Below are 57,671 nucleotides of genomic sequence, written 5' to 3'. Positions count from 1 at the left end.
GCTTAAAGGTTCTAAGGCTTTGGATGAAGAGATATTACCACTCAACATTAGCCGTTTGGATCAAAGCACTCGCATCGCTTACGAAGCATTACTTAAGGACGTTGCTCAACAGTTGATACCTCTCATTGAGAAAGGTTACCGTCTACAACTGACACAAAATCAAAACACTTTTACACGCGCTTTACCTCTATTGAAGGGGTATCTAATGCTAAACGATCCAACAAAGCGTGATATCCGTTTTTTGCGTCATCAAACTCTCCAAATGATGAACGACTTGAGCAACCAAAATGACGTCGTCAATCAGGCGATGCGCTATTTGGACGCTTACTTTCGCACACAGTTTGATCCAATTGATATCAATATGGATCTTGTTCGCGCAACACGTCGCTCATTGCTAGCAAATTCGAATGTTGATCTCGTTTATGCAGGCATTTTAAACGAAGCAAATTCGATTGATTTAGGAACCCTAGATCTGCAACGAGCTGTGGGTTTTGAGTTTAGCAATGTGTTCAACACACCAATCGATAGCGAACGCTTGATCGTAGATAAGATCTATACCTCCACTGGTTTTAGCACTTTTTATCGACCACGCGTGGACCTAATGTCACAACAAGTCATCAGTGACAACTGGGTTTTAGGTCTGTCACAACACGTTATTCCTACTAGTGAAGAACAAGAAGCCTTCAAAGAGGAAGTACGTAAAAAATATACTGACGACTACATCAGTAATTGGCGCAATGCGCTGAGTGAACTAAAAGTCCAGAACTATGACAATGTCGGCGATCTAACGAACGCGATAGACTTAATCTCGGGCCCTTCTTCACCAATGACAACCGTACTGAAGCAGGTCTATGCCAACACACAATTTTCACCCGTTGGTGAAAAAAATGCTCTGATTTCAAAGCTAGACCCGAAACTCGTGGCAGCGGCAGACTCCGCATCAGACGCAGTAGAGGAAGTAGTTAAGCCTGATTACTTGTTGATGAAACGTGTTGAACAAGCTTTTCACTTATTAAACCAACTTCAGGTCAGTGAAACACCAAACTCCCCTACTCCTTGGGATGAGACCGTAACAGCGCTAAGCCGTGTTCGCACGTATATGAAAGACATCGCTGATGCACCTGACCCGCAAATGGCGGCGCTAGCGGCAGCTCAGCATCGAATGAACAGCAGTGAAGCTGACCCATTAATAAAACTTAAACAGATTGCCCAAAAATCACCGGAACCCGTTCGTAGCTGGTTGTTAGATGTGGTTCAACAAAGCTGGTCAGTCATGATTAAAGAGTCCGCTAAAGGCATTCAAACCCAATGGTACAGCGAGATTTACACCAAGTTTAAAGAGATAGGGCTAGGACGATACCCATTTGATCTAACAGCGACCGAGGAAATCTCAATTGAAGATTTTGAATTACTGTTTGCTTCAGGTGGCTTGTTAGACACATTTATTAAGAAAAATTTTGCACCGTTCTACGATACCAATTTGTGGACGCCAAAACAGGTGGATGGCGAGACGATGCCAATCTCTCCGGCTCTGTTAGTGCAACTGCGTAACTATAACGTTATTCGAGACACATTAATTAATAAAAGCACTAACCGCGTTCATATTCCGTTTAGTGCAAGAGTACTCGATCTTGATTCTAGTGCGATTAGAGCGAGCTTAAAAATTGCAGATACCAATATAAGTTACTACCACGGTCCAAGCCGCATTCGTGAAATGGCATGGCCACCGCAAAATGGTGACTTCAATATTAGTATCACACTCCAGGATGTAACCGATGAAGGCAGACAGCACGTTTTAAATAAGAGTGGTCAATGGGCGATATACAGATTGCTAGGTGACTCGACCTTGACAAACACTCATAACGGCAGCTTTGTCAGTGACATAAAAGTGTCAGGGAGGGACTTGAGCTTACGCATCACTCCGTTGACACAGAAAAACCCATTCACTCTTGCTGAGCTGTATAACTTTACGCTCCCTGAGTCGATTTAATAACAATATAAAAACAAAATAGGCAGAACACATGATTTCAAACATGACTTTACAAGGTTTAGATAAATTAGATCGAAAAATACTTTCAAGTCTATTGTCGAATGGGCGAGAGTCGATTGCGAATCTATCCCGAAACATTGGTTTGTCTCGAACAGCAGTAGCAGAAAGAATTAATCGTTTAGAAAAGACCGGTATTATCAAAGGCTATACCGCACAGATTCGTGTAGAAAATGAAGGGCGAAAAGCCGCTAGTTATCTACTGATCTCTTGTGAAAAGGGTAAGAAGAATGATGTAACGAATGCACTTAAAGAAATCCCTGAGGTTCGCTTAACGAGCGTTGTTGGTGGCAACTTTGATATTATTGCCCTAATTGAAGCGCCCGACCTGCAGTCTATTCATCATCTTTGTAATGAAATTGAATCATTTAACGGCATTCAAAGGCTTGATACTACCGTTGTACTGCACCAGCCGATCAGTCGTTAAGCTTTTCTGACCTCTTCGAGGAAAACATAAAGGGCCGCTCGTTGAGCGGCTTTCTTATATGCTTCCGATAAGTCGAATTTTGGCGTCTTTATCCCCTGGGTTACCAAGCCAGAACGTTTGACCTAGTTGGTTCCCTTCTCCATTACCCAGTTTGTTTTCTGGAATACTGTCTAGGTTAACTGTCAACTTTAGGTCCCACGACATTGGGTCACGCAGAATAAAGCGCATCAAGCCCACCAGCGTCTTATGTAACTCACCATCGTAGGAAAACTGCTTAAACGTTTCAAAATCAATGTTGTCGATACACAAGTTAAACTTGCCGTTCAAATCCGCAATGCTTTGTCCCAAGTGTAAGCTTTGCCCCAATACACAATTGGAACGATTGAGTTTGTTACGCTGGCTTTCAGCGATTTCTACGCGTCTATAAACCCATTCTTCGATTCGCACATTCGGCAGTGAAAAGTAGTGCGAAACAATACCGGAAATAAGCTTAGGTGAACGTGTACGCGTAGATAACTGGTTCACGTAAGACAGAACTTTCGCTCGATCTAACTCCGCGACTTCACAATCTTGCATAACGCTAGAGAGACCAGCCAAATGCAGTATGCGCCCAGAAAACGCATCGCTTGCCCCGCTTTTGTACTGCACGTGATATCGGTATTTCTTCCAAACACGATACAGTAAGCTTGTATAGCGGTTGTGGAAAAAGTCGAAGAAATCCTTCACTGGGTTATCATCGGGATCACGACCGACGAGTTTCTCAGTGTAAGACGCTGGCAGGGGCGAGCTTGAACCATGCAAGCCAAGAAAGTTCGTCTCAATACGTGAATATTGCTTTCCGTTTCTTTCCATATGAGTAATAAAATCCATATCACTCTTTGGAAAGCACAGGTTTGGCGACACGCTGAACTCAATTCGCTCTTGATGGAAGTATTTGTTCTCGCCCACGGCAACAAAATTTGAGTTTGGCTCCAGCTGGTAGTGTTTCTCTAACAGCAACACCGCTTGGTAGAAACTAAACTCATTCGACTTATCAGAAAGTGTGTTAATCATAGTATCGTCTGCTGCCCGATTAGGCTTGCCCAGTTGTAAACCTCGCCCGTCGCTTCATCGAACACCTCTAGTTCGGTAAAGGAGTTCACACTCGAATACAAACGGATAAATTCATTCAATACCGTGGCCATAAGGAACATATCGCCTTCATTTACGAAGAACTTAGAGTCCGTCACGAGCTTGAATTGGTTACCACGCACAGATACACCACGAAATACGCGATCGATTGGTTTCATCTCTGAAGAAATAATGCCATCAAGTCGATGAATCGACGCGCGGTGGGCTTGTCTATCAACACGAGAATGGAAGTCGTAAGTCGAGAGCAACACTTTCAACACATCGATATTCGCTAAAGACAAGTAGTTAAGCGACATATTGGCAATCAGCTGCCATTGAAGTTCACCATTAACCTGAGGACTTACTGACTGTGTTGGCTTAGTAATGTTTTTAAACGTCGCATACGTTGGCGACTTGTGCGTCGCGTACGTGATATCTCCTACTGACAGGCGCTCCGCTAAGTCCGCGTTACTGCATTGCAGTTTCATCAATACTGTTTCAGTCCCTAAATCCGCGATGTCGCCATTGTGAGTATGGAATGAGATATAGCGCTCTAACCCTCTTCCGCTTACTCGCTCACCTACTTTGGATTTGTAGAACTCTCGCTTATCACGTTGGTTGATTTGGTGCTCAAACGACTCAAATTCGATTAATGGTTTACGACGGCGTTCGTCCTTACTCCAACTCTCCACTTGCTCAATGGAATAAACCTCGTAATGCTCTTGAGTGTTACTTTGTGGACGCACCTTGTACTCGTTTCGTCGATGCTCTAAACGGATTGGATCGCCGTCTTTTTCAAACAAGTTAACCGCAGGTGTGCAGTGCAACCTTAAGTGTTTATCTTTAAGTACCACTTCTGAAGGCAAAGCACGCTTAAAGTGGAATTTGATTTTGACCGTGCTGCGTTGCGGAATGCCTTTTAGCCACTCTAAGCCTTTAATGTCGAAGAACATGAACTTATCTGGCAAAGAGAAGAATTCTTGCAGCAAACGGTAGCCTGCAAAGGAATTTTTGCTGTAAGGCAACAGCGCCTCGTCCTCTTCATGCCCGACTGGCTTAACGTATTCTGGCCCTAAACGATGTTTGTAGCCGCCACCAACATCCAACTCGACGTAATCTAGATAACGGAACAGCCATAAGAAGACAGTGCGAGTAATATGAATCTCACCATGCAGGTGCAAACGCAACGTATCTAAACCGATACGAGACAGTTCCAGGCCATGCTCCGTCGATAACGTCACATCAATCATCGAACTGGTGCGGCTGTTAGTTTGTTCGATGTTAGTAATCGTAACTGGGTATAGATTGACGTCATAACAAGTACGGAACAAACACTGCGTGCCTTCTACCTGTTCGCTGGCCATTTCCGCACCACGTTTCACCACGGTTTTCTCAGTAACACTTCCGGTATGCGGTTTTAGTTCGCTAATGCACAAAGACGGAATCGAACGCATGTAATGTGGCCACAGCAAAGTCATCAGAGATTGCGTTAGCTCAGGAAGTTCATCGTCAATCTTTTCGCGGATGCGTCCGGTCAAAAAAGCAAAACCTTCCAGCAGTCGTTCGACATCTGGATCAAAAGTTCCTTCAGAGAGAAAGTGAGTTAACTTCGGATGATATTTGGCAAACTCACTACCCGACTCGCGTAAATACGTGAGTTCATCTTGAAAGTATTTACTGTTACTCAAGTGGCACCTACTAAACGTTAAATTGGCCGTCGGTTCCCATGTAGACATCGATCGACATTGGGACTTTACCGCCGTTATGGGAAACTTCGCCGCGAATACCAAAGCCGAGTTGTAATGGATTATGGTGGTCTTCACGGTAATGAACCTCGACATTAAACAGTCGGGGCTCAAAGCGTTCTATGGTTGACGTGATGTTTTTTTGAATATGGCGAACGAGGTTTGTGTTGTTAGAAAGTACGTCGTTAAAATCTGGCAGACCATACTCATTGTCGATCATTGCGTTGCCGGAGTGCGTATTCAACAAGTCAGCGAGATGCGAGTGAATGGATTCAATCAAATGCTTATGAGACACCACTTTCTCGTAGCAGTTTTTTGGTTCTCCTAGCTCGATCCGCTCTAAAAGACGGTAACCTTTTTCCATATGCGGTCCTACGAAAAAAGCAGCCAGTCTTCACTGGCTGCTTGATGGTTTCAGTAATGGGTTATTGGTCTAGCTTACCAACTAGAGACAAGTCGAAGCTTGCGCCCATGTACTTGAAGTGAGGACGTACAGACATCGATACTTTGTACCAGCCTGGATCGCCTTCTACGTCTGATACTTCAACCTTCGCAGCACGAAGCGGACGGCGACCACGAACTTCCGCTGGCGGGTTCTCTTGGTCAGAAACGTATTGACGAATCCACTTGTTCAATTCGATTTCTAGGTCAGAACGCTCTTTCCAAGAACCAATTTGCTCACGCTGTAGCACTTTGATGTAGTGCGCTAAACGGTTGATAATGAACATGTAAGGAAGCTGAGTACCTAGCTTGTAGTTCATCTCTGCTTGTTTGCCTTCCGGCGTATTCGCAAACACTTTCGGCTTTTGAACAGAGTTTGCAGAGAAGAACGCCGCGTTGTCAGAACCTTTACGCATGGTTAGCGCAATGAAGCCTTCTTCTGCTAGCTCATACTCACGACGGTCAGAAACCAGGATCTCGGTTGGGATCTTAGTCTCGATTTGACCCATAGCTTCAAAGTTGTAAACCGGTAGATCTTGTACAGTACCACCGCTTTGAGGACCAATAATGTTCGGACACCAACGGTACTTAGCAAATGATTCACTGATCTTAGACGCCATCGCGTACGCTGAGTTGCCCCATAGGTAGTTATCATGGCTGTCTGTCACTTGCTCATCGTAGTCAAACGCCTTAATTGGGTTATCTTCTACAGAGTAAGGCGTACGTAACATAAAGCGAGACGTACATAGACCTAAATAACGTGCATCTTCGTGCTCACGCAGACCACGCCATTTCGCGTACTGTGGACCTTCGAATACAGACTTCAGATCTTTTAGGTTTGGCAGCTCTTCGTAGCTGTCTAGGCCAAAGAATTTAGCCGATGCCGACGTGATGAATGGTGCGTGAGACATTGCGCCTACGTTCGCCATGTATTCCATCAGTTTGATGTCAGGCGAAGAGGCAGACATAGCGTAATCACAAATGACGGCGCCAACAGGTTTACCACCGAACTGGCCGTATTCACGTGTGTAGATTTGCTTGTACAGGCCAGACTTCACCACCTCTGGAGCGTCTTCGAAGTCATCAAGAACTTCGTCTTTCTTCGCAGAGATCAGTTCAATTTGAATGTTCTCGCGGAAGTCAGTGTGATCAACCAGGTACTTAAGGCCACGCCACGTTGATTCAATCGCTTGAACTTCTTCGTTGTGAAGAATTGCATCAACTTGCTTAGACAATTTTTGGTCGATTTCAGAGATCATCAGATCAACCAGAGATTGGTCGACTTTCTCTGTGTTCGAACTGCTTAGTAGCTCACTGATGAATGCTTCTACGCCGCGTTTTGCAACGTCAAAACCTTCATCACTTGGCTTTAAACGTGTTTCGTTAAGAATGCTATCCAGAAGTGAGCCTGATTCAACTAAGGCTGCTTCTTGTTCTGGCGCTTGTGCTTCTGCAGACATGATATCCCTTACTCTTCTTTCGCGTCTTGGTCGTTGCCAATGCTTAGTTCATCCAACAGTTTCTTTCTCGCTTCTTCATCTTGAAGAACCGATGCGATCTTCTTACGGAACGCAGGAACATTTCCTAGAGGACCTTTAAGTGCAACCAAGGCTTCGCGAAGCTCAAGTAGGCTGTTTAGTTCAGGTACACTTTTCGCGATCGCTTCAGGTGAGAAGTCCTTCATGTTTTGGAACGTCAGATCAACACCAATCTGGCCGCCTTCTTCATCAGAAAGACGGTTTTCAACGTTGACTTTAACGTTTGGAGACATGCCCTCTAGCACTTCGTTAAAGTTGTCTTTGTCGATGTTAATTGGAGTACGTTCTTCAATTGGTGTCTCATCTGCACGCGCAGTAAAGTCGCCAACTACCATCATGCTTAGCGGCAGCTCTACGTCTTCTTGCGTATCGCCAGTTGCTGGAACATAACGGATATTAATTCGCTCTTTAGGAGCCACCGAGCCGTCACGTGACATAATTCGTTCCTTATCTAACTCTTTAATTAGTCGTAAATTGCTTTCCACTCTTCATACTTCTCAGGTAGAAGATCCTTGCTTCCAAATAACCGATGGAGTGTTTTTCGAATTAGGTCTTCTAACTGTGACGATAAGTGGGGTTCCCAGCTCGCGAGATTAAACGCTTTTTGTACTTCCCACCCCTTCTCAAGATACGGCAAACACAACGGGTATAATCCAACAGACTGGTAAGCTGCTATCAATTGTAAATACAGCATGAACTGCCCACGTCCCGAGCTATCCAGCTCAAGTTTGTGGGCAAGCTCTGCGGCACATTCCCCTAGATTTTCTAGAGTGATATCCTCCATTGGCAGCGAGTCTTCCTGCGAAATCACAACCGTTTGAACAACGGGTTGAGAAGTCGAAGAAGTAGTATCTTGAGTCGATAACCAGCTCAAGGTCGCTTCATCTGCAAATGGTATAGAATTCTTAAATGAGAGGTGCTCTATGCCCTCTAGTGAGTCAACAAAACGCGTCACTTCTTGTTTCACAGCAAGCGCTGCATCATCAAAGCCCAAGTTATTAAGCATCGAATACACGAAGTAATGGCCCGTCAGCCAAAACGGCGCATCCGTTAATGTGCGCTCCAAACGCTTAATCGTGTCGATGTCGCTTTCTTGGTCAGCTTTATCTCGGTATTCCGCTTGTTGATCGGACGACACTGCCAAGCTCAAAGGCGTTTGATTGTTTTGGTGGTCGGGTAGACCATCAATGTCATCCCAAGTCAGATGACGATAAATCCGGTAAGCCAGCGGATCACTTGGGTTCGCATGAAGCATGACTTCCGCCACCTTCTTCAAGGTGCGCTTAGAAGCCGTAGGCGAAGAGAAGTCCGTATCGACATCGACTTCTTTTGCTACCGCTTTCTTAACTGGCGCAGGTTTAGGGGCCGGCGGAACCGCCTTCACCGGTGCGGTTTGCACTTCACTCTGCGCTGGCGTTTCTGCGGCAGCAGGCTGCGTAGCTGGTGCAGGCGCCGCTTGTTCGACGTTAACGACTGCATCATAGCTCTGCTCATCAGCCACCGCTTGTTGAGATAAGACATTGAGTTGAGTGCGAATCTCAAAGAAATCCGCTTCTGAGTCTTGGTAAACCTCGTCGTACTGGCGCTGCACTTCTTCAATAGTCGAAATGCAGTTTGATACCAAATCCCATGACTGAGCGCTTTCCGCTAACTTGCTACTGACCAGTTTAAACTGATGGTTCAACCATTCAACCGCGCCATCTCGACCCCGCTTTCGCGAAGGATACAATTCAACGCCAAAGCGACTTAACGCCTCACTAAGCAGCTTTAGACCTTGTTCAAAGCCTTGCAGACCAAACTCTTCTGTTAGCGCGCGAACGAGGTAACAAATGGCTTTTAAGTCTTTACTGTGGTGCTCTAGAACTTCAGTCGCGTGCGTTTTTACCACGCTCCAATCTACTGTTTCGCCAAACAAGGAACCGAATTTCTTTACTTCAGATTCCATCATCTCGTAGCAAAACTCGTAACGGGCATCGTTTCCCACTGGAGATTCATCAGAAATAGGATTAAGCAGACGATCGATATCAATGTTGGACAAAATTCACGTCTCCTTCAGTCAAGTAATCTCTCAACGCACGCGCTACCGCAATTGCGCCATTTGCTGGCTTAGATAACCGATGGCTCTGCTCTATCGCATCCGACGCCATGCTATCTAGAATTTTCGTGATTTCTGTAAATTTGCTTGGTGCATTCCGTTCTAAATCGGCAAGGGATTCATGTAGCTTTTGTTTGTCGTAAACGGATTGCTCCATCACGGTGCTAAACAAAATAAATTCGCTTCTTGCGACGATTAAATCCTTTATTTTTTTGTCTAGTTCTGGCGTATTACCGAAGTAGGCTTTGGCTAATTCAGCTTCTTCAATTGCTTTGGTGTAAAAGTGCGCCTCTGCATGTTTATCGATGGAGTCATTAATATTTTCCATCACAGCCTTTGGTAAGATTTGGTTGTAGAAATAGGCTTGTGACTGGTTTAATAACCATGCCTCTTTCATTTCATTTTCTGCGAGCTTAGCTTCACCATCTAAAATTAAGCGAGCAATCTGCTTATCTCGACTGCCAGCTATGGCAGATACTTTCATGGAATCGATAGACGCGACATTTAATCCAGACATCACTTTAGTCAACGCCTCATCCGCATATGGAAACAGGGCACCGTCACGAACAAGGGTTTCTCGCAAGGTGACAAGCTCCTTACGTAAATCGACTAATGCCATTGGTAAGCCATCCGCTAACGATTGATACGACGTTAACTGAGCCTGTTTTTCTTCATATAAATTCGAGAGGCTTAACTGCTGAGCTTGATATGCTGTTCGATAAGCTACTGTCATATCAATACTCTGAGTAGCTTGAGACAATTCTTCTTTGATTTTCCATGGAGGCTGAGCCAAAAAAGAAGCCGTTTCAGAGGGCGTAATAACGTGAGTTACAGTAGTGACACCTCGGGAAAAAATGGCATCCAATTGATCTTTATTCTGTTGATACAAATAACTTCCTGCTGTTGCCAGCACACTCAACACTAAGCTCGCCTCTAATATTTTAAAGCGACCATACGCCGTTTTATCATTTGGCTTACAGTGTGTAAGCAGCAAGTCCGCGTTACGCAAGCTACTGAAAATTGGTGCGTTAGAATTTGAGCTAATTGATTGCGTATCGATTCGCGCTAACTGTTGAGCAAAAGAAATAGCGGTATAGCCATGCCCTCTTGGTTTGTTGATGACTTCTTTCAGCAATTTCCAAATATGAGCCGGGATCAAAGCCGGACGCTTTCGATCTTTTAACTGCTTATTCCAAGCATCACCAAATATTGATCCTAAAAATAGGTGTCCAGCGAGCAAAGCGAGAGAGTAAACATCATCTTGCGGTTCCGCGATGCCAGTTTCTATATAAAGAGGGGAAGCGTAGCTCAAGCTTGCTTCTGCGTAAGGTTCTGTCTCTCCAATGTAACGAGCAGCGCCGAAATCAATGAGCTTAACGTAATCGCCTTCACTCACTAATACGTTAGATGGTTTAATATCAAGATGGCAGATACCTCTTGTATGCATAAACTCTAGAGCGCCAGCGAGTTGATACACCAACCAAGCGATGTGGTCGTGGCGGAAGCCTTTAGAAGAATGACGCTCCATTTTTTCTGCCAGTGATTCACCTTGGATCCACTCGTACATCAAATATGGGCGTTCGAATTCGTTGCCGATTTTTACAAAGTTAGCCACGCTAGGGTGTTGAGAAAGCTCCAGCCTGCTCGCTTCGTTAATCAACATTTTGCTCGCAAATTCTGGCGAGTCATCATTGATAACTTTGCAACAGATTTGCTTCTCTGGCTGCCCTTTTTTTGCAAGATGGTAAACCGTTGTCTTACCATTTTTAGAAGGAAGCTTGTCTAATACATCAAACTGTGAAAAAAGCACGTACTCAAGCTTCGGCTTATTTTTTTCTGCTAGCCTTTGCTCATTCAGTTTCTTTTTCTCAATAGCTTTAACAACCAACTGATCGATATATCCTTTGGCTGTACTCTGATTATTAGACACTTAGTACTCTTTCATAGAATAAATATTATTAGAGTTGAATAATATTTTCTTGAACGTACTTGTATCAAGGTTGGTATTTAAAACAAACAGTAAGCCTATTATTTTAGTTATTATTACTAACTTATTAGACCTTTTTACTTACGCTTTCACTGCATGAGTTATACGCTTTTTCGTGTTACAAACTTCAACCTAATAATATGAGTATATTTTCATTGCTATTTGATCGATGAGTGCCCACTAACATTGCAGTAATTGGAGAACTCCTTTGTCACCATGAAAGTCGAACATTAACAACGTAGTTGGTTGCTTAAAGTGGTGCTCTCTGACCGCAAAGGCAATTAAAGCGAGAGAAGAACAACTGCCCATCGTGCCCCACAACTCATTGATAAGCTGCGGTTGTTCTGGGTTCGTGAATCGTTCTGCTTTCGCCCCCAGAGCAAAGCCGTAATCTTCCGAATGCATGCGCAGGTTCGTCATATCGGAATACACTTCACCAAATGAATCGAGCTTTTTACTCGCACGTTGAACAAGTCGAAACATGCCTCTTCGGTCTGAAGTGTTTAATTCCGTATCAATGTAGCCAAGCTGCGCTTGAGGCTTAAGTTTCAATGTTTCTACGGTGTTTTTTCGACAAAGAATTAAACCCGCCCCACCCTCGCTCGGAATAACGCCCCATGGATTATTGGTACTCATTACCATCGCATCGTCGATGAGTGTTTGCATCGAACTCACCAAGGAATCGACACTGATACACATCATAGCATCATATTTATCCAATGATTTCATGGCCTGGAGAACGAAACTAGGCCCACTGGCATGAACAGCATTCACCACAGAGAGAAATTCAGCATAGTTACTTTCACCAAGCCATTCTTGCACCTTTACTAGAGAAACAGACACAGGCACCGCTATAAGCAAAGGTATTGGTCTCAATGAACGTGGTAACTGTGCTAATAATGAATCAAGCAAGTGGGTGATTAACTCACACGTTTTTTCAAACTGCTCACTTTCTTTGGTGTATTCGATTTTGGCGTAAGTAAAACGCTCGATACCATCATCCCCTACACATTGGTCGAATCTTCCTAAATCAGCATACGAAACTGCACTAGCAATATCTAAATTCATACCGGTTGGCGTCATCACTTCCATCCCTAGCACGTAACGGCCTGTTGAATTATGCATGCTCGCTTACCTCTTCCAACTTAGTGATGGATGTCGACACCAACAAATGCTCCTTGCCCTGACAAGGAAACACAGCGGTGTAACTGATTGATATAGTTTTCTTTTCCGCATCAACGAATAAGGTGTACATCGCCATATCAGCTTGATAGCTTTGATCTTTGAACGTCGCGATCGCACGGTATTTTTCTTTAGGAATTCGAAATGAAAGCGTGTCATCATGACAAAAACCACTCATCATCAAACGCTCCCCCCCACGAAGAAAGCCTTTGCACTGTTGATCAATAGGCGCGCTTTGGAAGAACCGCTTATCAAAATCGAGTGGCAACATTGGCTTGCGATTCTCAATCCAATCGTCATCGAACGTGCCGGCCAGCTTCTGGCGCGACTCAAAGAACGGAGGCACTGGCCCGAACCCCGCAACGCGTAGTTTTTTCGCGGCGGCACTCCAGTCCTCTCGGGGATAAAAAACCGAGGGTACTTTCTGTTCAAGCAATTCTTTGTTGGAGTCGGCAACCCCACCACCTATTCGGTTACGTAAATCACCGCCTACCGCGCAAGTGTAATCAATGTCTTTTTCAATAAATGGAACTGGATTGCTCAGCGAGATACTGCCAGCATGCTCAACCCATACGCGCTCCCCGTGAATAGCGAGAGTCTTATCGATATGACCATCAATCAGCACACGACACTCTTGGTATGTCACTGGCTTTTTCGCGTAGCTGCGCGCTTTGCCGTAAACAAGTACATCTGTGTTGTCTTTGGTATACGCGAACTCGTGGTCAACTTTCATCGCAGAGAAGCCTTCTTCGCCCAAATATTGGGGATCATCGAAGATTTCACTTTCACCTAATTCGTGCCAAACCACACCATCGAATTGCCAAGTACGTTTAGCGACCACAACCCACACTTCATCGCCGTTTTCGTCACGTTGAAAACGACCTTTAAGTGATAGCTCAGGGTGCGCTTCAATATCCCATAACTGCATTGCTATTCCTTAAGTTGAATCGTTCGCTCGCAGAAGGTGCGGCCTTTAAATTGTTGAAGTTCCAGTCTTGCTGATGTATCGGCATCGCCATATCCCAAGGCACGTAGGCTCTGGATTGAATGCAGATTTGGCGCCATAGCCAGTCGCGGAACAGCACATCAACGTTAGAATCTTGCATCGCAGCTAACGTAGACTCGAAGCTCAATGCGTAACCCAAGCGGCTTGGTAGATTTTGGATATATTTTTCATCTTCCACCCACTCATTGAGCAGATCGACGATCTCTTCCCATTCATATTCGACACCAACATCTTGCGGAGTCAGAGGAAGAAGCTTTCCGTAGACGACATACAAAGCTTGAAGCCAAATTTCACCCTCAGCTTCCTCCAGACTTTCCAAGTGCTCGATGATTTGAGGCACCAGTTTCCAATCGCCACTCAGCGCAAAATCAACAGGTGCTAATGAAGAAGAGATATCAAACGCCTCAAACTCTTTTAACTCAAGCAACTTGGCATAAGTAAGCACTTGCGCTGATGGTAATCCATTTGGTTCGATGCCAAAGCTCTGACGGAACCAAGTGCCTCTGTCACGTTTGGTAATCAAACGTTCAAATAGGTATTGTTCGCTGCCTGCATTGTCATTAAGCCAATCAATCCCCTCTTTTACGTCTTGTAAAGCGAGCAGTGGCAAAGCAACTTGAGAGCTAATGATGCTGGCTTTGTGCCAGCGCTTGATGAGAGAAACACTTAATGTTTGACGTACACGTAAGCATTCAAAGTAAAACGCACTGGATGTCGCATTACCCTCAATAAGCTCCGAAAGCGTGCTATCCATAGATTCAACCGGAGATTGTACGGCAATGACCATTGCGGTTTTAGCGTCAATATCTTCGAGTAAACTCAATCCGCACAAAAGGTTATCCAACTCTGAGCCCAACTCGACCTGTAGCATCAGCCAGCTGTAGATTTCTGGCTCCTGGCCTCTTAACTGATGAATCAACCCCGGTGCTAGCCGATAAAACGACAAGTACACCTGCTTCAGTTCTTCAATTTGGCGTTCAATCAGCTTGAGATACGCCAACTCACGACTTGGATAACCCCTTTTGTGAATTTGAACTCGCTGCCTGATTAAAAAACCGATACTTTCAGAAGCAATGGACAGCTTTTCATTACAGAAATCCAGCCATGTTACTGGCAATTGGGAAAGGTCGTTCACAGCGCGCTCAGCTTTTGCTAACGCGCCTTCGACTTCTTGATTGGTTATGGGTGCCTTTAGGTGCTCGACACCGATTCTTTGTCGCATCTAGTTATCCGTTATTAGCGTGCCATAACGCGATTGCAATTAGTTAACTCGAAGTAATTAGCTCACTCGGCGTGACTTGTTAACACAAAACCATTAGCTAATGCTAGGTAATTAGTTAATTGCGATCGTTCCGCCTTGAATTTTTTGTGCTTTTTCTGCTTGAGAGGTGACGTACTTCGCTTTAGTGGTAATTCGTCCATCGCGCCCGCTATAGCGAGTTTCTGTCTCACCACTTTTGACTACCAACTCTTGTTCTGTCTCGATAACCATCTTCTTCGCTCGCAATACAAACTCGTCAGAGTCATCCAGAATGGAGAAGAAAATGTCCGTCACAAGAGGCAAGCTTAAGTCGTCGTTCAAAAATTCAACTCGACAACTTAATCGATTATCGATAGCCATTTGCAGCTCAGAACGACGAAAGCCACGTCCTAGTCTCGCAGTGAGTGGCTGCTTAAATGGGTTACCATCAAAATCAACTCGCACACTGCCCGTAGACTCATTGATAGCCACTATTCTTCCAAAACGCGAAAAGCAAGCCGTTGATTCGGCTTGCTGCTCTGATATTACTTCTGTTGTAAGAGGTTGTTTTTCCATTGTTAGTTAACCACTACGTTGCCACCTTTCACGACGACTTTGTCACTGCCTTCGATCGTAATAGCCGAGCCTGATAACTTTATTGAACCATCACTGTTCATCACTAAAGAGGAACCACCCGTTTTCAATACAATCTTGTCGCCACTGATAATTTGCGTTGCACCATCAGCTTTATAAGCGGTGTTCCCTTTCACTGATACCGTTAAGTTGCCACCAACCGTCTGGTTATCATCCGCACCAATATCTGAACTCTTAGACGCACCGATAGTAAGGTTACTGTTTTCGCCAATATCTAAGTCATCATTTTTACCGATCTTAGTCGTACGGTTATCACCAATTTCTAAGTCAGAATTGTTTTTCACATACTGGGCTTCGTTCGCGTTGTATGTAACGGTAACGTCTTGCTCGACTGTCTCCGTAAACGTACTGTTTACCTGTGTCGTTTTATGCCCATGAATGGTTTCTTTATGGTCACCATGAACTTCATTCGTTTGGTGACGTGCAACCTTCAAGAATTCATCTTGACCGATATCACGGTAACGGTTGTTGAGCACCTTGGTCGACATGTCTTTTTGAGCGTGAATATAGACTTCTTCTTGGTTCGCTTCGTCTTCAAAACTCAACTCGTTGTAACCTGTTCCTTTGTGCGTTTGCGTGCGGAACGTGGTACGAGTTTTGTTTTCTGGCAAAGAGTACGGTGGGAAATGCAAACCGTTGTAAACTGCGCCCGTAACTAACGGACGATCTGGGTCCCCCTCAAGGAAAGTTACTACGACTTCGTGGCCAATACGCGGCAAATAAACTGCGCCCCATGTTGGCGCCGCCATGGATTGGCTTACACGAATCCAACAGCTTGAATGCTCGTTGTTATCACCGTAGCGATCCCAATGGAACTGTACTTTCACTCGACCAAGCTTGTCGGTGTAAATCTCTTCACCTTCTGGTCCTACAACGACCGCCGTTTGAGGGCCATCCACTACTGGTGCCGCTAGTTTAGGCGCTTTAAACACCACATCGCGTGGAATACACGAGAACTGGTTGTAGTAAGTGGTTGGCATACCACTCGCTTCATCTTCATGCACTTGCGGATCTTGACCTGTGTGCATTACAGACAACATGAGGTAATCGCGGTTAATCTCAGAACGCGGGTGGTCACTGACGTTAAAGCTGTAACCAGATGCTAAGCGCATTACGTCACTCGTTGCTTCCACTTGTTGATTATCGACTATGTGTTCCGACATCCACTCCGTGGTTCTCACCTGACCCATCAGCGGGTCGACGTATCGTCCAGGATAATCAAACTGCTTGAGATCTTGGTCTAGCTCGCCAGCCTGTGTCATCTCTTGTGGAATTTTAGGGTGTTCGTAGTTGTAATCTGTGTACGTAACCTGTCCCGTTCTAACGCGGTTAACTAACTCGAGATCAGAGATATGTTCGCGATCGGCAACACCACCACCATCGGCATGATAAACAATCGGCCCAATGTATGAAGCATTTAGTGGCGAGCTTATCAAAGGTGCAATCGCGTCATTACTGTCGACAATGACCATCGTATGATTTGAATCGCTATGGTCAAAGTAATACCACATACCGTGTTCAGCCATCATACGCTGCACGAAGTGCAAATCAGACTCACGGTATTGCAGAACGTATTCTTTTGGAGGATAAGTACCCGACACTTCAAATCGGTAATCGGTGACTGCCCCATCATCGAGTACTTCTGTGATGATGTCTTGCGCTGACTTTTGCTGGAAAATACGACAATCTTGGCGCTGAGATAAGAACCAAGCTTGAGGAACCAAGACTAATTGATAACGAGAAAAACGACGTCCAGTCCCTAAGTAACGAACTTCATTCACCACGCCGTTGAACACACGCGCAGCCCCAACACCTTGTCCGTAAAGTGTCAATGTTCCTGCTTTACGTATTAACTCATCGAACGAGATATCTGGATCAAGTGAAAGTAATGAGAGATTGATGTGGAAAGGCTTAGATAACTCTTCATGAACATGAAAGCTCTCAACCCGAAATTCATGCCCACATCCAGGCACTTCAAATTTAAATTCTACGTCATTCACCATATCTTTTACCTGATACAAATAATCGAATTAGGGCCAACAATCGTTGGCCCTGAATCTTTACGCGACGAGCAATTAAGCTTCGCGTGGAGCACGCCAGTCGTCGTTACCCGCAGTACCACAGTTTTCGTGAGTTACTTCGATCGCACGGTAAGTGAACTTAAGCACTTCTTCTGTCACGCGGTCAGCTGTTGCTGCGTCTTGACAGTGGTTCATACGAGTTTGGATATCGACAAGTAGCGCATCAATCAATTTGATTGAGTAGTAGTGCTCTTGTTTACCTTGAACTGAAGTACGGTAGAAGCGGATCACACACTCAGGAAGTTTTTCGCCAGATACTAGTGCGTTGAATAGTAGTGGAGATGAGCGATCTTGAACTTTAGTTACAACAAGTGGACGGTGTACACGTTGACCAGTTGGCTGACCACTTTGTGGATCACGTGGAACAGTTAGCACGTGATCAAGTTCTTGTACTAGGAACTCATCAACGTGAGCTTCTTGCCATGTGTTACCTACTGAATCTGCAGAGTAAGTATCTTTAGTAATATGGCCTTGAGTCTCACCTTGGATAGACATATATGCTGGAGTTGGCATCGCTATTTCCTTTTCTAAAATCTGTTTTGTTTAAATCACCAAATCGCTTATCACCGCGACTACTTGGTATAATCAAAGTCCGTGCCAACTTTAAAAATACAATAAAAACAACAACTTAAACAAATTAAGACATTATTCACTAATATCTTGAGTACAATTTATTGGATAAAAAACCAAAAAGTTGGATTAAGATAATAATAAATTGTTCTAACTTTAAAAAGTGAAAATAACCATATAAAACCGTGTAAATAAAGTCATTAAAACTAACAAATCCGACACTTTTACTATCAATTAATTTAGAATAACAACGCCATTAAAATAACCACAAACATTAATGTCACAATAATCATTAAAAATAACCAACAAACGATAGTCAAAATATCTTGATAAAAAAAGAACGCAATCACTTTTAGTATAATAGCCGCTACCTCTTTTCCTCTAAAGAATAAAATGGTTATGATAAATATAAACCTTTCTTCATTAATTCAGCGTCTACACCCGATTGCAAAAGTAGCATTAGAAGACGCCGCTGCACTTGCAGTCTCTGAAAAAGTAAACGAAGTTCAAATTGAGCATTATTTACTGAGTCTATTAGAAAGGCCAAATAGTGATTTTGACGTCTTATTAAGTCATTTTGATTGTTCTGAGAACTTATTAAGACAATCGGTTCGATCCACACTCGACACCAACGCCAAAGGAAATGGCAGCAAACCTGTTTTTTCTGCTTTATTAATCGAATGGTTGCAAGAAAGTTGGCTGGTTTCTTCTTTAGATCTATCCGAAACACAAATCCGCTCTGGTGCCCTGCTCCTTACTCTTGTTAGCAACCCTCTCCGTTACGGCCAACATGGTTACGCCTCTATCCTTGAAGCGGTAAACCCTGACAGCCTTAAGCGTAACTTTGCAGAGCTAACAAGCCACTCTATTGAGGCGCAAGTTGCTACTTCAGAAAAAACACAAGCTCGTGAAGATGGTTCAGCACTGAGCAAGTTCACAACCGACTTCACTGGTAAAGCACGCAAAGGCGAAATCGACCCTGTTTTCTGCCGCGACCAAGAAATCCGCCAAATCGTGGACATCCTTGCTCGTCGCCGTAAAAACAACCCTATTGCTGTTGGTGAACCGGGCGTTGGTAAAACCGCAGTAGTAGAAGGCTTGGCACTTAAGATTGTACAAGGTGACGTACCAGACAACCTCAAAGGTGTTGAGCTTTACGGCCTGGACATGGGTCTTCTGCAAGCTGGTGCAAGCGTAAAAGGCGAATTCGAAAAACGCCTAAACGCAGTATTGGATGAAGTGAAAAACTCGCCAACCCCTATCATTCTTTTCATCGATGAAGCACACACCCTTGTTGGCGGTGGTAACCAAGCGGGCGGCAGCGACGCGGCAAACTTGCTAAAACCAGCCCTAGCGCGTGGTGAAGTGAAAACCATCGCTGCGACAACATGGTCGGAATACAAGAAGTACTTCGAGAAAGATCCTGCTCTTGCGCGTCGTTTCCAATTGGTGAAACTCGACGAACCGTCTCCTGAGCAAGCAGCATTGATCATTCGTGGTCTGCGCCCAGCATACGAGAAGTCACATAACGTTTACGTGCGTGACGATGCTATCACTGCTGCGGCAGCACTTTCTGCTCGTTACATCTCTGGCCGTCAACTGCCAGACAAAGCGATCGATGTACTAGATACGGCGTGTGCACGAGTGAACATCAGCCTTAATGCCATTCCTGCTTCTGTTGAGACTCTGCAGCAAGAACTTGCAGCTCAACAGCGCGAGCTTGAAGCACTTGAGCGTGATGCTCTGCAGCAAACTGGCGACAAGCACAGCCTTGCTAACATTCCAGACCTAAAACTGGCAATGGAAACAACGAAAGAAGAGCTAGCAGAACAAGAAGCGCAATGGCACAAAGAAAAAGAGCAGATCCAAGAGATGATTGCTCTACGCTCTCGCTTACATGAACTGGTCTTTGGCGAAACAAACGAAGAAGAGCTTGTTGCAGACGAAGATTCAGAACAAGAGCAAGACGTTTCTCCATATGCAGAAATGGATGAAGAAGCCGTTCGCATTGCAATTTCGGGCTGCCAAGAACAGCTAGATGTAATCCGCAATGGCAACCCACTGGTTCACTTTGAAGTGGGCCCAGATGAAGTCAGCCATGTGATCTCGGACTGGACTGGTATTCCAATGGGTAAGATGCTTCAAGACGAAGCAGAAACCACGCTAAAACTGAAAGAAAGCCTAACACAAAGCATCAAAGGCCAAGAATACGCTATCGATGCACTGTCTGAAGGCATTCAAACCGCAAAAGCAGGCTTAGGCAACCCAGACGCACCAACAGGCGTATTCCTGCTGGTTGGCCCAAGTGGCGTGGGTAAAACCGAAACTGCTCGTGCAATTGCTGATCAAATGTTTGGTGGTGAGCGCTTTATGACGACCATTAACATGTCTGAGTTCCAAGAGAAGCACACGGTATCTCGCCTAATTGGTTCACCTCCGGGTTACGTAGGTTACGGCGAAGGCGGCATGCTGACAGAAGCGGTTCGTCAACGTCCATATTCTGTTGTTCTTCTTGATGAAGTGGAAAAAGCCGACCCTGAAGTGTTGAACCTGTTCTACCAAGTGTTCGACAAAGGCACGCTGAACGACGGCGAAGGCCGAACCATCGACTTCAAGAACACGCTGATCATCATGACCAGTAACCTTGCAACACACGAGATTGAATCTTTGGTTCATCAATCAAAAGACATCGATGCAAACATCATCGCAGAAGCTATTCGCCCTACATTGAACCAACATTTCAAACCAGCGCTGTTGGCACGTATGTCAGTACTACCATTTGTTCCGCTGTCTGATGAAGCAATGACAGAAATTATTCACCACAAGCTGAACAAAGTTTCTCAGCGTCTACAGAGCCATCACAAGTTGTCGCTAAGCTACGAAGACAGCTTGGTTGAGTTCGTACTAGGTAACTGTCGCCTTGCTGAAACGGGCGCGCGTAACATCGACGCGGTCATCAACCGTCAGTTGCTGCCGCAACTATCGACTCAGCTATTAGTGCATGACAAGGATGATTCACATACGCAAATCGAAGTGTCTGTCGATGAGCAAGGAACACTAACCTATGCGTTCAGCTAACCATAGCGAACTTAGTAACGCCCTACTTGCGATCAGTCAGTCTTTGGCTGATCGCAGCCAGCTTACCCAAACCTTGGATGCTGTGTTGACCGCTGCGAGACAAATGACCCTCGCAAAGCACGGCATCATTTATGTTTTGGACCAGACTGGCCAGGCGTTGATTCCAAGTACCGCTCACCATAACGATAAAACGATTGTTTCCCACCCTTGGGAGGCATTGCAGATTGATTCCGCTAGTGAGAACGATCCATTTAACTTTGCCATTCGTAATGGTGAAGTGGTGTTGATTAACGAGTTGTATAAGTACAACGGCTATGACTGCGAAAGCATCTATCAAACAGAACAGACGCTAGGGCTAAAAAGCGAGAACTTACTGGCTTGGCCTTTGATTGATAGCGAAAGTAAGACCATTGGACTCTTGGTCTTGCTCGATTTAAGTGTTATCGACAATGAAGCTGCATTGACTGAGTTTTGTCGTATGGCCGCGAGTAATATTCGCCAAGCCGTTTGGTTAGAGCAATACGGGCAAGTAATAAAAAATCTCAATGCCGACAATCAAGCCCTAGTGCGCGAGAACACTCAGCTCAAAAAACGTACCCAGAAAGCCTATCAAGGTCCTATTGCAGAGAGCGAAGAAATGCTCAATGTCTTGAATCGTCTTGATAAGGTGCTATCTCTTCCTGTCGACGTTCTGTTGCGTGGTGAAACGGGCGCTGGTAAAGAAGTGATCGCGAAATACATTCACGAAAACTCTAATCGTTCAGAACAACCTTTGATCGTACAGAACTGTGCCGCAATCCCAGAGCAGTTATTAGAGTCAGAACTCTTTGGCCATAAGAAAGGCTCATTCACTGGCGCGGACAAAGACAAAGTCGGTTTGTTTGAAGCAGCCAACGGCGGCACGCTATTCCTGGATGAGATTGGCGATATGCCAATGCTACTGCAAGCAAAATTGCTGCGTGTGCTACAGGAACGTAAAGTTCGCCCAATCGGCACTAGCAAAGAGATTGAAGTGGACGTTCGCGTTATCGCCGCAACCCACTGTAATCTTATGCAGCAAATCAAAGATGGCGGATTCCGTGCCGACTTGTTCTATCGCTTAAATGTCTTCCCTATTACATTGCCGCCCCTGAGAGCCCGTAAGTCGGACATTATTCCCCTTGCTGAACATTTCGTGCAACACACAACCAACACGCTAGGTTTGCCGCAAGCGCCAGGGTTAAGTGCCAACGTACGTAAACAGCTCCTTGCCTACCAATACCCAGGGAACGTGCGTGAGCTTAAGAACATCATTGAGCGCTCGGTGCTACTGTCCGATTTTGAAACCATTACTCACATTGAGTTTGGCGAACAAATCCCAGAAGATGTACCAAGCATCGACATGAAAGCAGCTTCACCTACCCCAGAGCAACCTGCTTACGAGCAGCAAGCACAAGTGGATTTAGAAGACGTTTCAAAGAGCCTTAAGGACGTTGTCAGCCAATACGAGCGTACAGTAATCATCGATTGCTTAAATGCCTGCAATTGGCACACCAAGAAGGCCGCTGAGCAATTGGCGCTGCCAATGAGCACACTCAACCACAAGATGAAGAAATACGACATTTCTGCAGCGGGTTGATGGGGCTTAAAAAGAAAATTCTAAATTCAGTATGAAGTCATAAGAAAAGAAAAACCGCCCGAAGGCGGTTTTTTATTTATTTAAAATCCAATCATTTATCAATTCAATTTGGTCATCACTTAACCTATTCGGCCTAGCTTCACCCTTGTCCAGCCATTCTAAAATAGGTCGAAACTCATTGTGCGTTTTTCCTAGACGGCTTACTATTTCTTGTCTCGAAAATAAGTCTGTTTTATCCTCTATTTTCAGAATTTCTTCGGCCCCTTTGATTAGCTCATCCTTACATTTATACCAAGTTACTGGAATGTCCTCACGGTCAACGGCATGTATATTAAGCTTTAATTTTTCTGATTGCGCATGTAAACCTGATCCAATAGGCCCAATAAGTTCAAGTTGAAGGTCAATATATTCGTGAAAATTATCAACTAGCTTCTCAACTCTCTTAAATGGTTTAAGCCCAGCTACTTTTGAACCTAATACATTGACATATTCGGGCTTGAAAATCTGTGCATAGATATCCGTCTTCTGGTGCAATCCAACTAAGTTGGTGATAGCGTGACTTTTAAGTTCATTCGAACTCATTCTTGAATAAGATTGACGTAAGCTCTCTAGCTGAGTGGAGAGCTCAGTTTTTAATGGTGCTCCATGCTTTTGTGAGGTCATTACGTCAAACTGCCATTCATTATCTTTTTCAACAATGGTGCCTATTCGATATAACTCCTCTTTACCCAAAGTGAAGTGAGTTCCACCTGACACACCAGGTAGAAAATCAATATTGTTTGTAAGCTCAACCGCTCGCAATTTGGCCTCAACACCTATCACTTTACCAGGCGCGAATCCTAGGTTACTGAAATGTGTATCAGGACAGTGTTTAGTCTTAACAACCGCTAGGCAATTGACCCACTTACTCCAATCAAAATCCTCAACCTCCTCCTTGTAGTACCGCGCGAAATCAGAGTATTTACCTTCAAGACCTTGCTGCATTATATGGAGTTCAACGGTCGGATCATCAAACACTTTCGGGAAACTACCTTGATCTGCATCTGGTTTAGGCGCTGACAGGAAACTTCCTGAAACTAACAAATGATCAGCATGTTTAATGTCTTTATTTTTACCAAATTGATAAAGCCGAGAGGGGCTTAATGAAAGATCGAATGTAGAAATCCCCCATGTCCCCCAAAAGTCATAATTAATAGGTTCAAATGAATCATTAACCCCTTTGATGCCCGCCAGGTACTCATACTCTAGAGGTAACTCACCGGTGCGTAATTCTCTATTTTCCTCTTCAAACAAGCTTTTCAAATATATGTTTTTCAGCGAATCGGACGGAATCCACGGCCTTGTTCCTTTAATTTTGTTGACTCCAAAAACAAAAGACGGTTCGATAATCACGCCCCAAGTTTCATCATCAGATTGCTGGTTAAACAGCGCTTGTTCTTTAGAAGTCAAATTTAAATTATCGACTATCGGCTTAATATCTCGCAGGTACTCTGAGCTTTTATTGACAATTTTGGCCCCTTTCTTCACCGCATCTGTCATAGTTGAGTAATTCGACCAATTCCAGCGAGCTTGAACCTCAATTCCCACTCGATGTAAAAAGCGGCGCTTTTCTGGCTTTAATGACTCGACCGCTTCTTTAGCTAAGACAACGATAATCCTAACCTCATCAAATGGTGACAAAGATCCATGTTCTTCTAGGAACTCATCCATTGCTACCCATTCTTTTGGTGCTCCGTCACGAGCCGTTTTAACGGATATTGACTGTTTAGCTCCTTTGTACAGCGCTTCCAGATCGTCAGTTTCAAACGGAACTTCAAACATTTTGACAAGCGCTTGAGTATTAGCGGATGCCATGTAGTGAATTGGGCTGTATTCCATAAATGGTCTTGGGCTTTCACTATCCTCAGCGTCAGAGTACCAATCGCTCAACTGTCTGCCCGCAATACTTGCCCCTAGTTGTGCGTAAGCAGAATAAGTGCTGGCTTTTAGGAGTGATAACTCAGCTTGTGCATAGTCCGAATCCATATAGAACTCGTCTAAGTGAACCATACCAAACCCATTCTCATTTAGTTGCCACTGATCGTTGAGCAAAAACTGTTCAATGTAGCCAGCAATATGTTCATCCGAGACGTTGACATACTCGCCTGACATCTCTTGATAGTTTCGTTCAAGCAATAATCGACTCAAGCCATTCAATGCATGCGCACGTTTGTAATAACTTGACTTCATCTCGTCAGAGAGACTTTCTGAACCAAATGACAGTATTTGTTCTTGAGAGACAATATTTTGGTATTGTATTTTTTCAAGATTATTTCGTAACTTTAAAGTATCTGCTTCTTCAGTAATCAAATCATAAAGATTTGAGAACAGCGAAGAACCTGCCTTGCCTACCGTATAAATAAAGTTAGCAGTAGCTCCCAAAGGCGTTACTGAAGCCACATCAAGGGCAGTATCAAGGGCAAGTTCTATTGCATCTAAAGTGGCCGCGTCAAGCTGCATCTCATTAGCAATCATCATTTGACGGGACTTTTCGACCACGGTTAGTCCACCGCGAGAAACTGGGTAATCTAAGATTGCTTCAAAATGAAGCAGTAAGTCGACGCGACGATTGCGCCGGCGTTGATCTTCAGAATCATTGGGGACAAGCGGATCTCGCTCACCTAGACCAATGGCACGTATGCACGTTTTCCAAACGGCCTGGTTAGACGTGATCCCTTCTAATATACATTCTCGTATGTAACTCGCTCGCTTTTCTGACAAAGTCTGGTTGTATTCGATCGACCCGCGTGAACAAGTGTGACCTTTTATCGTAATTGGAATCGGGCGGTGTATTTGCGATAGTATCCCCCCCAATTCAATTAAGTTGGCTCTAGCTTTAGGGTTATTCGAGTCGCTACGGTCAAAAGCAAACGTTGTGCTTCTTAATTCGAATATGTGTCGCCCTTTTTTAACCTCGGTATTTAATGAAAGCTCATCGTTGTCTCCAAGCTTGGGCAGTAGATTTTTGAGTTGTTCAAGTGCCTTAGTCTCTGCGTCCAAAAGTGCCTTATCACCAATACTGGCCAAAGATTTCATTCCAGGCTGCTGTACAGTCGCAAGGTACTCAAGCACAACAGAATCAAGCCTTTTGCTTGCCTTATCGTCTTTGTTGTAAGCCTCTACTAAGTTCCCACCTTTAATGATGACATCAGCCAAAGTGTAACCTTTACCGATCTTTTCCGCTATTTGAGTATTTTGTAATAACTGACGCCACTGCGAAGGCACTTCAATCAAATTGATCTTATCTTTCAACTTATCAAATAAGATATTGCCTTTGTCACCGAACAACTTAATCATATCGATTTGACTCTGGCCAAATGCGGCCGTGTTCGCTGAAAGGTCATTAGCTTTACTTATAACGGACAAACAAGCCTCTGTCGCACCCGCAATATTTCTCATTTCGCTATCAGCACTGCCACCAACAGAAGCCGCAGCAACCTTGGCTACGGTTTGCCAACTTAACTTGTGTTGCATCGTTTGGGCTGCACTTTCAATGTACGCTTTATTGCTTTGTACACTGTGCCATATCTGGGGAGCAATTGCGTTTTTTGACTCACTGGCGAGTTTTTCAGGCAAATCAGTTGGGCTTTGTTTCAGTTTTTCCAGTAAATTGGGATAAAGGTGAGGGGCTTGATTGAACAGTGCTTCCTCTACCGAGATGGGATCACCGTTCACCAAAGCACTGCGCCCAAGCGGGGTTGAGATCGGTAAGTGCAATACCCGTTCGCAAAAACTGTATTGCTGGATTTTAGTATCTTGCCAAAAGTCTCGCGCACTACTCTCTCTAACGGTGGAGAGATCAATATCAAAACGGCAATGCTGGTTCGCCTCCTCGAGCTTAAACACCGAATCGGAAATTACCCAAAACGTAGCGCTATAAATGTTCTTTTCTTGACCGTCAATATCTTTGAATTTCACTTCTTTAACAGTGCTCACCGCAGTTAAATTACTGCCTTCTGCATCCCCTTTAATTCGCAACTGTGAAGGAAAATTCGACAGCGTAACCGTCGCGCCAACAAAGTTGGCATCAGAAAAATGCACCACAATCGTAAATGTCTGCGGTAAAACAATGGCATTTAGCGTATTCAGTTGCTCTGTCTCGATCGAATCCTCAAGCTTACCGATAGCAGCAGCATAGTGTTTATCACTGACTTCCTTACTTGGTAATAGAGCTGTAATGGGAAAATCTCTTTGATTAGCCTTTGTGAAATAGTTTTCGTCAGGCTCAGTTTCTGCTCCTGAGATAAGTGAATTATACAAATTCGCCAGCCATTTACCGTCTTTCCCCTCTTCACTCATAAGATGAATTGGCGCTAAATAAGGCGGAAAAAATAGTAAGCGAGAGTGACCAGAGGCAAACGTTGTTGCGGATGCAGGATTGCCTTGCAGTGGCAAATCTTGCCCCAAATCTAATGGTCCAGGTGCGTTAAAATAGGTAATTTTCCCGAGTGCATCACTGTACAGTAACGCCGCTTTCGGTGGTGTTTGAGTTTGGTGCCCTTCACCATCATAGCTGACAGCCCTAGTTTCACGGTCGTCTTTATGCGCGAAACACACATTACGTAATGGAAAATATCGACTATTTGGTACTGGTCCCTTGTCATCAAAAAGTTGACCCAGGAGGTAAACACCACTGACTTTAAGGTTTAATTTCGCCATGAAGTTTACTCCTTATTTAGCTTTATTTGAGTGACAGTGTGCCGTCACAAAATGATCGCCTTGTCTTTCAATTTGGCATGTGCGCTCACAACGTCGGATTTCAAGTGATGTCCATTTTCCATAATCTATTTCTTTACATTTTTCTTGCTGTGCTTCCTGATAACGGGCGAAAGCTTGTTTGTATTGAGCGTGGTCTGGTAAGGCAGGGAATTCCTGACGTAAATCATAATCAGAAAAGTCAGGCTGCAAACTCGCTGGAACATAAAGGGAGAAGCCATTAACACTATCGCCGTCTTCAGGCAGTTTATACTGGTAAGCGAGTTCATCAATCGGTGAGCTCTCATCTGCCTGACGCGCTCTATACAATCTCGGGGTAGGCGCATCATCGCCACTTAATACGCCGAGTTGCAACGTGTAGCGACTGTCTTTGTTAGCTAAAGGTATGGCTTTGTCGGTTGCTCGAGTATTAAATGAACGATAACCATCCTTGGTGTTGCAAGTAAACGCACCACCATCCTCCCGCCAGTAGATATAATCTGCAACGGCATTGTACTTTCTCCGCTCTTCGGCTAAATAACATTCCTTAGGGTAATAACGCTCCTCCTTGTAATGTTGCCAGTCGCCAACTTGATAGGCAAGATTGGTTTCCTCATCGGCCCTACCTAATACAATTTTGTTATGGGAAGTTCTTGCTGTTACTAGTAGCTGTGTTCCTTGATTCAAAAGTTGCACTCTTATAGGTTCATCATAAGCATGCTCGTTACCATCCAGCCATTTCTTTCTCAGTTCAGGAGAATCTGGATTAGGTAAAGCCAACGGCAGATCACTCATAACCATGCTGTTGGTATCAAATTCATACGCCTTACCGAGTTTCGACATGTAAGCTTTACTGCTGTCAGGCAACCAGCCACCAAAGTTACAATCACCCCCGAAGCGTTCGATTTGGCGGGTTTTAAGGTCTGCAACGGCACAACCTTTTAACGATGCGAATAACCCCATGTTAAAAAATAAGAAGCGACCATTTGGTGAGCGCTGCGGGCGCAAGTTTTTGGTAAACCCAACTAGGCTGCCAACTTCTTCTGGAGTCAACAAGGTTTGCAGGTTGCTGCCGTCTAAATTCATGGTGTATAAACCAGCTTGTTTGCGGTTTTCAGCACGATAAATCTGCGTGATGATTTGCGGCGTGTCTCCGGGATTGTCCCACTGAGCCAACGGCGCGGTGCGTGGGTCTGCGACTTCCAATATCCAATCAGCTCGCTCTGACGTCCTATCAACAAAGAGCCCCATCGAGGAAACAACCGTGTTTAACGCCTTGTTATATTTTTCTTGCTCCGCTTGTGCAGCAGCTCTTTCATCTAACCATTGCTGAACTTGTGGGCTAAAGGCGCTGCCTACCCCGACGCCCGCAATAGCAAATGCGGACAAGCCAAATAAGACTTTTTTATTCATCACTTACATTCCTAATTCTTGTTTCCACAGCGACATATATTGGCTGAGATTATCTTCTGCATTCAGCTCTTGTTCGCTGCGTTCTGGCTCGGGCTCTACCCTTTCCGCCATTTGAGTCGGAGTCGACCAATTCTGTATTTGCTCAAGAGTTAAGTCTTGAAAAACCAGTTCCGAGTGATGGGTATAACCTGGAGAGGTGATCTGTAAAGTGAATTTTCCTTTTGGGGGAAAACCACCTAGCTGCGCCGTCGCAAAATGTGGGTTTTCTTGGTCATATTGAAGCGCTTCACTCAGTACCCAATCACTTTCACTATCAGATATCACCGCATAATGAATAACTGGGGTATTAAAATCGATTAGCCCGGTTTCAACTGACAATTGAAAACCACTGTTTTTTCCATCTACATAAGCAATCACGGTGTTGCTCTGATCATAGCTGCGAACTATGGCTTGTTGGTCGCTCAGCCATGGCATGTCGTCTTCGGTAACTTTGTGGATGGCGGCGCTATCTACATCGGAGGTGAATTCTTGTGCACTGAATGACTGCTCGTCACTGTAACTGCTTAATTCATCTAATGGTGTGCTGGATTTCTCTAGCAAAGCAGCATCCGATTCTAATGCTTCAATTTGAGCAAAGCGCTTTTGCTTTGGTGAGAAAATGATCTTGAGTCCATTTTCCCCCTGTTGGATCTCACCCGATATTTTGTAAGGTGCCCAGAAGTGCGCCATAGCAAAACCGCTTGCGCTTCTTTGTATTACCTGTGGTGTGTCTTTTTTCTTTTCTTCTTGATCTAGGGTACGGTAATACTCGACGTCAACATCTTGGTAGTAACCTTTCTCGTTTATGGCCATCTCGCGCCAAAGCTTTCCTTTCCAAAAGACATAAAGAAAACCACCACGCAGATCAGAAGCTTTTGCTTTGTCGTTGCTACCATCTAAGTAAGCCAATGGTCTCACAGGCACTAACACGTTATCCCACTCATCCATCTGAGTTTCTTTATCAACGGGTTGCAGGTCTTCGGCGAGTTTAAGCAAAATTGGCTGAGGCTGGTCAGTGCAAGGGATTTTGATATAGAGCGTTTTTCCCTCAGCTTCGAGATCTTTAAATGTCGCGAGGCTGCGGTGTTTGTTTTCGGTATCAGCCTTGCCTACAGTAACTTTTTCTTTTTGAGCGTCCGTTTTTCCCAACATCAAACATGCCGCGTTGCTAGACCACTGCCCTGCAAACTCGACAACGATTTTTTGATCTGGGCTTGGCTCAGAGGGGACATGCGTGTAACTGCGAACTAGAGCAACATCGTCAGTAACCTGCTTGTAACCCGCTTTAAAAACTTTGCTTTCATTCGAAGCAGGTACAGAGTCAACGAGTGATTTAAGTCTAGGGAAGCTTTGCAGCTGAGAGTCCGTCAATGGCGACCGACGTGCAACGGTAGATAATGACACCCAATTGCCTTTTCCCAATTCGATTCTTATAGCAGCTAGTAATGCGCTGGTCGTTTTTTTGGCAGAGATGGAAATCTTTTGCGCCAATTCTTTAGGGAGGTTTCTAAGGATGTCATCTGAATTTCGCAAACGCGAAAGCTGCCCTATACACTCGTCCGGTGTAAGAACATAAGATAGCTCGTTGGAGGATAGCTTCGAGCTAGGTATAAATTTGCAAACTAAATGCATTTGAATTCTCCACAACCAACATCGTAAATATGGCTGCGGTGACAATTAAGCTGATAAGGCTTACAAGTACGATTTGGTGCGCTAATGCTACTAATTTAATTTATAACATTCAATCACATAGAAAAATCGACAAATAAGCTGAAAGCCAACCAAAAGACACATTAGCTAGCAAGTAAGTCACTTTAACTACAGATAAAGACAAAACAACTAGACATTGAAATCAAAAAGAAGGATTAAAATAAAAGGAATTTTTTTATTTTTGGGCAGAAGTTAACAGTTTCATTATTACGCAGGAGAAATATCGACTATTGGGTACTGGTCCCTTGGCATCAAAAAGTTGACCCAGGAGGTAAACACCACTGACTTTAAGGTTTGATTTCGCCATGAAGTTTCCTCCTTATTTAGCTTTATTTGAGTGACAGTGTGCCGTCACAAAATGATCGCCTTGTTTTTCAATTTGGCATGTGCGCTTACAACGTCGGATTTCAAGTGATGTCCATTTTCCATAATCTATTTCTTTACATTTTTCTTGCTGTGCTTCCTGATAACGGGCGAAAGCTTGTTTGTATTGAGCGTGGTCTGGTAAGGCTGGGAATTCCTGACGTAAATCATAATCAGAAAAGTCAGGCTGCAAACTCGCTGGAACAAAAAGGGAAAAGCCATTAACACTATCGCCTTCCACAGGCGGTTTATACTGGTAAGCGAGTACATCAATCGGCGAGCTCTCATCTGCCTGACGCGCTCTATACAGTCTCGGGGTAGGCGCATCCTTGCCACTTAATACGCCGAGTTGCAACGTGTAGCGGCTGTCTTTACTAGCCAAAGGTAAAGCTTTGTCGGTTGCTCGAGTATTAAATGAACGATAACCATCCTTGGTGTTGCAAGTAAACGCACCACCATCCTCCCACCAGTAGATATACTCAGCAAAGGCATTGTACTTTCTCCGCTCTTCGGCTAGATAACATTCCTTAGGGTAATAACGCTCCTCCTTGTAATGTTGCCAATCGCCAACTTGATAGATGAGATTGGTTTCCTCATCGACCCGACCTAATACAATTTTGTTATGAGAAGTTCTTGCTGTTACTAGTAGCTGTTTTCCTTGATTCAGAAGTTGTACTCTTATAGGCTCATCATAAGCATGCTCATTACCATCCAGCCATTTCTTTCTCAGTTCAGGAGAATCCGGGTTGGGTAAAGCCAACGGCAGCTCACTCATAACCATGCTGTTGGTATCAAATTCATACGCTTTGCCAAGTTTCGACATGTAGGCTTTACTGCTGTCAGGCAGCCAGCCACCAAAGTTACAACCGCCGCCAAAGCGTTCGATTTGGCGGGTTTTAAGGTCTGCAACGGCACAACCTTTTAACGATGCGAATAACCCCATGTTAAAAAACAAGAAGCGGCCATTTGGTGAGCGCTGCGGGCGCAAGTTTTTGGTAAACCCAGCTAGGCTGCCAACTTCTTCTGGGGTCAACAAGGTTTGCAGGTTGCTGCCGTCTAAATTCATGGTGTATAAACCAGCTTGTTTGCGGTTTTCTGCACGATAAATCTGAGTAATGATTTGCGGCTTTTCTCCGGGGTTGTCCCACTGAGCCAACGGCGCGGTGCGTGGATCTGCAACTTCCAATATCCAATCTGTTTTCTCTGATGTCCAACCATCGAAGAGCCCCATATAAGAAACTACTGTATTTAGCGCTTTGTTATATTTTTCTTGCTCCGCTTGTGCAATCGCTCTTTCATCTAACCATTGCCTAACTTGTGGGCTATAAGCACTGCCTATCCCAACGCCAGCTATGGCTAATGCGGTCAAGCCAAATATGACTTTTTTATTCATCACTTACATTCCTAATTCTTGTTTCCACAGCGACATATATTGGCTGAGATTCTCTTCTGCATTCAGCTCTTGTTCGCTACGTTCTGGCTCGGGCTCTACCCTTTCCGCCATTTGAGTCGGAGTCGACCAATTCTGTATTTGCTCAAGAGTTAAGTCTTGAAAAACCAGTTCCGAGTGATGGGTATAACCTGGAGAGGTTATCTGTAAAGTGAATTTTCCTTTTTGGGGAAAACCACCGAGCTGCGCCGACGCAAAATGTGGGTTTTCTTGGTCATATTGAAGCGATTCACTCAGTACCCAATCACTTTCACTACCAGATATCACCGCATAATGAACGACAGGGGTATTAAAATCGATCAGCCCAGTTTCAACTGACAATTGAAAACCACTGTTTTTTCCATCCACATAAGCAATGACCGTATTACTCTGGTCGTAACTGCGTACTATGGCTTGTTGGTCACTCAGCCATGGCATGTCGTCTTCGGTAACTTTGTGGATGGTTGCGCTGTCTATATCGGAAGTATATTCTTTTGCACTGAATGACTGTGCGTCACTGTAACTGCTTAATTCATCTAATGGCGTGCTGGATTTATCTAGCAAAGCAGCATCCGATTCTAATGCTTCAATTTGAGCAAAGCGCTTTTGCTTTGGTGAGAGGATGACCTTGATCGGCTCAGGCTAGTCGTAAATTGAGTTTTTGATGTAATTGAACATTAATACCGTAACAATAGCTAAATCATTGAATCAATTGGGCCTAGAGTACTTTCCTTCTTTGTTTTTCTTCCATTCGACTATGGCTCTCATCAATCCAAAAGATCAGAGAGCAAAGGTTGATTAGGGCTGTATTACACTGGTCCCATATAACTGTTTTGTTTCGAGGTTTAAGCATTAATCTACGACGACCCTTGGAATTCGTTCAGATCGCAGCTTATTGATTTAATTCCATCGATTTAAGCAACAAAACTCCAATAAGCAACCAGTATAGTTGAAAGGGTGTTTATAAATCACACATCCAATCGAAGTAAAAACAGGATGTTTATTTACCCGTCCCTACTACTAAAAAGCGTAAAAACTGAGGAGCCTTCCCATTCAAACTTACAAACTCAAATCGTTTATAGCATTGTAAACTCAGTGACTTCTCCATCTTTGTAGATGAACTGAGTTTTTACACCGTTTTCAGTCCAAAGTAGTTCTTCACCATTAAGCTCACCTTGGGTAAAGTGGCTGGTTGACTGCGGTTTACCATTCTTGTACCAAGTTTGTTGCTTGCCTTGTTTCAAACCAGCTTGATACTCAGCAGTGCGCATTAATTGCCCATTTTTATACCAAATTGACTCTTTGCCCTGCTTAAGACCGTCTTTGTATGTCACGTCACTTTTCAGTTGACCATTCGGATACCAATAACGTTCCCGACCTTCAAGCTTCCCACTAACATATTTGGCTTGGACAGCAATGTTGCCATTTTCAAACCAGTGTTCATGTTTACCGTTATATTCACCGACAGTAAACGTAGTTCGCTGTTTCAGCTTGCCATTGCTGTAATACCAAGTTTGCGTACCTTGCTGTCGGTTATTTACGAACTCACCGCTGAATATCAGCGTACCATTACCGTCCCAACCCTGTGTTAACCCATGACGCTCACCTTGATTCATATTGATGAACCATTGCTTACGGCCATATGTGTCCCAGTATTTGGTTAATCCGTGTTTTTTACCATTGAGATACTGACCTTCCCATGCCATCTGATTAATCAGGTGTGTGTACCAGATAGCAGCGCGCCCATTCAACACACCATGCTCATAAGTATTCAACATTTTAGGGCGACCAGAATAAGTCCAAAACTTCTCTTCACCGTGCTTTTTACCGTCAACATAGGTGATTTCACTAAGCTTATTCAAAGATTGCTCAGGCTCATCTTTATCCATAAAGTACTGTAAGTCAGTGCCCGTGAAAGGTGTTGTATGACCTCGCTCATAAGCAAGCATTTCTTTTTCACCTTTAAATTCAAGAATAGCTGCATTAGCAACCAGCGGAATTAAACACAAGGCCAGCAATCCATGTTTAATAAAATGGCGTGCTTCATCGTACATACTTGTCTCTTCCAACATATAAACGCTTTTAATACTCTGTATTAGATCCATTATGATTACAGACTCCATGATTTTTCTGAATGCAACGTTCCGTCATCCAACCATTTTGTCTGCTTGCCAACGAGCTGACCTTTAACATAGTGAGCTTGCTCTTTCAGTTGACCATTGCTGTACCATTGCTTTGCTTCACCATTCAATACACTCCGATTACCCCACCTATTCTTTTCAATAACGTAACTTAGTTCACTCTTTAGTTGGCCATCCTTGTACCACGCCTTATGTGTACCAATTTCGCCATCACGAACGATAATACCTTGTGTTTTAATCTGCCCGTTACCGTACCAAGATGTTTTTGAATACCTCTCCGGATTCTTAGTCGCTTTTATCTCATGTTTTTGATTACCATTTTTATACCATTCAGCCATACCAATATAAGCTGATTTATAAGGTCCCTTTTTATTTATATCAAGGCGGTCTATCGTTTCAATACTGCCTGAGTCATACCAGGTATATTGCAAATCATCAAAGTGACCACCAAAGGTATACTTCTCACTAGAAAGTAAGTTCGTGTTTCGATGATATCGAAGCCACTTGCCAGTCAGCGTCGGTCTCATACTCAGTAATATACCCTGAGGATTATAACTTTGGATAAAACCATAGTTCTGCCCATCACGGGTACTGTATATCGAACGAATCTTACCTTTGTAATGTTCCCACTTAATCCCTTCGTATTTGCCGTCTTCTCTAAAATAAAAAGACCTCTCATTGTATCGCGCAACACCATCAATCATGTCGATATCATAATCGAGCACCATGCCGTCTTCCCTTCCGCGATTGAAATACTCTTCTCCTTTGAGGCGATGATCAGCAAAGTAGCTGCGACTTAACCCCGCTCTGGTACCGTCAACGTATTGTTCGTCGCTAGAAAGATATCGATTGCCTTGTTTATCAATATCCCATTGCTTTTTATCACCTTGGTATTTGTTATTTACATACTGCACCTCGCGATAAAGACGACCTTCACGCCAAAACTTCTGTTTGCCGTTATAAATACCATACTGATAGGTATTGAGCTCTTCGAGGTAATAGCTTGGCTGGCCTTGGTCATTCTTAACAGAACGATCTATTTTCCACTCTTGTTCAGTACCGTGTTTCTTACCATTAAGCCAATGGCTTTTTGATTCTAAGCGACCATCTTCAAACCAACTAAAGCTTGGTCCATGCTGCTTTCCATTTAAGTAATAAGCCTCAGCACGCTTAGTCCCATTATCATAAAAAGACTCTGCAACCCCGGTATAAGGGCTCTTATCTACCTTTAGTAGCGCCGTCACATCGTTTCGATTACGTATATTACGTTCAAACTCAAGGTCATTGAATGGAGTCGCCGATACCGACAATGAAAACAGTAAGCACTGACTCATTAGTGCTATTGTCATGCTTAATGACAAGGCTTTTTTATAAGGCGAGCCTAATAACAGCATTATCGTTTATCCTCTTCGTTACAAACTTCAGGGCTACGGTTACAGATGATGGGCTTCATATTCATATCAAAATCATATTTTTCGATCATGAGTTTGACCCAAGGATACACTTCCGCATCACGCTCTTTTGGCATGTATTGGTACACTTGAACTAACATGTTCAGCGCTGATGCGGATTCTTTCGCAACAAGTTTAAGATACTCAATCCCTCGCTCCCGATCTTTCTCAACTACCATGCCTTCTAAATACATGTAACCTAAGTTGTAATACGCACAGCTTTCCCCCTTAGCCTCGGCTTGTCGTAACAAAGCTAAGCCTTTCTCACCATTGGCACTGTCCTTGTGTTCAAGGCGAACATAGTCAACGCCCGCTGCGCACATTGCGCCTGGGTCACCTTGTTTTGCGCCCAACCGTCTTGCTTCACGCGCCAATTTCCAGCGCGCATCGCCCTCTTCATAAAGTTGATAGTGATCGCCTAATAGTGCACTTGCTTCACCGTCCCCCATCTCAGATGCCTTAATTAGTAACGCTTTCGCCTCATCGTAATAGCGTGTGTTGGTCAACGCTTTAGCTTTGGCAACCAACTGCTTTGACTTACTCAATGAAGTGATATCTAGTTCAGGCGCAGTTTCAGAGCAATGATTCATTACGCGGGTTAGCATTTCAGCGAGACCACTAACAGGGAAATCATCGTCAAAGTCGTTAGTCATCTGGCTGAGTTGACCTTTAGTATTGATCTCAACATGCACAGCACTGTTGCTTTTGAGTGCATCAATGAACGCCGCTTTAGGTTGAAAAAATTGTCTGTTAGCAGCAATAGTTGGTGCGTACTGGTCTGCATTTTCGCCATGCTCAACACGGTAGTAATGACGAGTTCCATCTCCAAAGGTGAACAAATAATCACTATTTTTAAGGTAGAAATCCATGTATGACTTGTTGATACCAAATTGCACTTTATGGCCATCACAAAAAGCATAGAAACCGTCTGCAACTTCCCAGTCGAATTCCGGGTCTCCGATATAGCTCGCGCCTTGAACTTGCACGTTACCATTATCATCTTCTTCAACCGTAGATGCGTAATAAATGCTCGCATCAGGTGTATAACCATGGGTGACAATGCCTTCAGTGTCACTGGATACACGTTTCTCTTTAATATCGGTATAAACAAACGGCTCATTTTGAGCATAGACATATGAACTTGCTGCAAAAGCAAGGCATGCAAGCTTGATTGATGTATTATTCATTTGAACTCTGTTTTAAAATCTTATTTACTGGAAGTAACTTTTAAGGAATGCTATCGATTCGTTTGTTACAACTAGCTATTATTGCTTCTCCAGTTAGTCCGACAAATTGCTCCATCAAAGTTGGATTTTGTTGCGGTGTAGCCGACAGCGGAGACAACTATAATCGTCAAACCCAAGCTGAGTAATATTTTCTTTTTCATTCTTAATCCATTCTTTAATTGGGTTGCCATGGCAAATACGCCCCCAACAGATTAAAAAATATGAGTATATTTCCCAGCTCTGACTTGTGGGACGCAGACAAAGAATGGTTGACAAAAATTTGAGGTTAATCAGTTAAAAGGACCTTATCATTTTGTCCCTTCAGTATTCTCAGACATCTAGAAATCATATAAATTAGACACATCGCTATAGCAGCCAATAGACTTAATTGGGTGTAAAGTAACACCTCAGTACTGCCCCAAGCCTCTCTTAATTCAGAATAATCACCAACAGCGGCGTTAATAACCACGCCAAGGGCAATAAAGAGGTATAACAACCACAATTGAACTTTATTTCTAGGGAGAGTCTTCCACGGACATCTTTCACTAGACTGAAACACTCTGATAGCCTCACTATCTGTCTTTGCATCAATCATTTCTTCTTCAACGAAAAAGCCTTCCGTTTTTAGCCTATTGATATCAGATGACGATGTTGCACTCATTAGGTCAATCGCCACCGCAATCTTATCCCGATGTAAAATAACGTAACTATTCATTAGTACTCCCATAAAAATGAGACACTTTACGTTATATCAGTTGACGATTCAGCTTTCAGTTTTACTAAAATATTAGCGAATAAGTCGCTTTCCGGACTTCCGTGATCTTGCTCGAATATTCTATATGGAAGACAAACGTCTGCGTCTGAGCCTAGGTAATAAAGCCTCACTGGAGCCAGAAAAGACTGCCTTCAGTAGGTGCTTGCAACACTCTACAGCTAACTACGGAAGCACAATAGTAACTTGAGATACAGGTCCTTTGGTGACAAGCTATGTTGCTCCACTAAATCATAAGCCATCATTCGATAGCCCAACATACAAACTTATATTGAAGTCAATGCCTATTTCGCCAGTAAGTAGAATATACCATTGCCACCCTATCCGTCTTTCACGCTCGACGACTGTTATACGGGGGCAAACGGTGATATACACTGAATCGATCACTTTTATTTTTGACTTTCATAAAGCTTCGGTAACGTAAAACGGTTTGCAGGGTAAATCCTTTAGAGCTATTGTAATCTAACGTAACGGCTCAGCTATCTATATTGCCATCAATTCGTTTCAGACACTAAAGTACCCAACCTTACCAGAGCTAGCGAAACTGAAGTTTTCGCCTTTAAATCAAAAATTTACGCCAAACCCAGCTTTTGTATGCCAATCAAATATTCGACCTTCATCCGTATTGTAGCTGTAGAATAAAGCGCCAAATAAGTAGATTTCATCATCGTAGGTTCTGGCCATTATTTAGCCTCCTTAAACCAGTTGCCATGATTTGCAGAGAGGTTATACACAATGGCGGGGTCTAACGTGCGGCTGTAACCCAACGGAGACCAACTCCACGCTTGTTTTGTCTGGTTGTTCTGTACTGACATCAGCATCGCGTTATAATTCGTCAAAGAAAAACGATTTTTTAGACCGATGGCATATTGCATTGCCCCATCACGCTCAATCTGTTGACCATTTGCTAGATCAACAACAAACACATTGTGATAGTTGCGATTAGCCGCCCAAACGATGTCCCCTTCTGGACTGATCGCCGTATAATGCGCTTTTGCTTTATTAACAGGTAACTTTTTCCCCCATTGAACCAATTTTACAAGCTCATGAGTCTTTTCATCAATGATTCCAGCTCCAACATCTCCCACCTCATAAATCAACCCGCCTTTTATAAATCCTGTACCGAATATTTGTAAATCCGTTTTTTCCGCCTCACCTTTAGCAATATCCCACTTATACACCACACGCCCCACCTTACCCGTGCGGTAATAAACGTAGCTGCTATCTTCCGCCCACAGGAAACCCGGAATACCAGCTAAACGATGCGGCAAGTCAATTAATTTTTGCTCTTTTAAATCAAAAAGATGTATGTCAGGTCCGGAGTTCAGTGCAACGTAACGATTATTTGGTGAGCGACTGGTTTTGTATCGAGTGCTGGATGCCTTTCCAAGATAGGGTAAATCTGTCACCAAACGCAGGTCCGTACCATCGGTCTTCATACTCCAAACTTTTACACGCCCTTCGTACTCATCGTACATTGGGTCTGGTCCATATCCTTGATCGTCTGATAAGTTTGCCCAAGTAAACTGAACGCGTGGCAAATCGTAAGAACTCGCGTCGTTTAAATCTTCCCTTGGCCATTCTTTGGCACGATGGATAAAGTAACGAGGAAAGTCACGTTGTTGATAAGTCGCAGAGCCAGATTTACGGACCTTGCTCTGCTCCATGGTGTAGTAGTTATGTTCACCCACGTAAGTGCGGCCGTCATCTTTACAACCCGCTATCGATAAAGCAGTAAGTAACAGTAATAGTATTTTTTTCATGGTTTAACCTAGCAATTCTGAAATGGGTACATTTTCTTCTACAACAACAAGACGTTGGCTACCGGTGGAGAGGCTCGAATGAACACCTCGAACAATATCGACGTTCTTGACCTCTGCCGGCGGGAATGCAAAACGCAGCGTCATATAACCATCGTCGTCTTTCATCGCTGAACGAAAGTACGATTTGTGAATCCAATCGTGTTCTATGTTACGAAGCCCAAAGAAATCGTCCGGCTGATCTGTCAGAGGCTCGTGAAGGTAACGTATAGAAGGCAAAGCGCCTCTCGGAGCCAACTTAAGCCCCGCAACATTGCTTTCTTTATGTTCGTTGATGATTCCACTGCCAGTGCCTGTCGATGTGGTACCAGAAACTGGAATAATATTCTCACCCGCATTATTAAAGCTTTGGAATGAGGAGTATATTTGCAACTCTGAAAGAGACTTAGCAATTGAAGCAGGATCACTCTCTAGCTCAGACAGTTCAGTGTTTGTCAAAGCCAACTCGGAATAATGGATATAACATTCTTGTACTTCTCCCGCGACTTTATATGGCACCCAAATATGCGGTAGAGGAACACCTTGTGCAATACGCAAACCATCTTTGCCAGCTTTATAAGGGCTTAGCACCGTTTTAACAGTGATAGGATCAATATCTAATTTTGGAAAAACAATATCTACTTCCTCATCTACAAGGCGGAATACCCTAGCACCTTGATCAAGGCTTAAATGTCCCGAATACACTTTCTGACCAGATTGATAAATCTCAAATGCTTCTTCGCCAACATAGTAGTCTGGTACAAGGTTTGCCCCATCAATATTTACATGCCGCGTTTTCATCGAAGGTTCAGGATCATTATTTCTGTAGTACTCTAAATCGACATCGGCAAAGTAGCCTTTTGGTGTAACTTCAACCTCTCGCCAAACTTTGTTATTCCAGATTACATAAAAATAACCTTCTGCGACCAACTCATGTCCATTTGGGCCCTCTAGCATAGATAGTACAGGCACCAACACGTTATCCCACTCATCCATCTGAGTATCTTTATCAACGGGTTGCAGGTTTTCGGCGAGTTTAAGCAAAATTGGCTGAGGCTGGTCAGTGCAAGGGATTTTGATATAGAGCGTTTTGCCCTCAGCTTCGAGATCTTTAAATGTCGCGAGGCTGCGGTGTTTGTTTTCTGTATCAGCCTTACCTACAGTCACTTTTTCTTTTTGAGCGTCCGTTTTACCCAACATCAAACATGCCGCGTTGCTAGACCACTGCCCTGCAAACTCGACAACAATTTTTTGGTCTGGGCTTGGCTCAGAAGGTACATGCGTGTAACTGCGAACTAGAGCAACATCGTCAGTAACCCGCTTTAAAAACTTTGCTTTCATTCGAAGCAGATACAGAGTCAACGAGTGATTTAAGTCTAGGGAAGCTTTGCAGCTGAGAGTCCGTCAATGGCGACCGACGAGCAACGGTAGATAATGACACCCAATTGCCTTTTCCCAATTCGATTCTTATAGCTGCTAGCAATGCGCTGGTCGTTTTTTTGGCAGAGATGGAAATCTTTTCGCCAATTCTTTAGGGAGGTTTCTAAGGATGTCATCTGAATTTCGCAAACGCGAAAGCTGTCCTATACACTCGTCCGGTGTAAGAACATAAGATAGCTCGTTGGAGGATAGCTTCGAGCTAGGTATAAATTTGCAAACTAAATGCATTTGAATTCTCCACAACCAACATCGTAAATATGGCTGCGGTGACAATTAAGCTGATAAGGCTTACAAGTACGATTTGGTCTGCGTATCCTACTTACTTAGCCATTTATTTTCAAAGAGATAGAAAAATCGCCCGAAATCAAAAACACCAAAAAAATGGTCATTTTTGCTATCAAAACATGCGATTTGACCACTATAAAAGCCAGTAACATCACCCACTCTGTCAAAATGGTAAAATCTTACTATCTAAAAAAATTTAATTTATGGACTGAAGTTAACAAAAATCGTAGTAACGTGCGCTTCAGGTAAGTACGAGGAAATTCAGAAGTTTATGAGGTGCCCTCCTCAGCAACAAACAACAAATTGACTGTTACTGAGGAAGTTTAAATAAAAAGGTGAGCGCATTACGCACTCACAAAAGTAACTGCTCTGAAGCTTGCTAGGATTAAATTTGCTTCATCGCGAGTTAAAGAGGTGAGGTATTACCCATCGACCTCATGCAGAACACTATACTCAAAGTATAGAAACGATCGTAAATATATAATATTTAAAAAGATTTTCAACACGACACATTCACCACAGCACCTGCCGAGCGACCATCACAATCACGTCATACACACCTAAAAGCAACATTGGCCTAGTTATTATAGTTATTCAGCCTTGTATTAAGACGATTCATTAATTCGAGTAACTTATCAATAAAGGCAATTATTTTGATAAATATCACAAAAAGTCCCAAAGAAATAAAGCGAGCTAAACGCTCGCTTTATTTATGCCGCATTTTTTAAAGTTTTGTTATCACTAAAATATCGGTTGTAAACAGCACCTAAGGAGGCTGTACTTGCGAAACGATCATAGTTAAATGTTGCTTGAGCCTCTTCGGCAGAGGCGGAAAGCTTGTTGGTACCATTTACATAAATCGTCACTACCCCCTCCTTCAGTCCTGAAAGATCTAAATCAGTTGTCCATGAGTCTGAAAGCACGGTTGCCATGCCTGTGGCTTCTGTACCATCAGCGTCGACTGCTTTGATATCTATGAACTCACCATCTTCAAATCGTTCACTGCTACCACTTACTGTCACGCTTTCCACTCCAGTAACATCGTTGATAGCGTCTAGGTGTATTGTCGGTGTAATTGGCATGGAGTAAGCCGTGCTCTGACTACCGGTATTCCCTGATAAGTCTTGGTAGTCACGAACAAGCAACCCCACATTGAGCTCTGACGTGCTTGGTACCACCACATCACCAGTCCAAACACTTGGGTCCGCGGTTGCCATTAATGAAGTGATCGTTGTACCACCTAACTCCGCCGCTGCGGACTGCAGATCTTTATCGAATTCTAGCGTTACCGTCACGCTTTGGCTGATGGCTTGGTGCTCAGGCGTAAACGTCACGTTAGTCAGCGTTGGCAAAGACTGCGCCAATGTAAAACTCTGGCTTTCACTTACTTCAATGCCCGCTGAGTTCGTCCCCGTCACCATCACGGTATAAGTGCCGTTGGTTTGGTGACTCATATCAATCGCGTCACTGGTCCAATTGCCACCGGCTTGTACCGTCGCACTGCTGCTTTTCAATACCGTCGCGCTGCCTTGGGCTTTTACTTCAAGACGCAGGGACTGACCATCAAAACGTGTCGACGTACCTTCAAATTGTAGCGTGGCTGCATGCGCTTCATCCACATTACCCACTGGCGTAATAGCTAAGGTTGGCGTGATCGGCATGGAGTAAGCCGTGTTCTGACTACCGGTATTCCCTGATAAGTCTTGGTAGTCACGAACAAGCAACGCCACATTGAGCTCTGACGTGCTTGGTACCACCACATCACCAGTCCAAACACTTGGGTCCGCGGTTGCCACTAATGAAGTGATCGTCGCACCACCTAACTCCGCTGCGGCGGATTGCAGATCTTTATCGAATTCCAGCGTTACCGTCACGCGTTGGCCGATGGCTTGGTGCTCAGGCGTAAACGTCACGTTAGTCAACGTTGGCAGAGACTGCGCCAGTGTAAAGCTCTGGCTTTCACTCACTTCAATGCCCGCTGAGTTCGTCCCCGTCACCATAACGGTATAAGTGCCATTGGTTTGGTGACTCATGTCCATTGCGTCACTGCTCCAAGTGCCACCGACTTGTACTGTCGCGCTGCCGCTTTTTAGTACCGTCGCGCTGCCTTGGGCTTTCACTTCAAGACGCAGGGACTGACCGTCAAAACGTGTCGACGTACCTTCAAATTGTAGCGTGGCTGCATGCGCTTCATCCACATTACCCACTGGCGTAATAGCTAAGGTTGGTGTGATCGGCATGGAGTAAGCCGTGCTCTGACTTCCGGTATTCCCTGATAAGTCTTGGTAGTCACGAACAAGCAACGCCACATTGAGCTCCGACGTACTTGGTACCACCACATCACCAGTCCAAACGCTTGGGTCCGCGGTTGCCACTAATGAGGTGATCGTCGTGCCACCTAACTCCGCCGCGGCGGACTGCAGATCTTTATCGAATTCCAGCGTTACCGTCACGCTTTGGCCGATGGCTTGGTGCTCAGGCGTAAACGTCACGTTAGTCAGCGTTGGCAGAGACTGAGCCAGTGTAAAGCTCTGGCTTTCACTTACTTCAATGCCCGCTGAGTTCGTCCCCGTCACCATCACGGTATAAGTGCCGTTGGTTTGGTGACTCATGTCCATTGCGTCACTGATCCAAGTGCCACCGGCTTGTACTGTTGCACTGCCGCTTTTTAGTACCGTCACGCTGCCTTGTGCTTTCACTTCAAGACGCAGGGACTGACCGTCAAAGCGTGTCGACGTGCCTTCGAATTGTAGCGTGGCGGCATGCGTTTCATCCACATTGCCCACTGGCGTGATGGCTAAGGTCGGCGTCATCGGCATGGAGTAAGCCGTGTTCTGGCTACCGATATTCCCTGATAAGTCTTGGTAGTCACGAACAAGCAACGCCACATTGAGCTCCGACGTACTTGGTACCACCACATCACCAGTCCAAACACTTGAGTCCGCGGTTGCCACTAATGAAGTGATCGTTGTACCACCTAACTCCGCTGCGGCGGATTGCAGATCTTTATCGAATTCCAGCGTCACCGTCACGCTTTGGCCGATGGTTTGGTGCTCAGGCGTAAACGTCACGTTAGTCAGCGTTGGCAGAGACTGCGCGAGTGTAAAGCTCTGGCTTTCACTCACTTCAATGCCCGCTGAGTTCGTCCCCGTCACCATCACGGTATAAGTACCATTGGTTTGGTGACTCATGTCCATTGCGTCACTGATCCAAGTGCCACCGGCTTGTACCGTTGCGCTGCTGCTTTTCAATACCGTCGCGCTGCCTTGGGCTTTCACTTCAAGACGCAGGGACTGACCGTCAAAGCGTGTCGACGTACCTTCAAATTGTAGCGTGGCGGCATGCGTTTCATCCACACTGCCCACTGGCGTAATAGCTAAGGTTGGCGTGATCGGTAATTCGTGAGCGGTGTTATCCTCACCTATGTTGCCAGTCAAATCTTTAAATTGACTAACAACCAAGTCGACACTTAACAGCGCGGTGCTCGGAACTTGTACATCACCAACCCAGACCTTTTTATCTGCCGTTGCTGACAGAGAACTAATGCGATTTCCGCCAAGCGTAGCGGTCGCCTCTTGGAGCTCTTTATCAAACTCAAGCGAGACACTCACGCTTTGCCCCACGCTCTGATGCTCGGGGTTAAATGTCACATTGGTCAGTTTTGGTAAGGTTCCTTCAACCGCGATACTTAAACTGCTTCCTTTTCCAGGAATGGTGTTGATACTTTGGTAGCTATCATCCTCTACCTGTATTGTTATGTTTTTATCTTGCTTTTCTGGACTGATGTAATTAACCGTCCACGTAACGTTGTCTGAAGTGGACCACGTATCTTGCTTTAACGTTCCTGTTGCACCGTTATCACTAGCGACAAGGTGGACATCTGAGATATCAAAGTTAGTAACTTCTTCTGTAAAGTTAAACGTAAGTGTAATCTCTTCACCTCCAAAAAGAGGGGCGCTTGAGGCGGTAGAGATACTTAGCCCGGGAACGGTTGCCGCTTCCACATGCGCGTCAATAGAACTTTCACTCTTGTTATCCACTTTGTCTGTTGCTGCCACCGTGATCGTATGATCGCCTTTCGGTAACAAGTAGCTTATGACATAAGGCCCCGCTTCGGTTGTCGGCTCAGTAATCGCTTGAGGAGCCACTGTGCTACCACCACTCACCGCTTTTGACGTGACGAGATTTAAATTTTTATCTGTAATGTATGCACTAATTTCTAGTTGATACTTATCGTTTGTCGGCACCTTAGAGGTTTGATTAGCACTTAAGCCCGAAATACTTGGAGCGTCATAATCAACAATAGATTCGATAACCTTTCCATCATAACTTTTGCCTAGTAATTCAAAGCTTGTATTCTCTCTTCCAACTGAGTCCGTCACCGTCACCTTAAGGGTATATGACCCTTGGTTATCGACGGCAAAGTTCATCATTCCATTACCACTAGATGAGATAACATCACCTGAGTAACGCAAGGAATCACCGAGGCTTGGAACAAGCTCCACAGAATATTGTGAAGCTTTCACTCTTTCTCCTTCCACCGTAGATACCGTAAACGGCTGGCTTGCCTTGGTTAAAAACAGTTTCCCACCCTGCAAACTCGTAATTCCATCGAAATCAACTGTGACTTTAGGAACACTAATATCAATGACTTTTCTGATATCAGAATACAGTCCGACGCTATCTGTCGCTTTGATGTCTACTGTGATTGAACCACGCCCCTCTAACTGAGATTTCGGTAGTTCAAAGTACGTAGATGAACCATTCCCATCCTCTACTCTTTCTTCTTGATAACTCGGGTTTAAAACCGAGTAGTTTACTGTTGCCAGGCTGCTACCAGTGTCCGTTATGTCAAAACGAAAACGAACATTATCAGGATTTGTTGGCGATTCGGTTACGATAATCTCATCGCCAACACTTGGAGGTGTGTTGTCAACTTTAATATCAACGGTCGCTTCACCGACTCTCGACCACACATCCGTTGCGGTAATCGTTGTCCTGATCGTTTTTCCATCCGCATCGCTAGGAAGTTCACTTGTAAATGTTGAACACTTGTAGGTTGGATCATCTGCACACACCTCTAATTGTGCAAACTTCTCCGGATTATCTTTATAGTTGTAGGATTCCGTTCCAAACCTGGCCATCACATTGTCTAGTCTAGAGTTTTCATACAGCTTAATTCTGAATTTGGCGACAAGCTGCTGACCATTAATGGTTGTGTTTCCAACCGGATCAGTAATTTCAACGACTACCGAACCTTTAGGTAATTCAAGCAGTAGATCGTGCTCTGGCGTCAAGTTTCCTGCTAAATCAGATAAGTTCTTGATTTTGTATTCTTGAGTTGTACTCAGGCCATCAATAATATCGGCATAGGATTCAGAATACGTACACTTGATATTTCCAACACCTTTGGCACAAGTCGTTGGTGTATAAGCTTTGTTGCCAAGATTACGAACCAACTTTGGATATTCATCTGAACTTTCGGTATTCACGCCTGATAAAGCATCATTGAAAGAGAGCTCAAATGTGAGCATCTTCTTCTTCAAAGCTTCATCAAACCAAACATCACTTCCTTTAAAACTGTATGAGTTACCATCTACGACTGTCGGTGCATCAATATCCACCATCGAGAAATTGAACTTGTTGATCGTTTCACGCCCATTTGTACCCAAGGTTTTAGTGATCAAAGTAACAGGTGCTTTGGTCATGTTTTGCCCAACATTGACACTACAACTGTAAGGTTCTTGCGATACGTTGATAACACCAGAAGTTGGTTGCTCATTAGTTGGTGGCGCATCCAGAGAGTTGTATTCTTCACGAACCCAACACTCTAACGTTTTGGCTTTGACCGCACTCAATGTAGTAAAGGTGACATCAAGAACACCATCAGATAAGTAATTTTGGAAGTCCAGCGGGCTTTCAACTGTTAGAACCACACCTTCACGCTGTACGCTAAAGGTTTGGTTTACTTTTCCAACCTTTCGGTCTTTTTCATCAAGGTAACGAACTTTGTTATAAACTTTGATATCAAGTTCATAATTACCATCTTTGGCAATTTGTGTAGAAAGCAACGTTGCAGTCCAAGTGCCATCTGCGGTTTCTGAGAACGTAAAGTTAGTCCCGTTTTGCTCTCCAGAGAATCTATAAGTTGAGTCAATTCGATCAACGCCACTATCATCAACAATATCAAGCGTCAGTACGATATTTCCATCTTGATAGATGGTGTTGTTTGTAATTGGCGTTCCATCCGTGTAACTCATCGCCAGCGTCACCTGCGGGATTGAGTTGTACACTTTGACGGTAAAATCTTGCTCATCACTGGTTAAGGTTGTGTTGCCACGAACATCAGACCCTTTTAAACGAACCTTGTGTGTACCCGTACCTAAATCACCAAGGCTCACTTTGAGATCCTCATTGATTTTTGTACCGGGAGAGCCAGGTAATGGTTCCAGATCGCTAAACGTCCAATACTCTAGGCTTTCTCGATTTACGCCATTAATTGAAACATCACCGTTTGCATTTAGGTCTAGCGCCGTTAGGTCAAAGACATAGTTACCTAAGTAGTAGTCATTCGCATTGAAACCACTTAAGCCTAATGTTGGCCCATCACGATCAAGAATAACCTTGTGCGTGTTAGAACTAGACTCAAAACCATAAATATCGGTTGCTTTTACATACAATGACGTTGTTTTTTCATCTTCAGAAATGTCTATTTTATCTGTGTCACTCTTGATAAGAGACATGACAAACTCTTTAGATGAATCCGTTGGCACAATTGTCTTAATTGGCGAATCTTTACCACTTTGATACAGCGAGACTTGCTCAAGGTCTGAATCGTCTATTACAGATTTAAATCGCACGTTGAACTCACGCCCTATGACATAGTTCTCTTTGGACAATGTGTCTTCAACCCAAGGTGTATTTAGGATGATTTCAGGGCCTTTGTTATCGACTTGGAAGGTAAATTTCCCTGTTGTACTAACATTGGCAGGGTAAGCGTTGTCCGTCGCAGTGACGTAAAACTCATTCCATTCATCGTAATCAAATGCTTTTGAAACCAGTTGGACTTTGACGTCAGGCTGTTCACCAACTAGGTATGGTACGTCACACGCCTCTGTTAGAGGGTCACAGCTTTCTAATGTCAGAGCCTGACCAGATCCGCGGCGCAGATCTATTTTTACGTTATTGCCAGAGCTTAACGTCCCCCAATCAATGACAGGTGTCCATTGGTTATTACCACCTAAACGGCTTTGAACCTGCTCGCTTTTTACAATAGGAGCTTCAGAGTCGATACGAATATTGAATCTCGGAGCGGTGCTAGTTAACTCTGAAACGGAGTTACCTAAGTTGTCCTCTGCTGCGGCAACAACTAACCAATCTCCATCACCAGGATAAATCGTAGAGCCTTGATTTGAACAAATCTCGCCCGTACATAGTTTGACTTTAAACGCGTCTTTTGAGTTACTTGCAAAGTTTTCTGGTGTGTATGTTACTTTTTCACCGGTTTGCTGGTAGAAAACAAGACCCCTCGAGGCAAGCTTATCACCAACAATATCCTCAACCTTGAAGGTTAATTCATGAGTATTGTTCGCATTTAAATAAATACCGTTTTCTACAGGTTTACCATCGACATCATTCGGTGGAAGGTAACTGGCCTTAGGGAAGTCGTTATCAATAAACACCGATTCTATAAACGGAGATTTACCATTGTAACCATACGCATTGCCATGTGGGTCCATAGCACTGGTCTCCACGGCAAACTCTATAATATCTTTTAGTTCACTAGACTGGGAGTTAAGGGTGAAGAAGTACTCTTTTCGATAAGCATTGCTGCTGTCTGAGTTTTCTACGATGTTGATGTCCAGTGGTATTTCAATGTTTGGCTCATTGGCTTGATACCACATCGTGCTAAACTTCGGGCCGTGAGCGTCGGTTCCTACAATACCAGAAGGATCGTCTAGGACAATTTTAGAAACAACCTCGCCAGCGATATAAAGCCTATTACCAACCATCGTCTCTCTACCGCTTTCAATGGTTAATTTTGGCTGCGGAGGCAAGGTATCGATACTGCTACCCTCTGTATCAAAAATGTTCTTACCATTAAAGTCAGGATTAGCCATCGAAATATCATCAGCATAGAGCTGCGCGATATTGGTCTCAATACCGTATTTGCTCGCCATGATTTCATAATACGATTGCGCCAGATCTTTTCGGTAAGTTTCAGCGCCAAACGTGTAAGAATCGAGCGTAACTTGACTTCCTCCGGCCCCTATACCATTTGCTTTTCCATCGTAGCTAAAATCATCGTAACTAGCAGATGCAAAATCTAATGAGTTATTTCTTGGCATTCTCTCGGCAATACTATCAATTGCTTCAACAAGGAATCGGTGTAGATAGTCATTTGATGGCTTGTCTGGAATCGCTTTAGTCGTAAGCATTTCATTGGTTGCATAAGACACAACCGTTGGGTCAAACCCAAAGAATGAGTTGTTATTCGTACCTGATAACGCGTAGCGCACCTCATCAAGAATTTGAATCGCACGTTCTGAAGTTTTCTCTCCCGCTGTCACTTGATCCCACTGGAAATCAAACAAACCAGTCTGATATGTCGATAGTTCAGTAATATAGTAAGTTTGAGAACCTTTGAGCTTAAAATACACACCAATATTGGCCTTGTTTAAGTCAACCGTAACTTTCTTGGTCCCTGGATCTCTTTTCCATTGGTAATAGTATGGCTCACTGCCTTCGATACCAATTAAACGAACACGCATGAAATCATAATTCACTACGTCAGTTGTGGTTTCACAACTCGCTACGTCAAGAGCCATGGACTGGTCACTTTCCAGTTGCTGGATAGTGGTACAACTTGCAAGTGAAGTGAATTCACCACTTGGGCTCAACCCTTCAAGTTGAGCTCGCGCACCAATAAATGGTGTCACCACTTTTATGGTTGGTAGGTCAAAGCTACTTCTAAAATATACTTCTCTTGGAGTGCTTTCGTTATCAGACTCATCGACGGTTTGAATGACTAACTTTTGACTACTGTTTTCTGATACCGATTTAAAGCTGTCACCCAAAATATCTCTTACAAAAGGAATGTAATAAATGACATCCTCTACTCGCCCATTGCTATCTAACAGCGTTTCGTGCGGAATTTTTGCGATGTAATCGTCATCGGATGCGGTTGTGTCAATAACTTGCTGAAGTGAGTAGTTGTTATCGTTGTTTTGGCTTACGTAGTACTTGACGACGAGCTTAAGCTTATTAGCGTTGGAGCCTAAAACCGTATCGGTGTTTACGTCTGAAACTTTCACACGAACATAAGGGATTTTATTCTCTTTCAATAAATTAGCGTTGAAGTTACTAAAATCTATCCCTTTTAATGAGTTCTGAATCCCTAAACTTGCGTACGCATAGTCAATCTTCAGGAAATCGCGGCTTGCTTGAACATTGTCTGGGGTGTACGTATCTTGAGAGTAGATACCATCGTAAGTGGTTCGTTCACCATCTAAACCCACATTTACGTACGTCATTGACGTACCTTCAGGATAGGTTATCGTCTGTGCTGGCGCTTGATCGTCACGACTTACTGCATGCTGCGCAGCGCCCGTATTCCCTTTGCTATCCTTCGCTCGAACCTCAAAGACCGTCGTAGATAGGAATTCATCAGTTGGGTAAGCCTTACTAAACTCACAAGCATTTCCAGACTCTACAGTGACAGGAGAACATGTGACGCCCTCATGTAAGCCATCTTTAAATGAAATACTGACCGAACTAATCTCTTGCGAGCTTTCTTTTACAACCCCTTTCAGAACGTATTCTTTAAGTTGGTTATTAATTGCACTCGCCGATGTAATATCGATAACAGGCGCATCGTTATCCCATTCAAAGTTGATATGAAGACCCGAATGGCTGCCTGGAATTAACTCATTACCCAGTACATCCGCTGTATATAAGACTAACCGTGCTGCTGTTACGTTTGAGAGCCCTGTGGCAGGGTTCATATCTACACTATCGATCTCTTTGGTATTAATGTTAACTTTAACGTTGGTCTCTCGAAGGCCAACTTCAAAATCATCAAATTCAACCGAACAGAATGTGCTTCCAAAATCTTGTATGTCGTTACATTGAAATTCACCAGACCAAGAGCCATTAATCTGATACTGAATAAAGGCGGATACGTCTTCTACACCGATATCATCAACAATTTTTAGGTCAACTTTATCGGTGCCTGCAAGTACATCACGGTCAATGCGTGTCACGATAGGCGCTGTGGTATCAATCTCCGTCCCATCTCGCGGTGGAATGACGCCATCTGTACTGCCATATGTACCTAAGTCATTAAGCTTCTTACTAAAGTCGACATAGTCTGCAGCATCAGTACCTGAAATATTGATACTTGGGTCGTTTACCACGATCAAAACGTGCTGAGATAAGTCACGTGTGTAAACGTCGCTGTTTATCTTTTTCTGTCCAAAGCTGAGGGGAGTCACTGCTCCTGAAGTCTTGCTCACTTCAAGACCATCAAGAACACCATCTGCAATAACATCCCGATATTGGATGTCAGCGAAGTGCATCGAAGTGTAGACGTTATCGCTGTTGCCGTATTTTTTTATAAGATCGTAAGAGTAAGACGAGTATGCTGTTAATAAAGCACCGTATTGATGCCCAGCACTAGCAAAACTGCTTTGCCCACCTTTGGTAATATCAATAGGTTTGGTCTCATTTACGTCAAAACCATACATGCTATTGATACTATCCAAAGCGGTTGAAAAGGCACTTTCATCTGTGGCCCCCTGAGAAATTTTGTACTTTGCCAAGCCTGCTGCCAAGTTCGACAGCGGAGTAAGCATTAACTTTTGCTCACTCCCCTCTTTAAAGTTCACAACACCTTCAAATTTAAGTGTCTTCGCATTGCTCACAGATACCGTTTCATTTGTAAACGGATCGGTATAACTCCCCTCTTTTGCAACAACAAAAAGAGGCATTGACGACGATTCAAACTCTAGCAGATAGTTTCCGAAGGCATCAGACGTCGTGTTAGCCAACTTCCGACCTAAGTTTCCATTTTTGAACTCGAAAACCTCAATCTTGGCGCCATTGACTGGGGCGTCAAACACCATACCGGAAATGCTTCCTTTGCTTCTAGCTGGAGGTGTGTTGTCTCCTCCATCACCACCACATGCACTCAATAAAAGAGATGTAAGCGTAAGACCTAATGTTAATTTCAGCGTATTTTTAGCGAACATAGTAATTTGGCAAAATATATTTTCCCGAGATTATATTATTGAAAAATATTTTCTCAACGTGACATTAACACCAACAAAATAGGCATAAACACCAAGCCAACCGTCACTTTGACTGAATTATTAAAATTATTTTTACATCCTATAATTATTAACTTAGTTAAAACAGAGGAATTACTCATGCTTTAATGCTAGTTTTTATTTAAAATATTATACTCTACGCACAACTGTCAGTATTGATAAACCAACAAAACTAATGACTATTTTAATAATAAAAAGAAGTGTGCAAGCTCCTACCGTAGCCCTTATCACTACTGCGTTAATCATATTGATTAGCGTATCGCTTTCTCACTACTTCCTCACTCCTGTGGATAGGCTACCTACCATCAAGCCTTTAGAATTCGAAAGTGAGAATGTGCAGCCATCAATTAAAAAGAAGACTCGTAGGCAAAAAATCACTACCGGTGTTGTTGAATACTCTTTTGTCGCTTCATTATTAAAATCAGGAGTGAGTCAAAAAGAGATCAACTTGCTATTAGCACTTATCAAAAGCAAGTTTAATATTATTGACTCTATTAAAAGAGGTGATAACTTTATCTTAAGAACTAAATTAAATAGTAAAAATGAAACTTACATTAGTTCTTTTTACTATTTAGGCAGTAAAACTGATTTATTTATTATCAATGATGGTCACGGTAACGTATTTGATGAGCATGGTGTATCGATAAATAATCAGTTCATGTTTTCTTCACCCTTTGATAAAAACTACAGAGTGAGCTCTGACTATGACTTAAAGCGAACACATCCAGTGACCAATATAACGACTCCGCACTTAGGCACTGATTATGCCACACCTGTAGGTACACCGATTCGTAGTATTGCTGATGGCATCGTTTTAAAGTCCCGCTACAACCGTTTTGCAGGCAACTACATTAATATCCGCCACACAAATGGCTCTGTATCACGCTACCTACACTTATCTCAGCGCAACGTCCATGTTGGTGAGAAGATCAGCCGAGGACAAGTGATAGGGAAAACGGGTAACACAGGAAGAACAACAGGGCCGCATTTACATCTTGAACTGCACATCAATGGTGTTCCGATTGATTACGAGCGATACATTCAAAGGCACCCAAACGCTGACGTAAATATAGAAATGCTGATTGCAGCGAGAAAAGAAAAAGCAGAGTTAACAGCGGAATGGCAACGGTATGAGCAGTCAAATAGGTAACAACATCCACTTCGATTCGCTCTTTCTTCATTTATCTGAAGCGAGTCCTCGTAACCCTCTGAGCGCTTCGTAGTCTGTCGCCACTAACCAATTTCAGGATCAAAAAGAGCCGCTACATGCGGCTCTTAATAATTATAATTTCCCGATATTCCATCGGTTTCCCCTTTACCAAATACGTTGTCCTCTTGTTCTTGAACGCAAATGGTACGCGCCCCATCATGTTCACGTAAAAAATCAATAAAAGAATAAAATGATTACTCATTGTATTGGCTAGATATTTAATACAAAGAGGCCCAACTATGACCTCTTTCTGACTTTTTAAACAGTGACATTGTCACGATTATGAGTAGTTTCTATCATATTCAGCGCTTGCCTTTCTCAGCCCTTCTAAATCGTCTGAACATAAAAATCTCTTCAGGCTGTCGATTTTCTTATCAGGCCAATCATATATCCTAAGAGCAAGCAGTTCGTCTATCGTCTCTCGAGAAAAGCGATATTTGACATGCTTAGCTGGTGAACCCGCAACCATGCTGTAAGGCTCAACATCTTTCGTCACCACACTGTTTGCCGCAACGATTGCTCCTTCTCCGATAGTCACACCCGGCATTATCATGGATCGCATACCGAGCCAGGCGCCATCGCCAATATGAGTATCTCCTTTCCCGACGTACGCTTCTTCAATAAAGTCCATAAATGGGTACAAGGAGAACCAATCTACTCTATGTGTACTGTTTCCCCCCATAACAATCACAACTTCCGCTGCAATACAGACAAAGTCACCTATATGTAACTTATCAATCTTCCATTTTGGTTCCCAATCTCGGCTGAACTCATCACCTTGTAGATATCTTACAACGGACTCCTCAAAACCGGCGTCCCAACAATCACTGTAATAACTATGTTTACCTTTAATCGTTATATTTGGGTTCGTAACAACTTCATGTAGCAAAGTCACTTTAGACCAATGCTTAGTTTTCATGAATACTCCTATAAATACTATCGAATAAAACACTGCAGATAGTATGTATCTAAATAAGCTCTAATAATTACATAGTTCCTATTACTACTAAAATTTACTTCACCACTGAGCTAATAATATGGTGAGCAGCCTCTACTCTTTCTGCATTAGGGTAGTTTTTATTCGCTAGAATCACTATGCCTATTTTTTTAGAAGGTACATACGCGACATATGCCCCAAACCCACCTGTTGAGCCCGTTTTGTTATACCAAACATCACGACCGAGAGTACCGGGTTCACTTGCTTGCACCGGTTTAGCGTTGAGAATTACGTCGCTGGAGTTACCCTTCAATAATTGTGAAAGTGAAACGGGGTAATCATAACCTTCCCACCCCACTGCTTGCGTAAATGTATCGGTATTAAAATACTTAATGTGAGTTAGCTCTAGCGCATTCTCTATATCATTATTTAGTTGCACTTGCCCCATATTTGCTTCGATATATTGAAGCATATCTGAGCTTGTTGATTTAATACCATAGGCTTGTGCATCAAGAATACCTAGATTAACTCTAACTGGGTTTCCCTCAGAACTATAACCAAAAGCATAGTTGTTAAGCTTATCCTTTGGTACATCGACAAACGTATTGGTAATACCGAGCTCAGGCAGGATGACGGTTTCCATCATTTCCGTATAGTCTGACTTCATACTCAAGGCACCGATGTAGCCAAATAGACCAATACTAGGGTTTGAGTACTTCCTCTTAGTACCGGCTTCGTACTCCGGTTGCCACGTTTTGTAGTACTGCATCATTTCAGCGTCGTTCGTTACTTCGCTAGGAAATTGCAGTGGTAGACCACCCGCAGTGTAGGTGGCGACATGAACTAGCTTGGTATTACCCAGAGCACTATTCTCTAATTCTGGAATATAATCTTTGACCTTGTCATCCATGTCTAGCTTACCTTTTTCTTGGGCATACCCAGTCAAAGTAGCGGCAAAAGTTTTACTGATAGAGCCGAGTTCAAAAATTGTGTCGTTGGTGACTAAACTCCCCTTACTTACGTCAGCCAAACCGTAATTATAAAAATAACGTTTACCATCAATCGTTACTGCAACAGCCAGCCCCGGAATGTCGTATTCGTTTATTAATCCTTTAGCGCATTCATCAACTACGCTCTTTAATTGACTGCTAACCGTTAACTCCGTTTTCGCAAACGTGACGAAAGAAGTGAGCGATAAAATGGCTACCAAGGCATTGTTTAACTTCATTAAACCCTCAACTTTTAATTTTCACTTATAATTAATTTCTAGTTTATTCCAAGGCTTTTAACTTTTTATATAAAAGTAATCCCGACTTGAAGAACTCCTATCGTTAACCCTCGATGAATAACACTGTGTCTTCAAATTTTAGTGCGATATAAACAGGTCTAAACCTGATCACCGTTGATAAGTAGGCCGATTAGGTACGAATGTGAGTAACATCCGTTTGCAAAATGGGGAAATAGTGTTCTCAAATGCGCTTTCTCCATACCAAGATAACGGTATACTAGGTAGATATACTTGGTATATACAGATCCACATCCTCACACCGCTTTAGAACCACTTTTCAACGTCTACAGAGAAAACGATGCCATTTTCACTACACTTCGAAACAGGAAAAGTCACCAGCCAACAACTTTATTCCGAGATATACCAAGGGATATTAGAAGGCAGATTACGATCAAATGAGAGATTACCATCAACTCGCATGCTGTCGAAAAAGTTAGGCATAGCAAGAAACACTGTCATTTCGGTGTATGAGCGACTTCAGTTCGAGGGGTGGATAGTAAAAAAGGCGGGGTCTGGCACGTACGTAAGTAATGCTCTAGAACAAACGGTGAATCAAGATAAGAGACCAATAAAACACTACCAACTAGGGGTGTTTGGCACTAACGCAGCGAAGAAGCCAGAGATCATCGCACCAAAGAATCTAGACTATGACTTCACTTTAGGCGTTCCTGATCATCAGAGAATAGCAAAGCATATTTGGCGACACTCAAGACTGAGTAGGCTCAATGCATTAACTCCAGAGTTTGCACATGGTGGTGATTTGCAAGGGTTAGCTTGTTTACGAGAGTCTATCTGCGAGTATGTGAGACACTCGAGAGGCGTAATCTGTGACCCTGAAGACATCATCATTACGCAAGGGTGCCAGCAGGCAATAATGACGACTCTCCTAACATTACTCTCTCCCGGGGATCTCGTGTCGACGGAAGATCCAGGATATCCTGTTTTTCGAAATCAAGCTCGATTACTTGGCGCGCAAATAGGCTCCGTGCCGATGGACGACCAAGGTGTTGTCGTTGAATCAATCCCTTCTAATACCAAAATTATTTATACAACGCCTAGTCATCAGTTCCCTTTAGGCTTTAGCTACTCAGTTGAAAGGAAGTTAGAACTGCTGAGATGGGCAGAAGTTAATAACGCAATCATTATCGAAGATGATTATGATGCGGAATATCACTACCTCAATACCAGTAAGCAAGCTCTCAAGTCACAAGGTAAATTACCACCTTCTAAAGAAGGTGGCTTTGTGTGAGCCCCCTAAAAGGGGGCCTTTGTTTAGTCCAGCGCCAAT

At 43.7% G+C, this 57,671-nt stretch carries 31 protein-coding genes and 2 pseudogenes (1 of these 33 running past the window's edge); 6 read left to right on the top strand and 27 right to left on the bottom strand.

The genetic code is table 11. The annotated features are described in order from the left end of the window. Together tssM and R7R78_RS02620 are read left to right on the top strand one after the other, a co-directional pair. A protein-coding gene (tssM, locus tag R7R78_RS02625; protein WP_225472987.1) for a type VI secretion system membrane subunit TssM crosses the window boundary here: on the top strand, nt 1-1,990 show its 3' portion. It extends 1,400 nt beyond the left edge of the window; 1,990 of the gene's 3,390 nt are visible here — the last part of the coding sequence; the start codon falls outside the window, past its left edge; the stop codon is at nt 1,988-1,990. A 31-nt stretch (nt 1,991-2,021) separates the two neighbouring features. Beyond that, nucleotides 2,022-2,474 carry an Lrp/AsnC family transcriptional regulator gene (locus R7R78_RS02620; RefSeq protein WP_005373369.1) on the top strand — a complete coding sequence of 151 codons (453 nt, stop codon included), beginning with the start codon at nt 2,022-2,024 and terminating at the stop codon, nt 2,472-2,474. 54 nt (nt 2,475-2,528) lie between these two features. Here the strand turns inward: R7R78_RS02620 and tssG are convergent, their stop codons facing one another. From tssG to R7R78_RS02555, 13 genes are all read right to left on the bottom strand, one after another. Continuing rightward, nucleotides 2,529-3,527, bottom strand: a complete 999-nt coding sequence (gene tssG / locus R7R78_RS02615; protein ID WP_042523537.1) for a type VI secretion system baseplate subunit TssG — start codon at nt 3,525-3,527, stop codon at nt 2,529-2,531. Then, on the bottom strand, nt 3,524-5,272 hold the full coding sequence (tssF, locus tag R7R78_RS02610) for a type VI secretion system baseplate subunit TssF (RefSeq protein ID WP_042523535.1): 1,749 nt from the start codon (nt 5,270-5,272) through the stop codon (nt 3,524-3,526). The genes tssG and tssF overlap by 4 nt, the downstream gene beginning before the upstream one ends. A gap of 10 nt (nt 5,273-5,282) precedes the next feature. Further along, nucleotides 5,283-5,693 (bottom strand): type VI secretion system baseplate subunit TssE, encoded by a 411-nt coding sequence (gene tssE / locus R7R78_RS02605; RefSeq protein WP_033906409.1) that lies wholly within the window; start codon nt 5,691-5,693, stop codon nt 5,283-5,285. A 61-nt stretch (nt 5,694-5,754) separates the two neighbouring features. Then, the gene (tssC, locus tag R7R78_RS02600; protein ID WP_005373378.1) at nt 5,755-7,230 is read right to left on the bottom strand and encodes a type VI secretion system contractile sheath large subunit; all 1,476 of its coding nucleotides are present in this window, start codon (nt 7,228-7,230) and stop codon (nt 5,755-5,757) included. An 8-nt stretch (nt 7,231-7,238) separates the two neighbouring features. Then, entirely contained in the window at nt 7,239-7,745 is a 507-nt protein-coding gene (tssB, locus tag R7R78_RS02595; RefSeq protein ID WP_005373381.1) for a type VI secretion system contractile sheath small subunit, read from the bottom strand. Nucleotides 7,746-7,771: 26 nt separating this feature from the next. After that, a complete protein-coding gene (gene tssA / locus R7R78_RS02590) occupies nt 7,772-9,346 on the bottom strand; it encodes a type VI secretion system protein TssA (protein WP_225472985.1) in 1,575 nt (524 codons plus the stop codon). Further along, a complete protein-coding gene (locus tag R7R78_RS02585) occupies nt 9,333-11,333 on the bottom strand; it encodes a serine/threonine protein kinase (protein ID WP_225472983.1) in 2,001 nt (666 codons plus the stop codon). Before R7R78_RS02585 ends, tssA begins: the two co-directional genes overlap by 14 nt. Before the next feature lie 237 nt (nt 11,334-11,570). After that, nucleotides 11,571-12,515: a hypothetical protein gene (locus R7R78_RS02580; RefSeq protein WP_017633759.1), complete on the bottom strand. Its 945-nt coding sequence runs from the start codon at nt 12,513-12,515 to the stop codon at nt 11,571-11,573. Next, nucleotides 12,508-13,500, bottom strand: coding sequence for a DUF2169 domain-containing protein (locus R7R78_RS02575; RefSeq protein ID WP_213966598.1), 993 nt, complete (start codon nt 13,498-13,500; stop codon nt 12,508-12,510). Before R7R78_RS02575 ends, R7R78_RS02580 begins: the two co-directional genes overlap by 8 nt. Beyond that, nucleotides 13,481-14,800: a hypothetical protein gene (locus R7R78_RS02570; RefSeq protein WP_225472981.1), complete on the bottom strand. Its 1,320-nt coding sequence runs from the start codon at nt 14,798-14,800 to the stop codon at nt 13,481-13,483. Before R7R78_RS02570 ends, R7R78_RS02575 begins: the two co-directional genes overlap by 20 nt. 111 nt (nt 14,801-14,911) lie before the next feature. Further along, nucleotides 14,912-15,394 (bottom strand): hypothetical protein, encoded by a 483-nt coding sequence (locus R7R78_RS02565; protein WP_025767908.1) that lies wholly within the window; start codon nt 15,392-15,394, stop codon nt 14,912-14,914. Nucleotides 15,395-15,396: 2 nt separating this feature from the next. After that, nucleotides 15,397-17,475 (bottom strand): type VI secretion system tip protein VgrG, encoded by a 2,079-nt coding sequence (gene tssI, locus R7R78_RS02560; protein ID WP_005373412.1) that lies wholly within the window; start codon nt 17,473-17,475, stop codon nt 15,397-15,399. A 72-nt stretch (nt 17,476-17,547) separates the two neighbouring features. Further along, nucleotides 17,548-18,066 (bottom strand): Hcp family type VI secretion system effector, encoded by a 519-nt coding sequence (locus R7R78_RS02555; protein WP_005373415.1) that lies wholly within the window; start codon nt 18,064-18,066, stop codon nt 17,548-17,550. A 456-nt stretch (nt 18,067-18,522) separates the two neighbouring features. Here R7R78_RS02555 and tssH point away from each other — a divergent pair, with 456 nt between their 5' ends. Both tssH and R7R78_RS02545 read left to right on the top strand, forming a co-directional pair. Beyond that, entirely contained in the window at nt 18,523-21,201 is a 2,679-nt protein-coding gene (tssH, locus tag R7R78_RS02550) for a type VI secretion system ATPase TssH (protein ID WP_225472979.1), read from the top strand. Further along, nucleotides 21,188-22,819, top strand: coding sequence for a sigma-54-dependent Fis family transcriptional regulator (locus R7R78_RS02545; protein ID WP_054576094.1), 1,632 nt, complete (start codon nt 21,188-21,190; stop codon nt 22,817-22,819). The genes tssH and R7R78_RS02545 overlap by 14 nt, the downstream gene beginning before the upstream one ends. Nucleotides 22,820-22,891: 72 nt before the next feature. On the opposite strand, the gene R7R78_RS02540 is transcribed toward R7R78_RS02545, so the two are convergent. The 12 genes and pseudogenes from R7R78_RS02540 to R7R78_RS02480 form a co-directional block, all read right to left on the bottom strand. Next, a complete protein-coding gene (locus tag R7R78_RS02540; RefSeq protein WP_225472978.1) occupies nt 22,892-27,517 on the bottom strand; it encodes an OmpA family protein in 4,626 nt (1,541 codons plus the stop codon). 12 nt (nt 27,518-27,529) lie between these two features. After that, on the bottom strand, nt 27,530-28,966 hold the full coding sequence (locus tag R7R78_RS02535) for a hypothetical protein (protein ID WP_225472977.1): 1,437 nt from the start codon (nt 28,964-28,966) through the stop codon (nt 27,530-27,532). A gap of 3 nt (nt 28,967-28,969) precedes the next feature. Further along, nucleotides 28,970-30,637, bottom strand: a complete 1,668-nt coding sequence (locus tag R7R78_RS02530) for a hypothetical protein (RefSeq protein WP_225472976.1) — start codon at nt 30,635-30,637, stop codon at nt 28,970-28,972. 397 nt (nt 30,638-31,034) lie between these two features. Next, on the bottom strand, nt 31,035-32,471 hold the full coding sequence (locus tag R7R78_RS02525; protein WP_225472975.1) for a hypothetical protein: 1,437 nt from the start codon (nt 32,469-32,471) through the stop codon (nt 31,035-31,037). A gap of 3 nt (nt 32,472-32,474) precedes the next feature. Beyond that, nucleotides 32,475-33,140: pseudogene (locus R7R78_RS02520) on the bottom strand (hypothetical protein); the annotation flags it as partial. Nucleotides 33,141-33,583: 443 nt separating this feature from the next. Beyond that, nucleotides 33,584-34,561, bottom strand: a complete 978-nt coding sequence (locus R7R78_RS02510) for a toxin-antitoxin system YwqK family antitoxin (protein ID WP_225472974.1) — start codon at nt 34,559-34,561, stop codon at nt 33,584-33,586. A gap of 56 nt (nt 34,562-34,617) precedes the next feature. After that, a complete protein-coding gene (locus R7R78_RS02505; protein ID WP_053304432.1) occupies nt 34,618-36,042 on the bottom strand; it encodes a toxin-antitoxin system YwqK family antitoxin in 1,425 nt (474 codons plus the stop codon). Then, nucleotides 36,042-37,286: a tetratricopeptide repeat protein gene (locus tag R7R78_RS02500; RefSeq protein ID WP_017635775.1), complete on the bottom strand. Its 1,245-nt coding sequence runs from the start codon at nt 37,284-37,286 to the stop codon at nt 36,042-36,044. Before R7R78_RS02500 ends, R7R78_RS02505 begins: the two co-directional genes overlap by 1 nt. A 325-nt stretch (nt 37,287-37,611) precedes the next feature. Beyond that, nucleotides 37,612-38,040 carry a hypothetical protein gene (locus tag R7R78_RS02495; RefSeq protein WP_017635776.1) on the bottom strand — a complete coding sequence of 143 codons (429 nt, stop codon included), beginning with the start codon at nt 38,038-38,040 and terminating at the stop codon, nt 37,612-37,614. Between the two features lie 740 nt (nt 38,041-38,780). After that, nucleotides 38,781-39,860: a hypothetical protein gene (locus R7R78_RS02490; RefSeq protein ID WP_225472972.1), complete on the bottom strand. Its 1,080-nt coding sequence runs from the start codon at nt 39,858-39,860 to the stop codon at nt 38,781-38,783. A gap of 3 nt (nt 39,861-39,863) precedes the next feature. Next, nucleotides 39,864-41,564 (bottom strand): annotated as a pseudogene (locus R7R78_RS02485) (hypothetical protein). Nucleotides 41,565-42,331: 767 nt separating this feature from the next. Then, a complete protein-coding gene (locus R7R78_RS02480; RefSeq protein ID WP_318119320.1) occupies nt 42,332-52,744 on the bottom strand; it encodes a tandem large repeat in 10,413 nt (3,470 codons plus the stop codon). Nucleotides 52,745-53,123: 379 nt separating this feature from the next. Here R7R78_RS02480 and R7R78_RS02475 point away from each other — a divergent pair, with 379 nt between their 5' ends. Then, complete coding sequence (locus R7R78_RS02475; RefSeq protein ID WP_225472968.1) at nt 53,124-54,098, top strand: peptidoglycan DD-metalloendopeptidase family protein; 975 nt, start codon at nt 53,124-53,126, stop codon at nt 54,096-54,098. A 340-nt stretch (nt 54,099-54,438) separates the two neighbouring features. Here R7R78_RS02475 and R7R78_RS02470 read toward each other — a convergent pair whose 3' ends face one another. Continuing rightward, nucleotides 54,439-55,077, bottom strand: a complete 639-nt coding sequence (locus R7R78_RS02470; RefSeq protein ID WP_225472966.1) for a CatB-related O-acetyltransferase — start codon at nt 55,075-55,077, stop codon at nt 54,439-54,441. A gap of 94 nt (nt 55,078-55,171) precedes the next feature. Further along, entirely contained in the window at nt 55,172-56,323 is a 1,152-nt protein-coding gene (ampC, locus tag R7R78_RS02465) for a class C beta-lactamase (RefSeq protein ID WP_225472964.1), read from the bottom strand. A 358-nt stretch (nt 56,324-56,681) separates the two neighbouring features. Between ampC and R7R78_RS02460 the strand changes: the two genes are divergently transcribed. Then, a complete protein-coding gene (locus R7R78_RS02460; RefSeq protein ID WP_225472961.1) occupies nt 56,682-57,632 on the top strand; it encodes a PLP-dependent aminotransferase family protein in 951 nt (316 codons plus the stop codon). Nucleotides 57,633-57,671: the final 39 nt, after the last annotated feature.

The organism is Vibrio sp. 2134-1 (assembly GCF_033339495.1).
The sequence above is the reverse complement of the archived record's forward strand: the minus strand, read 5'-3'. Positions and strand labels throughout refer to the sequence as shown.

Bases quoted from the DNA above. Each gene is read 5' to 3' on its own strand.
- ampC (WP_225472964.1), bottom strand. From the start codon at position 56,323: ATGAAGTTAAACAATGCCTTGGTAGCCATTTTATCGCTCACTTCTTTC.
- R7R78_RS02545 (WP_054576094.1), top strand. From the start codon at position 21,188: ATGCGTTCAGCTAACCATAGCGAACTTAGTAACGCCCTACTTGCGATC.
- R7R78_RS02495 (WP_017635776.1), bottom strand. From the start codon at position 38,040: ATGAATAGTTACGTTATTTTACATCGGGATAAGATTGCGGTGGCGATT.
- R7R78_RS02480 (WP_318119320.1), bottom strand. From the start codon at position 52,744: ATGGTGTTTGACGCCCCAGTCAATGGCGCCAAGATTGAGGTTTTCGAG.
- R7R78_RS02460 (WP_225472961.1), top strand. From the start codon at position 56,682: ATGCCATTTTCACTACACTTCGAAACAGGAAAAGTCACCAGCCAACAA.
- R7R78_RS02535 (WP_225472977.1), bottom strand. From the start codon at position 28,966: ATGAATAAAAAAGTCTTATTTGGCTTGTCCGCATTTGCTATTGCGGGC.
- tssC (WP_005373378.1), bottom strand. From the start codon at position 7,230: ATGTCTGCAGAAGCACAAGCGCCAGAACAAGAAGCAGCCTTAGTTGAA.
- R7R78_RS02575 (WP_213966598.1), bottom strand. From the start codon at position 13,500: ATGCAGTTATGGGATATTGAAGCGCACCCTGAGCTATCACTTAAAGGT.
- R7R78_RS02540 (WP_225472978.1), bottom strand. From the start codon at position 27,517: ATGGCGAAATTAAACCTTAAAGTCAGTGGTGTTTACCTCCTGGGTCAA.
- R7R78_RS02580 (WP_017633759.1), bottom strand. From the start codon at position 12,515: ATGCATAATTCAACAGGCCGTTACGTGCTAGGGATGGAAGTGATGACG.
- tssE (WP_033906409.1), bottom strand. From the start codon at position 5,693: ATGGAAAAAGGTTACCGTCTTTTAGAGCGGATCGAGCTAGGAGAACCA.
- tssH (WP_225472979.1), top strand. From the start codon at position 18,523: ATGATAAATATAAACCTTTCTTCATTAATTCAGCGTCTACACCCGATT.
- tssI (WP_005373412.1), bottom strand. From the start codon at position 17,475: ATGGTGAATGACGTAGAATTTAAATTTGAAGTGCCTGGATGTGGGCAT.
- R7R78_RS02530 (WP_225472976.1), bottom strand. From the start codon at position 30,637: ATGCATTTAGTTTGCAAATTTATACCTAGCTCGAAGCTATCCTCCAAC.
- R7R78_RS02555 (WP_005373415.1), bottom strand. From the start codon at position 18,066: ATGCCAACTCCAGCATATATGTCTATCCAAGGTGAGACTCAAGGCCAT.
- R7R78_RS02565 (WP_025767908.1), bottom strand. From the start codon at position 15,394: ATGGAAAAACAACCTCTTACAACAGAAGTAATATCAGAGCAGCAAGCC.
- R7R78_RS02500 (WP_017635775.1), bottom strand. From the start codon at position 37,286: ATGAATAATACATCAATCAAGCTTGCATGCCTTGCTTTTGCAGCAAGT.
- R7R78_RS02490 (WP_225472972.1), bottom strand. From the start codon at position 39,860: ATGAAAAAAATACTATTACTGTTACTTACTGCTTTATCGATAGCGGGT.
- tssG (WP_042523537.1), bottom strand. From the start codon at position 3,527: ATGATTAACACACTTTCTGATAAGTCGAATGAGTTTAGTTTCTACCAA.
- R7R78_RS02525 (WP_225472975.1), bottom strand. From the start codon at position 32,471: ATGAATAAAAAAGTCATATTTGGCTTGACCGCATTAGCCATAGCTGGC.
- tssB (WP_005373381.1), bottom strand. From the start codon at position 7,745: ATGTCACGTGACGGCTCGGTGGCTCCTAAAGAGCGAATTAATATCCGT.
- R7R78_RS02510 (WP_225472974.1), bottom strand. From the start codon at position 34,561: ATGTACGATGAAGCACGCCATTTTATTAAACATGGATTGCTGGCCTTG.
- R7R78_RS02570 (WP_225472981.1), bottom strand. From the start codon at position 14,800: ATGCGACAAAGAATCGGTGTCGAGCACCTAAAGGCACCCATAACCAAT.
- R7R78_RS02470 (WP_225472966.1), bottom strand. From the start codon at position 55,077: ATGAAAACTAAGCATTGGTCTAAAGTGACTTTGCTACATGAAGTTGTT.
- R7R78_RS02505 (WP_053304432.1), bottom strand. From the start codon at position 36,042: ATGCTGTTATTAGGCTCGCCTTATAAAAAAGCCTTGTCATTAAGCATG.
- R7R78_RS02475 (WP_225472968.1), top strand. From the start codon at position 53,124: ATGACTATTTTAATAATAAAAAGAAGTGTGCAAGCTCCTACCGTAGCC.
- R7R78_RS02620 (WP_005373369.1), top strand. From the start codon at position 2,022: ATGATTTCAAACATGACTTTACAAGGTTTAGATAAATTAGATCGAAAA.